Source organism: Salinicoccus halodurans (assembly GCF_900114445.1).
Classification (GTDB): Bacteria; Bacillota; Bacilli; order Staphylococcales; family Salinicoccaceae; genus Salinicoccus; species Salinicoccus halodurans.
The window spans coordinates 1-57,671 of record NZ_FOTB01000005.1 but is presented as its reverse complement, the minus strand read 5'-3'; the positions used below and the strand labels follow the sequence as shown (position 1 = coordinate 57,671).

Genomic DNA, 57,671 nt, shown 5'->3' with positions numbered 1-57,671 from the left:
CAGAGGGCTGCAGTGAAATAAAGTCATTTTTAGGCAGGGCGCGCCACAATGCTCTAGTATATGGATGGCGCAGTCTTTCACCTTTTCCGGAAAAATCTCCAGCCTGTGCAATTTCTATCGTTTCCCCTTCATAGAAGACGGCAATTTTATCGGCTATCTGCAGTGCGATTTCAATATCGTGGGTGATGAACATCATGCCTTTCCCTGCATCAGCCAGCCTTCTCATTTGTCCGACTGTCTCCTGGAGTACAGCCGGATCCAGGCCCGGTGTCGGTTCGTCCGCAATGACCAGATTTGCATTACCTGCCATGGAAGTCGAAATGAGCACTCGCCTTGCCATCCCGCCTGATAATTCAAACGGATAGCGGTCACCTGCGGAATCAGGCAGCCCCACTTTTTTAAATATATCCTGTTGGACCCGCTTCTTATTTCTCCTTGCAATCATCGTCCGAACTTGTTTTCCGGTCTTCATCAGAGGATCGAGTGCATTTACCGACTGGGGGATGAGGGATATTTCTTTCCCTCTTAATAAAGCTTGCTTTTTTTCTGTAAGTGCTGCTCCTTTATAATTCAATGTGCCTGAAGTGACCGCATTATCCGGCAATATGCCTAATATGGCATTTGCCAGCAGACTCTTTCCTGATCCGCTGGCACCCAATACTGCCACTATCTCCCCTTCATGGATCGTCAAATTGAAATTACGGACAACTTCCAAGTCCCTCTCCCGTAATCCTTTCCCATAATGACGGAAAATCAAAGAGAAATCTTTTACTTCGAGCAGCGGTGTTTCCCCGGAGTGTCCAATATTTTTATCTTCAACCATTGCTTTCCTCCTATATCCTTTGACCATGGAAAGGGTCGATCAGTTTCTGAATATTTCTGCCGAGCACATCGAAAATAATTACCATGAGTAATAAAGAAAACCCCGGGAAAAATGCCAGCCACCAGTGCCCTGTTGATAAATATCTCATCGATTCTGATAAGATAATCCCAATGGCAGGCGTTTCCGCAGATAAACCGAATCCCAGAAATGTAATGGCTGCTTCATGCAGGATGGCATGTGGGAACAGCAGGATGAAGCCCACCACCAGATGCGGAATCAGATGAGGCAGAAAATGATGTCTCGCAATCCATATTTTTGATTTACCCAGGCGTTCGGACACCCCTACATATTCAGCTCCTTTCAATTGAAGCACTTCCGCTCTCAGCAGACGGGCGAGGCTCGGCCAATGCGTCAAAGCAAGACCGATCACAACACCTTTGAAGCCCCCGCCGGCGGCAAAAGAAATCAGTATCAGCGTTACGATATGGGGCACACTCAGAAAAAGGTCAATCATCCAGGTGACGATGTTATCCATTGTTTTATTCCACGAAGAGAGCAGACTTAGTGTCAGAGCGATGATTGCACTCGATAATGCAGCGAGTACACCGACACTAAGACTTAAAGTCAGCCCTTTCAACGTGCGCATCAGCATATCCCTGCCCAGCCAATCCGTACCAAAAAGATGGTCGGGGGAAGGCGCCCGGTTTTTTGATTCCAAATCGATTCCAATTGCATCTGCATCTATCAGCAGACCGCTGATGATCAGCCCAGCAAGGATGACTGATGAAAACAGGATTGCCGCTGCAGTGCGCTGTCTGATATTAAGGTGCAGTCTGCGCCTGCGGTTATGTGTGATTTTACCTTCCATTTTCTACATCCCCCTCCTGATGCGGGGATCTATTACTTTATAAAATAAATCCGCCAACAGATTCCCAGTAAACACGAATAGTGTCGTGAACAGGACAATGCCCAGAAGCAGCGGTACATCACTGCCAAGACCGGCCTGTACGACCGCCTGTCCCAGTCCGGGATATGAAAATACCTGTTCTGCCAGAACCGCGCCTCCAAACAGTTCACCGAATGAGGCGAAATGAAGGGAGACTGCAGGGAGGGATATATTCCTCAGTCCATGCCTCCATAACAGAGTAAATCCTCTTTCACCTTTTGCCATGGCAAAGCGCACGTATTCACTTTCCAGTACTTCTATCAGCTTCTGTCTCGTATGCAGTGCCACATTGGCCACACCCACTACACTCAAAGTCAGTGCCGGTAAGAATAAATGCCGGAGTCGTTCCGCCAAAGAAACATCGGCTTCCAGGATTCCTGCCGGCGATCCAAGTCCGATCGGGAACCAGCCAAGCCATACAGAAAAGAACATCAGCATCAGAAGGCCAAGCCAGAAGGCCGGTGTGGAGGCGAGCGTAAAGCAATAGCCTTTGATCAGCTTGTCTACAAAGCTCCCTTCCTTCATGCCGGCAGTGATGCCCAGTACAAAACCGATGATGCCTGAAATTATCCAGGCCAGTGCCATCAACGCCAGAGAAGCAGTAAAACGTTCACCGATGACATCTGCGACACTGCTGCGATAGAGCAGAGAGGTCCCGAGGTCCCCCTGCAGCACAGCATTTCCCCAGGAGAGATACTGCTGTACCGGCGATTCATCCAAACCCCAGTAAGCTTCTATATTCTCACGCTGCTCAGGGCTCACGCGCGTCATATCCGCACCAATATAGGATTGGACAGGATCAATCGGTGAAAGGCTGACAAGCAAAAAGGACAGGATGCTGATGGCAGCGAGCAGTGAAGCCAATTTCAAAATCTTTCCAAAAATATATTTTGCCATGTTACTGCTATTCATCATCATCCCTCCTTCTATAGATCATTCCGTTCTTTGTCTCATTCATTCCAGTGCCACTGATCGATATTATCTGTTATCGGCCAGCCATGACCGTGTGGATGTAACTTCTGATTACCGATATTCAAGTTTTCATCCACCAGATATAGATGCTGTATATTTACAAGCCATGTCCATGGTGCGTCGCCACGGGATGAAAAGCCAGTTTCTCCATCCCACTGGGCTTTCTTCCAATATTCATACGCTTCTTCCTGAGTCGTTGCATGCATCGCTTTCTCCATATATTCATCTACAGCCGGATTGGAATAATAATTCGCATTATAATAACCTTCCCCTCTGGTGCTGCTGCTGTAGATATTGTACATTTCGAGCGGGTCATGACTGCCCCACCCCATCATGACGGGATTGGAATGCATTGATTTTTCCAGCTCATTCCAACTCTGACCTTCTGTTGTCACTTCGATTCCAAGCGTTTTTATCTGATCTGCTGCTGCAATGGAAAGTGACTGTCGGATTTCATCTCCCGCAGGATAAAGTATCTTAAACGCTGCTTCCAGACCCTCTTTTTCACGTATGCCTGCATCATTTATTTTCCAGCCGGCTTCATCCAGCAGCTTTTTTGCTTCTTCCAACTGGTTATCCGTCACTTCGGTTTCGGGGTTCCACCATGGTAAATGATCCGCTACTGAATAGGCGGGTGTACCATATCCGTTCAATACGCCTTCCACCAGTGCTTCCCTGTCCATGGCCATATCTATTGCTTTCCTGATTGTCTCATCTGAAGTGACATCATTTCCAATAGGTGTGCCATCTTCCTTTTTCTTTCCGGATTCTACAAATGGAAACATAATGCCCCGGTTATCCACTGTATCCAATGCAAATAAGTCCATGCCGGTTACCTCTTTCTCAGCAAAGCTGGGTGTCACGGCCGCTACATCCACTTCATCCGATTTTGCTGCGGCAAAGGCTGCATCTTCTTCCAGGAATAAAAACGTTAATCTTTTAAATTCGGATTTTTCTCCATAATAGTACGGGTTTTCTTCCACTATCAATTGCTGACCTTTATTCCATTGCACAAGCTGATACGGTCCAGAGCCAATCGGATGCTCATTGTATGTATCATCATATGCATGCTCCGGAACAATCCCCAGGATCACCAGATGGGAAAGAAATGTAGACTGTGGTTCTTTCAATGTGAATTCCACCGTATGCGCATCAGTCGCTTCCACTTTTTCAAGGTTGCTCAAATCGATGACCGATCCGCTTCCTTTGGCTGTTTCAAAAGTGAACACCACATCTTCAGCTGTAAGGGGCTCCTGGTCTGAGAACACTGCATCATCCCGGATTCCGACTTTATATGTTTTTCCATCTTCACTTATCTGATACTCTGTTGCCAAATCGTTTTCAATATTGAAATCTGCATCATATTTCAATAATGTACTCTGAAATAAAGGTGAACCATACATGCCCCATCCTGTCGTCGGATCAAACCCCTCTTCCGGTTCTCCACCGATGGCCAGTACCAGTTCATCATTTTTCGGAGAATTCTCCGCCTGCATCTCCATTTTTTCGTTCGAGCAGGCACTCAAAATACCCAATACCATAAAAATTACTATAATACTTATTTTTCTCATTCATCGATACTCCTCATCGCCTTATTTTAAAACGGCATGGTATTTTAAACCGTTTTTAAAAAGTAATGCCCGACAATATTAATATGTCGGGCCCGGCACTAATATTTGCGTAGAAAACTCGGTTTCATCTGCTGCCATTCTTCGCTTATTGCAGCGTGGCAGGCGGCTGTAACACGTTCAATCACCTGCGTTTTATCAGCAATGATCCGCAAGGTGAACCCAGGCACTGTCAGTTTGGATATCCCAAATTCAAAATCACCGGATTCTGCGTGTACCACTTCATACAGACGGTCAATCAATGCATCATCCGTCTTTTCCCCGATAACGATGAAAGAGCCAAGGTGGGTATATCCTTCCATGAATCCCAGCCCGGTCATGTTCTGTTGTTCCGGTTGAAGTTTGACATGATCGAAAACGACCAACTCACCGTCCATATAGATTTCGCTTTTAAGACGCAATGTATCATAGCTGAATGCGTCCCCTTCCGGAGACCATCCCGGCGTCACTATGTCTGAATAAAGCAAGGTTGCGCCTTTCTCCATATAAACCACATTTTTCTGTATATACTTTGCATCTTTATATGCGATGAGCGCATCCGGCAGATATTCCAGATAGCTGTTCTTTTTCAAATGGAATTCTGTTTCCTGGTATGCATAGGATTTAGGCGTCTTATAGACTTTCGTCGATGATTGTGTCGTCAAAGTCAGACGGGAGTCTTCACCAAGAGATACTCTCATACGGTATGTATCTCCATCCAAATACCCCCCGCCCGGATTCAGAAGATAATAGCAGGGATAGCTGTTTTTACCAAAATATACAGGGCGCATCACTTTGAAAGCACCCTGAAAATAAATATTATCAGCTACCGTCCTCCCCTGACGGTTTTCCACGTCAAGTTCCAAAATACCCGTCCATTCAGACATCCTGACCCAGACCTTTTAGCAATGCATTTTTCTCAATCCATTCAACCACCTGGTCCAAACCTTTGTTATCCTTCAGATTTGTAAACACAAACGGTTTGTCTCCACGGAAAACTTTAGTGTCAGATTCCATTACCTCAAGACTCGCGCCGACATATGGCGCCAGATCAGTTTTATTGATTATGAACAGATCCGACTTGATCATGCCCTGTCCACCTTTACGCGGGATTTTTTCGCCCTGGGCCACATCGATGATATAGATTGAGAAGTCGACAAGTTCTGGGCTGAATGTTGCTGCAAGGTTGTCACCGCCGCTCTCTACGAAAATCAATTCGACATCCGGATGTTTTTCCTGAAGCTCCTCTATCGCTGAGAAATTCATGGATGCATCTTCACGGATGGCAGTGTGAGGACAACCTCCTGTTTCTACACCGACAATCCTGTCTTCATCCAAAATACCATTATTGACCAGGAACTTAGCGTCTTCTTTTGTATATATATCATTCGTGATTACTGCCATGCTCACTTCATCGGCAAGTTCACGCGTGATTTTTTCCACCAGCATTGTCTTCCCTGCACCTACAGGTCCGCCAACTCCGATTTTAATTGGTCCCATACTTAACACGTCCTTTTAAAATTATTGATTATATTATTCTTGCACCGCATTTTTGTCACGAGCTGAAAATACGTATACCTACGCGTTCGTGCTGCATCTGGGATATTTCAAGACCTGGTGCCACGACTCCGAATTCCATTTCATCGAGACCGATGATCCTATCCCCTGCCGCTTTCAATTCTTCCTGGAAAGCATAGATGACTTTCTGGCCTGCAGTCTGTCCCAGCGGAATCGCCCGCACTGCGTTCTGAACAAGAGCCGCGATGGTTGAATACAGATAATAAACAATGGTCGTTTTCTTCTCCACTCCCAAGTAATGACCTACCATTGTAAAGACGATGGCCGAGTGCCCGAAAGACTGTTTATTTTTCAAACGTTTACGATAGGCTGATAAGATTGGGATATTATAGATGGACTCCGCGATATCCAGCATTCTGTCCCCCATCCGCTGAGTCCCGTCCCGCGATTCCTTCGCAAGGTTCTGGACGGTCAATATGCGGTCCATTTCCCAGACCTTATCCAGGTCATCCTGTTCCAACGCCTCATACACAATTCTCGCAGCCAGACCATCTGCATATGCAAGCTGTTCATGCAAATAAACTTTGAGCCAGCCGGAAAAAGTTTCTGCATCAACAACCTTATCCTTCTGAATGTATGTTTCAAGTCCAAATGAATGGCTGAATGAACCGGTCGGAAAATTGGAATCGCACAATTGGAACAGCGACAAAGCATTATTAGTCATGACTGTGACCGATATGACGGAATGCCTGCTTCACCTTGCGCTCTTCCCGCTTGAATGGAATTTCCATTTCATCGAGCAGTTCCTCCACAAGATAATCATACTGAACAAGCATGTCGTCTCCTTCAAATTGGGCCGGCAAATGTCGATTTCCCAGCTGATGGGCGATTGTTCCCATTTCGTTCATGCTGCGGGGACTGATGATGATCAGATCATCGGACAGCACGTCAATAATTATGATATTTTCATCATCCATATAAAGGACATCTCCCGCTTTCAGATCGCGGGGATTCTTCAGACGGATGCCCAGATCGCGGCCGTGGTCTGTTTCAACACGCTGGATGCGTTTCATCAAATGTGCACTTTCCATATACACCTTTTCCTGATGACGCTTATTTAATTCATCAGGATTCAACTCGCTTACATTCGTCACTATTTCTTCTATTATCAATTATTCCACCTCAAAATAGGAAGTACCGCTGGCCAAGTGGCACTATGTCAACCGGGTCGCACGTCAGTACTTCTCCATTAATTTTAACTTCATAAGTCTGCGGATCAACATCTATATCCGGGGTTTCCGAATTCAGCTTCATATCTTTCTTCGTCAACTGACGGATGTTGTGAACGGGAAGGACGATCTTCTCAAGTCCCAGCTTCTCTTTAATATTGTTGTCATATGCAGCCTGGGAAACAAAGGTAATGGAACTGTTTGATAATCCTTTGCCATAGGATGCGAACATAGGCCGGTAGATCATTGGCTGAGGCGTTGGAATCGTTGCATTAGGGTCGCCCATCAGACTCGATACCGCCATACCGTTCTTCAGGATCATCTCAGGTTTCGCTCCAAAGAATTTCGGATCCCAGATGACAAGGTCCGCAATTTTGCCGACTTCAATGGAACCCACATAATCGGAAATGCCGTGTGTAATCGAAGGATTGATGGTATATTTCGCCACATAGCGCTTAACACGGCTATTATCCGAATACTCGCTGTCGCCCTCCATCACGCCGCGCTGCTTTTTCATTTTGTCGGCTGTCTGCCAGGTCCGCGTCACCACTTCACCAATGCGGCCCATTGCCTGCGCATCTGAACTCATCATACTGAAAACCCCCATATCCTGGAGGATATCTTCTGCAGCAATCGATTCGTTACGAATGCGGGAATCTGCAAATGCTATATCCTCCGGTACAGACGGATTCAGGTTATGGGCAACCATTACCATATCCAGATGTTCATCAATCGTATTGATTGTGTAAGGCAGCGTCGGATTCGTCGAAGCAGGCAGCACATTCATATATCCCGCCGACTTGATTAAATCAGGCGCATGGCCGCCGCCGGCTCCTTCTGTATGATACATATGAATCACACGGTCTTTGATTGCTTTCATCGTGTCTTCAAAAAAGCCGCCTTCATTCAATGTATCGGCATGAAGTGCAATCTGAACATCAAATTCATCAGCCACTTCCAGAGCCTGGCTGATTGCAGACGGTGTTGCGCCCCAGTCTTCATGAATTTTCAAGCCGATGGCACCTGCCAAAATTTGTTCCGACAGCGGTTCCCTTGCCGCCGCATGACCTTTCCCGGTCAGACCGACATTGATTGGAAGTCCTTCCAAAGCGCCGAGCATGCGTTCAATGTGCCATTTCCCAGGCGTTGCCGTTGTTGCTCTGGAACCTGCCCCAGGTCCGGCACCCCCGCCTATGATTGTAGTAATCCCACCTGTCAGTGCGACATCTATCTGATCCGGATTGATAAAATGTACATGGGTATCAACCGCACCGGCAGTGACAATCTTCCCTTCCCCTGAAATCACTTCAGTGGAAGCGCCAACGATAATATCCACTTTATCCTGAACTAGAGGGTTTCCCGCTTTGCCAATACCGGATATTTTACCATCACGGAGCGCAATATCCGCTTTATAGATTCCTGTATAATCTAATATAACGGCATTGGTGATGACTGTATCCGGAACACGCACGTCTTCTTCCCTTGTGATGGAAGGGTGCTGTCCCATGCCGTCACGAATCACTTTACCGCCGCCAAAAACGACTTCTTCGCCATATTTCGTATAATCTTTTTCAATTTGAATGAATAGATCAGTATCCCCCAATCTGACAGAATCTCCTGTAGTCGGCCCGTACATCTGGGAATATTGTTCTCTCGACATTTTAAAGCTCATTATTCAATCCCGCCTTCCAATTGTCCGTCCACTTCATTATGGAAACCATAAACTTCTCTTTTTCCGGCAAAATCAATCAGCTGCACTTCTTTTTCATCCCCCGGTTCAAAACGGACAGCCGCACCGGCAGGCACATCCAGACGTTTACCATAAGCGTCCTCCCGGTTAAAACTCAGTGCATTGTTCACTTCATAGAAATGATAGTGAGAACCGATCTGTATAGGTCTGTCGCCTTTATTAATTACTGTAAGACGAGAGTTTTCCGCACCTTCATTACAAACAATTTCCTCTGACTTTAATATATATTCCCCTGGAATCATCATTAACCAATCCCTTTCTCATCTTTTAAAATAAGAATAATCAACCATTCTACCGTATAGGGTTATGGACGGTGACCAGTTTCGTACCGTCCGGGAAAGTCGCTTCAACCTGGATATCATCAATCATTTCCGGAATACCTTCCATTACATCCTCACGCTTCAATATCGTCGCGCCATATTCCATCAATTCCGCAACTGTTTTACCGTCTCTGGCACCTTCTATTACTTCGTATGTAATAAGTGCCATCGCTTCAGGATGGTTCAGTTTAAGTCCTCTTTCTCTGCGCCTCCGGGCAAGATCTGCAGCAACTACAATAAGAAGCTTATCTTTTTCACGGGGTAATAATTGCATGTTTCATCCTCCTCGAAAATGTAGTATTTCATCTTATCCTATATCCATAAAATATGTTTTGAAACGCTTTCATCGTTTAAACTGCAGATAAGACGTTAAATAGATCATTAATGAATAAACCAAGCTGCTTCGAGCAACAATAGCAACCTACTTTATATCTACACATATGTGGTTCGATTTTTTAAAAGCGACATTCATTTTAAAACTATAGGCGTCCGTTATTCATATCCGTATTTTTCACGGGAGAGACAGTGGGTCTCTGAATAACTGAAAAAAGTGAAAGTTATTTATAACATTATATTTAATACTGCGTAGGTAAAGAAAGGATGGATAGTTTACTATCGTTGATTTGAAGCGGTTTTTGATCCTAACCTATTATATAATTTTCCCCCGATAAATCAAGCATAACCCTCAAGAAATTTCTCACACTTTTAATATTTACACAAAAAAAGCGAACTTTTCCTACGAAAGTCCGCTTCTAAATTTATTATCATTTAATTGAAATCACAGATTGGTCAAGCAAACCACCAAGATATTTCGCAATTCCGAGCATGCCGAACTGCCTGCCGACTTCTTCTGCGTTGCTGTTATAGTTCGTATTCGTATTGATATCGTAAGTGTATATGTTACCTCTCCCATCCCTGATGAATTCTATGCCGGCGATTTGAATATCGTTGCGCCGGAGCATTTTTTTATATTTCTCAAGTATCGGATCATCAAACCCGTTTATAATCTGGAATTTGGGCTGTTTTCCATCACTGTCCCCTGCAGGACAGAAAAGATCTTCAACCGAGCAGGCATCTGCCGGACATAATTCGAAACCTTCGGAAGTATCGACCATTACAGCATACATGAATTCGCCGCCGACAAATTCACATCTTGTGATGAATGGTTCCGGTGATTCAATATATTCCTGGATCAGAGTGATCCCGTCAACAGGGTCTTCGAAATCTTCACTTTCAATATAACTCCGCAGTCCTTCTTTGGACCGGAACAGCTTGACGCCCAGCCCCTTGCCTGCACGGTTATGTTTAGTGATGAACGGTCTGCCTTCGAATTTCTCCACCGCTTCGAGCAACTGTTTTTTGCCGACAGCCGCAATGGTTTCAGGCGTCTTCACACCATACTTTTCGAGTTCGAGGTACTGCCTGACTTTGCTTATTTCAAGGTTCAGTGCGCCGCTTCCGTTGATGACCGTTCTTCCGTAATGTTCCAGCCAGGCAAGCACCGCATTTGCCAGTTCCGGAGCATATCTGTTTCCCCTTGTATGAGAAGATGCACTCATCCTGTTATAGAAGACACCTTCCGGCGGGACTTCATTCAAATCGACAGTTCCTTGCGTCAGATTCCAATCCTCATACGGCAGTCCAAGTTCTTCAAAACGTTTATAAAGCGGAGCGGTCCATTCACTGTTCTCATGTATTACAAAAATTTTTGACATAGATTCAAAACCTTTCCATAACCCTATCCAAAAATGAAAAATGCACTTCCCATATAAGAAAAGCGCATAATGCATCTGCTCATCTTATCTTCCAGACATAATAGCCTGATGGAATTGGCACAGTGTCATAATGATCTGCTGCCGAGGTTTCTTTGGGCCACGTCCCTCCACCTCTCTGGATAAAAGTTAATTCATATTTGATTACTAGGTTATAGAATATGATAAAGCATCGCGTCTAAAGAGTCAATGCACATCGTTCATTTCATGAAAAAATTTTCGTATTCGAAGAATCTTTCTACATTATTATCTTCCGCAATCACCGCTATATAGCCGTCCGGACGGACAAGCATGACAGTATTCTTCTTAATACCTGCCTTTTTCGCTTCTGCCGTCCAGTTGAATTCGTAAAGATCAATATTGGAATTTCGTATGAAACGCCGCATTTCCCGGCTTGTCTGACCGTACAGGTGATACTGGAATGCCACTCTGTCCAGCGGTTCATAGTTGTCTCCCTCTCCATATTTCACCCACGGCAGACGATCGCCGCCGTTTATTCTGCCGGTGCGGCCCTTTGTCATTATACTGTTTTCATAATCTATATGGATCTGGGAAACCATCCGGAACATCTGCTGCCGCATTATTTTTAACCGGAAAAGATTGGGTGCAATATTCGGCATGAAAATATTCCTTACTGCATCTGAAAAGATATTGTCGCTGACCAGTCCCTTGAATACCTGGTCAGTCGTACTTACCAGAAGTCTGGCGAAAGGTATTCTTTCTTCTTCATAGGAAGACAGAATTTTTTCATCCATTCCTTTGTCTATCACTTCCGCCAGCTTCCAGGACAGATTCATCGCATCCCCGATGCCGGTATTCATACCCTGCCCGCCTGCAGGGCTGTGTATATGACCCGCGTCACCTGCGAGGAATACATCATTTTTTCTGAAATGTTCACTGACTCTGTGATGGACTTTATACGTCGAGAACCAGTTGACTGTCTCGGCTTTGATTCCAATATGGTTCTCTACATAACCGTTGACATCTGTATAGCGGACATCCTCTTTTCGACGGACACTCTGCTTCGGAACAAGACCGATGATACGGACGGATCCGGAAATCCTTACAGGCAGTACCAGTGCGAATCCCTCCTTTGACATATGAACCTGGACACCATCCACATCGATGTCACTCATCACATCGGCCACAAAGAATACTTCCTCATAAGTCCCGCCTGGAAAGTCATAGCCCATCATTTTTCTGACAATGCTTCCCGGACCGTCACATCCGCATAAGTAGTCATATTCAAGTGTCTCTGCACTCACACCATCTGTTACGACCGCTGTCACTCCGCCGTCTTTTTGCTCATAGTCGATCAGTTCCCGATTCCATCCGATTTCAATATTCTTCTTTTTTAAGTATTCGATGATGATTCTTTCATGTTCGTCCTGTGGAAGACTCAGAACAAAGGGAAACCGGCTGAGTCCCTTGCCAATATTACCAAAATTGATTCCCGCTCTTCTTTTCCCTTCGTTGAAAATGGCAATATTGTCGGCAATGATACCTCTGTCAATCATTTCTTCAGCAAGACCGAACTGGTCATACAATTCCAGTGTCCTTGCGTGAACAACCATAGCTCTCGACTCTTTGCCGGGCCCCTCCGCCTTATCTATGATTTTGAACGGGATACCCTGACGTTCGAGTCCGACTGCCATCGCAAGGCCTGTCGGCCCTGCACCGACGATTAACACTCTGTCTTCCATACAACCATCCCTTTATCATTGATTATTATCCTATTCCCGCTTCACCCGCCTTGTATTCTTTCCTCGCCTGAAGCATCTCGCGGGGAAAATCCGTCATTATCGCCTCCACTCCGAGTTCAAAAAAACGTTCTGCATCATCGACATCATTTACAGTCCATACACGGACTTTGTCTTCGGACTTACCAATCTTCCCGGTTTTCTTCAGCACGGCATTATATGAAAGATGCACCGCATCCAGTTTCAGCGTATTGATATAATCGTAAATGATGGAAGGTACCTTCTTATTCAACCAGGCAATTCTGGCATTCGGGTTGATCGTTTTTATCCGGATCAGTGTCGGCAGATGGAACGAAGAATAAACAATCTTGTGCTCGATGGCATAGCCACTGACCATGGCATCCACTTTTTCCTCGATTCCCTCATATAAGACTTTGTTCGTCTTAAGCTCAATATTCAGTTCTATGTCATGATATTCAGCAAGTTCAAGCACTTCCTGCAAAATCGGGACTTTCTCCGCCTCCCATGACGACTCATATGCTTCAAAGTCCTTGTACCTCGCACCGGCGCTCAACGCCCTCACTTCTTCGAGCGTCATATCTCTGATCATACCTTCACCGTCAGTCTTTCGCTCCACGTATTCATCATGGATTACCACAAGCTGACCGTCCGAGGTCATATGCACATCAACCTCCAGACCGTCCACACCCATTTCGACCGCCTTTTCAAAAGCCAGCATCGTATTCTCAGGATAAGTCCCCTTGGCACCTCTGTGCGCGTATATCTTAGTCATTATTCTTCACACTCCATTTGAATTAAAAAAAGGACAAACATTCACATGCTCATCCCCCGCCCGGAGATTTTCATCCCCTCTCCTGTGCAGTGTTCCCATCGGTACTGATGGATACAGGTTTCAATATATTTACCCAGAGGATCCGGAATCAAACCCTTTTTACCGAGTCCGTTTCCCATGCTCCTGAAATCAGTAAAAACCTCCCACTTTAACGAAAGCGGGAGGCGGTGTTCAGATTAACTGATGCATTTTTTTATCAGTTCGGATTTCGATTTTTTATCGCCGGCTTTAGTTATACCACTGCCAACGATTACAACAGAAGGATTTAAATTAAGGTACTCATCCAGATTAGTTTCATTGATGCCGCCGGCAACATAAATATTGAAGCTGGTATCTTTCAGTGCATCAAAGAATGTATCATGTCCGATGCTGCCCTTTTGCTGGTCTTTACCGATATGGGCGCTGACAGACGTGATGCCGAGCGATTCCAAAGCTTCAAGGATGCCGGGGGTTTTATTGTTCAGAAGATCGACGACGACTTCTTTTCCCGCTGATTCTGCAGCATCCATACATGCTTTAATAGTATTCATATCTGCAAAAGACATGACGGTGACGATATCTGCACCGTATTCAAATGCCTTCATGCTTTCACTTTTTCCTGCATCACAGATTTTCACATCCGCCAGGACCATTTTTTCCGGATATTTGTTTTTGATGTCTCTCACAATAGAGAGGCCGTACTCTTTTATGACCCCGGTTCCGACTTCGATTATATCAATAGAAGTGTTCACCTGTCCAAGGATGTCAAAACATTCATCATACGACACCCTGTCCAGTGCGACTTGGAGTTTCATCTTCATCCCTCCTTTATAATTGCTTGAGCGTTTTGAATGCATCGTCATTGAAAGATATAATTTCCTCGATATACTTGTCGAATATGCCGGTTTCAACTACTCCGGGGATATTCAGCAGTTTCTGCTGGAGGGCGTGCAGGTCATCTATACTTCCATACGTGCAGTCTATTATGAAATTTCCATTGTCTGTTACAAATAATCCCTCATCACCTGTACGCATCGTTGTGGAAGCGCCGGTTTCTTCTATGATTCTCCGGGTCATTTTATAAAGATACTGATTGATTTCTACCGGGATTGGTACATGATTAAAATCAGTCACCTTTTTATCCATATGGGCTATTAGGATGATCTTTTCAGAAAAATAATCAACCTGCTTCTCCCGGAGGAGTGAACCTCCGCCACCCTTCACTGCAATGCATTCACTTGTAAACTGATCCGCTCCGTCAATTGCGACATCAATCGACTCTGCATCAAAGATGACTTCCAGCCCCAGTTTCTCCAGGGCTTTCTCCGTCTTCAGCGAGGTGGACAGAAAAGTTACATCCAGATTATTTTTCTCAATATAATTTTTCATTACCGGCAGATACCTTTCAATGGTTGAGCCGGAGCCCATTCCTATGATACTGTCGTTCTTTATATAGTGATTGAGATACTCAAAAGCTTTTTCCATCTATTCGGCACCCCCCGCCATCATATCCGGAATTATGAAAACAAGTCCGGGGAAGAATGTAATCAGCAGCAGCACTGCGATGATGATCAGCAGGTAGGGAATCACTGCTACAAATGACCTTTCAATTGATAACCCGGCAATTTTACTGGCTATCAGCAAACACAACCCGTACGGCGGTGTTGCCAGCCCGACTGCCAGAGTGATGACAACGATGAGACCGAGGTGCACCGGATCGATCCCGAATGCTTCTGAGGCAGGGAGGACGATCGGCACGAAGAGTATCATTGCCGGAATGGCATCCATGAATGTCCCGACGACCAGGAAGAATCCGATGATCAGCAGCAGGAATACCCATTTAACCGAAATGTTCTCGGTGAAGAATTCCTGGGCCAGTGATGCAAGCTGGTAATAGCTCAACAGCTCTCCGAGTGCACTGGCTGTGGCAAGTGCGAACAGTGACAGCGCACTTAGGGACAGGGTATCAAAAATTATTTTAGGCAGGTCCTTTATTTTTAATGTTTTATAATAGAACATGCCGATTAACAGGGCGTAGACTGATGCGATTGCTGCCGATTCAGTCGCTGTGAAGATACCGGTCATTATCCCGCCGATGATGATGATGATTGTCAGTAAGGCCGGGAAAGTATCCAGGAACTTTTTTGCGATTTCTTTTAAATGTACCCTTTTGAAAGTAGGATACCCCTTTTTAACGGAGAGGAAATAAATGAATATCATCATGCCGAGCCCGATCAATATTCCGGGAATGATTCCGCCGAGGAATAGTGTACCGACAGATGCGTTGGCCACACCTGCAAAAATGATCATCGGGATGCTTGGTGGTATTACAACACCGATTGTTGAGGACGCTGCAGTCACACCTGTGGCCGTCTCTCTGTCATAACCATTTTTGATCATGCTGGGAATCAGTACTTTTCCTGTTCCTGCAGTATCTGCCTGGGCGGCGCCTGAAACCCCTGCAAACATCATTGAAACAAGTACATTCGCCTGGGCGAGTCCGCCTTTCAACGGTCCGACAATTGCCAATGCAAGGTCAATCATCTTTTCGGAAATCTTTCCCGAATTCATCAGGTTCGCAGCGAGTATGAATAACGGCACTGCGAGAAGGACGAATGAATCCAGCCCATTGACCATTTTCATCGGGATGATCACTTCCGGTATATCCGGGATGGTCATCATGCCGAGCAGTGCGACAATCCCTATGACGAAGGCGATCGGCACACCGATGACGAGAAGTATGATAAATAGTGCGACAAGTAAATATCCCATCAGTTACTGATCTCCTTTCCATCCAATTTCTTAAGGGATGCGATTGAGTTGATGATATGATTCACAGAATAAAGAATCATCGTTATCGACATGACCGGCACCGAAAGCCATACAAAGCCCATCTTGAATGCCGGGACCGTCTCCCATGTATAATTCCAAAAATGCTGCAGGAGCTGGAATCCATATATTGTAATGTACAGATTGAAAACCACCAGCAGTGCATCTATGAAAATATTCAAATACAAGTTGTTTTTCCTCGAGAGCTTCAACTTGAGCATATCAAATGTGAAGTGCTCCCTGTGGCTGACCATCAATGCTGCTCCCATGAAAATCGCCCAGATGAATGCATAGTTTGCCAGTTCTTCCGTCCATAATACTGAAAGTCCCATATATCTTGTGATTATCTGTAAAATCGTGGCCAGGAAAAACATGACCAGGAATAGGATACCTGCGGCAATCTGCACTTTTTCTATTGCTTTTATCATTTTATTCATTGTTTCACCCCCGTAGATTTTACTGCTGTTCTCTAAGTTCTCTTATTTTTTCCAATGTATCCGTCATTCCCAGCTCTTCTGCAAGTTCATCCTGGATGGGTTCTGCCACTTCCTCCATTTCAGTTGTATCCATCTGGTTCACTTCTGCCCCTGCGTCAAGGGCAATCTGCTTATATTCCTGATCCTGTTTCTCGACCGCATCCCTCTCCGCTTCAACGGATGCCTCAGAAGCTTTCATCAGTATGTCCTGGATATCTTCAGGATATTCGTCAAATCTATTGCCGTTTGCCAGCAGGAATCTTGTCGTGTAGTCATGGGCAGTCTCTGTAATATATTTTCCATTTTTCGTTGTATGGTGGTTCTGCTGTACAAAGTACGGATAGGAGTTTTCCGATGAATCAACGACATTCTGCTGCAGTGCCTGGTACAGTTCACCCCATGATACTGAAGTTGGTATCGCACCTGTCTCCTTCCAGAAATCAGCGACAACACCCGATGACTGTGTGCGTATTGTCATGCCGTTCAGATCTTCCATTTCCTCGATCGGCTTTTTCCCGTAATAATGTCTTGCGCCTGCGGACCAGTAACCGAGCATCTTGAAGTCATTATTGGACTTCTCGTTGACCATTTCCGCAAAGTCTTCACCAATTTCACCGTCGAGGACTTTCTCCCAATGCTCATTGCTTTCAAATAAGTAATGCAGCGCAAAGAAATCAAATTCCGGTATTCCCGTTTTTGTCATGAACCCCGGAGAGACCAATACGACATCTGCAGCGCCCACAACAAGTTTCTGGACAAGTTCCGGTTCCTCTGTTCCGATTGTCCCGGCATGTACCTCTACTTCAATTCTGCCGTCCGACTCTTCTTCCGCCACCTCTTTGAATTTCAGCAATCCGGTCTGATAAGGGCTCTCACTCGAGGTCTGGTTATGGGCGGCGATGATCTTAATCGGTTCTTCTTTCGTCCCTTCGGCTACATTCTCAACATCCGAGCACGAAACCAACGAGAGGCTTACAACTGAGATAAGTATTGTCAGGAAAAGCTTTTTCATATAATAGAACTCCTTTACTCCAGGTTAAAATGTCTGGCTTTGATTTCTTCTTTGTTTTCCTCTGTTTTTTCATTCAGGAAGATGATGAGCGCATCCAATATCAGATGCATGGACTGATCAAACTGATTGCCAAGGGGCTGGATGGTCGGAATATCATTGTTTTTGGTACTGGCATTTATGAACACCAGGGCATCGAATCTGCTTTTCAGCGATGCATCCCCGCTGGCCGTCACAAGTGCAGTCTGTCCACCAAGGCTCTTCACTTTTTCAGTCATTGTATTGACCGCGTGCCCTTTTCCCGAGCCGCTTAATATAATGAGCAGATCATTTTCTTTAAAGGCAGGTGTTGTCGTTTCCCCGACAACAAAGACATTGTATCCACTGTGCATCAGGCGCATCGCAACCATTTTTCCGACCAGGCCGCTTCTGCCGTTGCCATATACATAAATATTATTGGCGCCCCTGATTTCTTCCGCCAGGTTTTCCAGCTCATCTTCGTTCACGGACTTGCACACCTTCTCAATTTCCTGAGATACCGTTTTCAAAATTTCATTCATTTCCATAATCAGTCACCGACTCCCTTTCTATTAGTTCAGGTTTAAACCTGTGAGTTTCAATTTCATATTCTTCTCCATTGATGATGCCGAATAAAGTATGTGCCGCCTCTGTGCCTATCTTGAAAGACGGCTGTGCTACTACAGTAATTGCAGGATTGAAGAATTCAGCAAAGTCTACATCGTCTATGCTGATGACCGACAGATCCCGGGGGATCTTCAAGTCATGTGCTTTCACCGCTTTCAAAACTTCAAATAAGGCAAGATCATTCGCAACAATCAGAGATTCAGGTAATTTATCCTTTTTAACAGCCTGGTCCAGATTTCTTTCTATCGCCTTCAATTCTCCCGCGACGATAAATTTCTCCACCCCATGCTGCACGCACAGAGCCTTATATTCATCCTGGCGCTCTTTTCTTGGCGGAATCTCCGCAGCCGGCTGCGAGACAAAACCGATTTCCCTATGTCCCTTGTCCATGAGATGAACGAATGCAGTTTTAATCGCAACCGTGTTATCCAGCATAAACGAGGGGATCTTCACAGTTTCAATGAAGCGGTCAATGAAAACTGCAGGATACTTGTCTTCTGCAAGACGGGAAAAAAGTGCATCGTTATTCCACGTGGGTATGACCACCATCCCGTCGACCTGTTTCGCCAGAAGCATCTGTATATAATTCTTCTCCTTTACGGGATCATTATCTGAATTGCATACGATTACATGATATTTTTCCTCATGGGCATAGTCTTCAATCGACCTGATGATCTGTGTAGAAAAGCTATGTAAAATATTTGCCACGATTATTCCTATCGTCATGGTCTTTTTATTCTTAAGACTTTTTGCTACGACATTCGGACTGTAGTCCATCACTTCAATGGCAGAAGAAATCCTTTCTTTTGTTTCAATACTCATCGCTTTGTAGCGTCCGTTCAGATAATGGGATACTGTGGTCTTCGACACATTCGCGTTTTTCGCAATATCATTAATTGTGACTTTACTCATAAGAAAACCTCTTAACTTTTACTAAACCGTTTTAGTAAACCGGTTCACTAGAGTATAAAATATATGTAAGCGTTTTACAACCTTTATTTTAAAATTTAGTTTTTTTATGCAGTAAAAATTGTATCATCACCTGGAACCAAGTGACGTAAAAGAACTTCAAACCGTTAACTGGTATGATAGGAATAATCAGATTTATGAATCGAGGGGGAATTATGAAGCAAATGGATTTAAGCGATCTTCCGGAATATGCCGAAGGTACCATCTGGCTGAATGAAGATATTGAAGGGTATCAGATTACGGACGCTGATATTTATTTCGAAGAGGATTATAAGGAACTTTATCATCTGCGCATTAACAAATCCCGTTTCCATGATGGATTTGAAAGCCGCCATGTGGTAAAGGTGCAGTTTTTCAATTGCGACTTTTCCAATGTCAGGTTTGAATCATCCACTTTAAAGGATGTCGAATTCAACCAGTGCAATATGACCGGAACGGAATTCTCCAATATGAACATGATGTCCGTCGCGTTCAATGAATGCAAAATGATGCTGAATAACTTCACAGAGTGTAAATTTGAAAATATCCACTTCAATGATATTCAATTTAAACAGCTGTATTTCAATCAGATCAAGGTAAAATCCCTCGATTTTGCGAGGTGTTCAATCAGTGACTTTGAAGTATTCGACACACCTCTCCAAAACGTCGATCTCTCCGATATCGATTTTGGGGAAATCACAGTGCAGAAGGAAGATCTCGAAAGCAGTATCATCTCGATTGATCAGGCATCGAAATTCGTAGAATTATTCGGAATCAGGGTAAAAAGGGAATAAAGTTGACTGTTTGCCGATTCTATTACAAAATTAGGATAGAATAACCACTTGTTGTTAGTCACACAGTCTTTAAGGGAATAGCAGAAGCAAAGTACTGAAAAGAATAAGGAGTGGAATTTATGAACCAGGAACAGTTTGATAAAGTGAAAAACGACAAAGGTTTCATCGCTGCACTGGACCAGAGCGGCGGCAGTACACCAAAGGCGCTCAAAGCTTACGGTATAATGGAAGATGCATACTCCGGCGAAGATGAAATGTTTGATCTTGTCCATGACATGCGTACACGTATCATCACGTCCCCCGCGTTCAATGCTGACCAGATTTTAGGTGCAATCCTGTTCGAACAGACGATGGACAGAAAAATCGAAGGCAAATACACGGCCGAATATTTAGCTGATAAAGGTATCGTCCCTTTCCTTAAAGTCGATAAAGGGCTGGCTGATGAAGCGAACGGTGTTCAATTGATGAAGCCGATGCCTGACTTGGACAGTCTGCTTGAGCGCGCAAATGAACGTGGTGTTTTCGGAACTAAAATGCGTTCAAACGTGCTTGAACCAAATGAACAGGGCATCAAGGAAGTTGTAGACCAGCAGTTCGAAGTCGGCAAACAGATCATTGCTGCAGGACTCGTCCCAATCATCGAGCCTGAAGTGAATGTCTACAGTGACAACAAGGAACAGTCCGAAGAGATTCTTAAAAATGAAATCGCGAAACACCTCGACCAACTGCCAGAGGATCAGAATGTAATGCTGAAACTCTCAATTCCTACAGTAGCAAATCTGTATAAACCACTTATCGATCATCCACGCGTGGTCAGAGTCGTAGCCCTCTCCGGCGGATATTCCCGTGACGAGGCGAATGAAAAGCTGAAAGACAATGAGGGATTGATTGCAAGCTTCTCACGTGCACTTGCATCCGATCTGAATGCAAACCAATCCGATGAAGAATTCAATAAAGCACTGAAAGATGCCATCGATACGATTTATGATGCATCCGTAAATAAAAATTAATCATGCATATTCGGCGTTTTCCTTCCCGGGAAAGCGCCGAAATTATATTATTTCACTTTTGTGGTAGACATTTATATGAGAATGGTGTATAGTAACTGTAATAAGATTTTTAAGTACAGCAATATCTAATTCACATGTTACAAAGAGTAATCGTGACTAGTTCGGTACTTTTTGTAATGTGTGGATTTTTTTATTCCAGCGTATTTAAGATTATTATTAAATTTATTTTTGGAGGTCATTATTTATGACACAAGGTACAGTTAAATGGTTCAACGCAGACAAAGGTTTCGGTTTCATCGAAGTTGAAGGTGGAGACGACGTATTCGCTCACTTCTCCAACATCGAAGGCGAAGGCTACAAAACACTTGACGAAGGTCAAGCTGTAGAATTCAACATCGAAGAAGGTCAGCGCGGACCACAAGCTGCTAACATCGTAAAACTTTAATAATATTCTTAGGAATATAGATTTACTTTTAGTTAGACTTAAAAAAAGTCCGGACATTCGTGTCCGGGCTTCTTTTTTTGTCAAAAATCCATCTTAACTGACCTGTTTTCATTTGCGTAGACATCCAACTCACCGCGAAGGACAGATAATCGCGTTTGTAGCGATCGTTGCGGGACAAAGGCCGTTACAGCCAAATTAAAAATCCGGAACTCTATGACCTGGTGTCACTAAAGTCCCGGATTCTTCCTATTCCCTAATTTGTCCTGATCCCTCGATCACATACTTATAGCTTGTCAGCGCTTCAAGCCCCATTGGTCCCCTTGCATGGAGTTTCTGTGTGCTGATGCCGATCTCTCCACCGAACCCGAACATTTCACCGTCCGTGAACCTTGTGGAAGCATTGACATAAACTGCTGCGGAATCAACATCGTTCAGGAAATTCTGTATCACCTGATAATCTGTGGCAGCAATCACATCTGAATGCCCTGTGGAATATTCATCTATGTGATCGATCGCTGCCTGGTAGCCATCAACGACTTTCACTGCAATCTCGTATCCCAGATATTCCTGGCTGTAATCTTCCTCTGTTGCCGGCACTGCTTCCGGGATCAGGCTGCATGTCGTTTCATCTCCGTGTATTTCAACACCGGCTTCGAGCAGCGCCTTTCCTAATGCAGGCAGCATGGCCTCGGCTGCACTCTTATCCACCAGCAGTGTTTCCAGTGCATTACATACTGACACTCTGTGTGTTTTCGAATTTACAAGCAGTGATTTTGCCATTTCCGGGTCTGCTGATTCGTGTACATATAAATGGCAGTTGCCTGTACCTGTTTCAATTACTGGTACTGTGGCCTGCTTCAGCACTGTCTGAATCAAGCCCGCACCGCCTCTTGGGATGAGGCAGTCGACATATTCATTGGCTTTCATGAATTTAGCTGCCAGCTCCCTTGATGGATCCTTGATCAATTGAATGGCTTCCTTCGGCACCGATGTTTTGGCAAGCCCTTCCTGCAACGCTTCTATGATTGCTTCGTTACTGTTGATTGCTTCTTTTCCCCCACGTAAAATAACAGCGTTACCCGCTTTCAGACAAAGGGCCGAAGCATCCACTGTTACATTCGGACGGGATTCATAGATGATGCCGATCACGCCAAGCGGCACTCTTACCTTGCCTATTTTCAGACCCTGATCATTTACCCACTGGCCGTCATTCTGAGTCGTCGGGTCAGTGAGTTTAACCATCTGGTCAAGTCCTTCCTGCATGCCGGTCAGACGGTCTTCCGTCAGTGTCAATCTTTCAATAAGTGCCTCTGTGAGCCCGTTTTCTTTTCCATTTTCAATATCCATCTTATTTGCGGATAAGATGTTTTCTGTATTATCCTTCAATCCTTCAATCATCGCTGCAAGCGCTGCGTTCTTCTCTGTTGCCGACAGGCCTCTCAATATTTTCGCAGCCTGTTTTGCTTTAGTGCCTAATTCTTCAAGTACAGCATCCTCTGTCAGTAAATTTTCTGTCATATAGATCATTCATCTCCCTGTATTTGTAATTCAGCTTCATTTTTCCTGAATAAAGTCCCTGCTTCTTTGCCATTTAAAATATCGAAGATGATACTCGGATTTTCTGCCGACGTGATCATCATCGCTTTATCAATGGACATCATTTTCTCTGCTGCTTTAAGTTTCGTCTCCATTCCACCGGTCGAGAATACAGAACCTGCTCCTCCCGCCATGGAAAGGATATCCGTATCAATTTCACCCACATATGAAATTAAGGAAGCTCCCGGATTCGTATGCGGGTTGGAATCATAAAGACCATCCACATCGCTCATGATAATGAGAAGATCCGCTTCTACCAATTCCGCCACGACAGCTGCCAGCGTGTCATTTTCACCAAATTTAGTGCAGTGTCCCGATTCATCCACTGATACAGCATCATTTTCATTAATGATTGGGATAATATTCTTGCTAAGCAGTGAATTGATGGCTATGTTACAATTATTATAAGAATTAGGATAGTTGATAATATCCGTAGTCATCAGAATCTGTCCGACATATTGCTCGTAGTGTTGGAAAAAACGGCTGTAAAGGCTCATCAAGGCGCTCTGGCCAACAGAAGCCAGTGCCTGCTGTTCCGCCACTGAGCTCGGATATTCCTCCATATTCAACGTGCTTGCTCCTACTCCGACAGCCCCGGAAGAGACCAATACAACTTCCTTTCCCTGCTGCTGTAAAGATGAGCATACGAAAGAAAGACGGTCAATTTTGTGGTAGTCCACCTCTGTTGCGGATTTCATAATGGAATTCGTACCGATTTTAATGACAACGCGTTTACAATCTTTTAAAATATCACGATTCATCCATTTCACTCCTAATCACTGAAAGATAATGCTTTTAATTATACAGAATATAGTATATAAATCCACCTTATATTCCGAATTATCCTCTTTTTTCAAAAAAATAAAACGTTTTCATTGGTATTTTTACACTATTAGTATAATAGAAATATTTTTTTGACTTAATAGTCATCGTAATCATGTATATACTGACAGACAAAAAGAGACCGATCAAATTCCTGATCGGTCTCTTTTGATTTTATTCCTCATTCAGATCGTCATGTATTTCTGCAAACTTGCCCGCTGTGTACTCACTCATACCTCTGTCTTCGACATCTTCCACATAAAGGCTCATGATCATATCCTTTTTGTTCTGGTCATAGCCGATGAACCAGCCTGTTTCAGAACCTCTCGTGTCCTGTGACACTTTATTCTCACTTGTCCCTGTCTTGCCCGCGAATTCTGCGTAATCCCGTTCTGTATCATCCGGATGATTTTCAGTAACTACTGCCCGCATTGCTTCTTCCAGATAATCCAGATTCGCTTGTTCTGTAATATTCTCTATCTGTACCTTTTCTTCTGATTCTTTTAAGATATGCGGGATGTAAACATCTCCGCCATTTATGATCCCTCCGTAGATGGATGTGATCTGGATCGGTGAAATCATAAGCTCACCCTGACCGTAGGCAGTGTCCGCAAGGAGAATATCACTGTCAATCGTGCCGGCATTTGACACCTGACTCGTGTAGATTGGATAATCTGTGTCATACACATGTCCTATGCCCAGATCTTTCATGCCCTGGACGAAAGTTTCCGCACCCATATCCAATGTCGTCTGAGCCATATAGATGTTATCAGAGAATATCAGTGCGCGCTTCAGATCGAACTCTCCATCAATCTCGTGGTAGCGGTTGACTTCATACCCGCCCCATGATGCATCTTTCTGCCATCCTTTGCCAGTAATATTTTTGGTCGCATCTTTGTCAAAGCCCTCAGAATTCATCGCTATGATGGATGTCAGCATCTTCTGGGTAGAGCCCGGTGATGTTGCCCTGTTGAATTTATTGAGCAGCGGGTTATCCTCATCTTCGTTGAGAGACTCGTAGTCGGCCTGGGAAATGCCGAACATGAAATCATACGGGCTCGGACTCGGATAACTTACTGTTGCAAGCATATCTCCATTCGCAGGGTCCATCGCGACACTCGCTCCTGAATCTTCCTCGAGATTGGAGTAGATTGTCTGCTGGACTTCTTTGTCGATCGTCAGTTCAACATCCTCGCCGTCTCCAGCTTCCTTGGAGAATAAAGATTCCACTTCCTCACCGTTCTGATCGACGACTGAAATATTATACCCTCGCTCAGGCCTGAGCTTCTCCTCATAGAGCTTCTCAAGACCCCGCTTGCCGATGATGTCACCCGCTTGGTATCCTTCCCCCGCTTCCATCTCTTCCTGTGTCACTTCACCGACATGGCCAAGCAGATGGTATGTTGCGTTATCCAAAGCATATTCACGGGCCGGTGATTCTGTGACGGAAAGCCCGTTCTCGCTGAATTTCTGTTTTTTTTCTTCAGTAAACCGGTGGGCATCTTTGATTGCAACAAACATGCCATCGCTGATCCATTCCTGGTCAAACACACTCTGAAGACTCTCTTCGCTCATCTCAAGCTCCTCACTCAGGCTCAGAATGTCTGCTTCATCTGTTGTGCCGGCAGTGTAGCCGACTATTTCCTTCACACCATTAAATGCAAGCTGTTCGCCATCTTTATCCAGAATCTCCCCGCGCGCTCCGGTGAAAGAATTTATTTTCAGCTGATTATCCGCAAGACCCGGAAGAATCAGGTCGGGTGTCCATTCCACAAACCAGTCATTTTCTCCTTCATTATAGGATAGCTGAATTTCATAATCCCGCTTCAGCTCGCCATATGCAGTATCCATGGTCAAATCCCCTGTATACTTCTTATGGTTCTCTCCAGCATCTTCCTCGGACTCCTGAAGATTTTCAAGCTTGACGTTTTTGATTCCCAGATCATTGAATATCTGTTCATTGCGGTTAACCACGTCTTCTTCCGAGTAAGTATTTTTCGCATCTTCACTTACAAAACCGTATAGTCCGCCAAAATTCTGATCCTGGAACGCTTCAGTGAAACCGTTCAGCGTCTCATCCTCCGATTTCTGCAGCAGATCGGAGTTTATCAGGAAGAATACAGCCGCAACAATTACAACGACAGCCAAACCTACCCATGCTATTCTTTTTTTCACTTTCTCACCCTAACATTAAAATAATGATCATCGCCATTATACAGAAGTTCCCTCCACGCGAAAATCAATTACCCTCTATGGACGGAAGTTTTTAAATTCATACTCAGTACCCATTACAAATAGATCACATTTGACCTATCATTAAATTTAGCTTACCATTTAAATATGTTAATCGATTAAGAACACAACACTTATGAGATTTATAATTAGGAGGTAATTACTATGGCATATGTAATTCTTCAACCCTGCATGGAGGAGAAATCCGGAGATTGTGTTGAAGTTTGTCCTGTAGATTGCATAGAAGAAGGTCCGGATCAGTTCTACATCGACCCGGAAATCTGCATTGATTGCGGCGCATGCGTAACGGCTTGTCCGGTGGATGCGATCGTGGAAGAATACGAAATGACACCTGAAGACGAACCATTCCTTGCGAAAGCCGAGAAGTTCTACGGTATCAAGTAATGGTCGCAATTCGACATACCGATTCCCCGGATACGGAAGCTATTTCCCCCGTATCCGGGGATTTTTCATTTATCCGGCGTCCTCCGCAGGCCGCCATCCTTTTTGAAGTTCATCTATGCTGAGACCGAAGTCCATCTGCAGATGAGGATAGTCGGGAAAATCCTCCCAGTCCCCGCCCCATTCAAACCCGAGCGATTTGGCAATATCTGCGACTTCAACCCAGTCAGCCTGGCCGTTACCATTGCCGTCATATACCGTATCCCAGATGATTTCCCCCTCGTCGTACCTCAGTGCAAAGTCGATGGCAAGTCCATAGTTGTGATAGGATTCTCCGCCTCTGGCCCGCGTAACTATCTCACCTTCTGAAACGCGTCCCTGTTCATACAGTTCATCCTGCTGACTGACAGAACGGAACCCTTCTGTAATGACAGCATCTATGTCCCGCTCCGCCGCCCGGTCGAGCAGAATATTTTTATGCTCCTCGACCCCCGGATGCAGTTCTTTCGGCATCGGCGCATCTTCATCAAATTCCTCGTATCGCCCGTCCATGCGGTTGCAGGCGGCAGCGAACATGATCAAAGCCAGTAAGGCCGCCCCTTTGAGCAGTCTGTTCTTCCTGTCTTTCATATATACATACCTCTTCATCCTCTCTTACATTGAACTCTCTTTACACTTTCATCCACAAGCAGCGATGTTTCCAGGCATTTTTTGAACACTTTCATGGCATACCCTTCAAGTAAGACTTATACAGCATATGCTTTATATATTTATACCCTGAAACATTTTTAATAATTTCCTTTTACACATTTTTGTCATCAAAAAAGACAACCCAAAAGGGTTGCCTTTTTCGACATCATTATACAACAATGCAGTTGGTACTTACATCATGCCGCCCATTCACTGTATTTAATAAATAATATAGGATAAGATGTAAAAATCCCTATATATTCGGTTTTCAGCTTTACTCTACTAGTATGAGTTTAAATATGATATGAGTAATAATAAAAAAATCCAGTCAATATCCAGTCGAAATACAAGGTAACTGTACCTGACCAACCTGGTGGGAGAGTTACTTGAAAAATAATAAAGCAGTCTCAGGTTATTCTCCTGGGCAACTTGCTATACTCCTGCACGTTCCAATTCACCTACTACTATCTAAAAAACACATCTCAGTAGATAACTTGAACTACTGAAAGGCTTTTTCTTCTCAATATTTTTTCACACACATCACTATTACGAATGACTCTTTAAGATGTTTAATCGTTCGAACTAAGTTAAAACATTTCTAGTCTTTTCTTTATATCCTCTGTATTAGAGAATGATTTACTTTTTATCATTCTTCTTCTCTTATTTAGTAAGCTGTCTAATTGTTTTGAAACTTTTAACTTGAGGTCTTGGGGATTTTTGAAGTGCAATTTATACATCTTTTGTCTAGTATCTTCAATTATAACTTCTAGCTCATAAAAAAAGTCATGCTTACCTCCCCACTTTATCTAACATATTTCGACTAACTCTTGCCCGCTCAATGAATAATTAATTACAATTTTTTATTTATTCCATAATATAAAGCTTTTTCATAAGTACGTTGAACAAATACTGTAGCTTCTGCACAAATATTATTATCTTAAGAATAAAATAGATTAATCCTACACCTTTAGTAATCGTTAACTAAAATTGTTACTCTTTTTATAATCTTCAATGGTCAAGTGACAAAAGAGGGAATTGCCGTGGAAAATACTTAAAATACTAATACTTGAGTAGGATGATCCTAAGATAGCCCAGATAAAGTCCACTAGGATAATTCGAAAATTTCAAGTGATTTTTTCGAATTTGCCTTGACCAGGACATCTTCAATTGAAATTAATGTGGTGTTACAATAAAGTGACTTACACTTCTACCTTAACAGAATCTACTTAACCATTACCTTATCCTCTTTATATTTTTGTAGGAAGATAATATGGGTTGGCTTTAACTAACTTAACAATTTCTTCTGAAGCACTCTCATGAAAAATACGTTCCCACATTTTTAAAAGGTTCTTCTGCGTTACTTCCACTGGTTCAACCCCTATAAATTTTGGAACATATTTATCGAGAACCGCATTGGCAGCCACAAGAGCAAGTGCCTTCCCTTGATCATATGGCAGCTGGGCACTAATTTTTTTAATGTTTTTACCCTTAGCCATATTTAATGCCAATTCATAATCTAAATCAGCGGTACCGATTAGAATATCCTCCCTGTCTAATTCTTTTAAAGCCTCAAGAACTTTAGTGGCCGGCCCCTCCCATGAAACATATATCCCCTCTATAGCAGGATGTTCCTGAATAAGTTTTTTTGTTTTATCAATGACTTCACTTTCATCCTTAAATTGCTCTTCTCCCACAACCTCTAAGTCTGGATATTCTTCCATGAGAATTTGGCGAGCCGCTGTATCACGCTGGTTGGTGGCATAAAAATCAGAATCAAACGATATCATTCCTATTCGTGTACGGGCCTCTTCCCTCATTGTACTGCCAAGTCCACTGCCGGCAAGTCGCCCATGTGACCACTCATTAACAGAAACACAGCTGATATAATCTTGCTGCTCCATTCCATGAGGTACATTTGTAATTAATATGAGCTTTGCCCTGCTCTCACCAATTTTTTTAAATATTTCCGAGGTCTTATTATTTTCAGTGGGAATAGCAATCACTATATCTGGATCAAGTGCCATGAGACCTTCAAGTTGCTTAATCTGCATTTCAGGTGCAAAATGTGCGTCTGTTACAGCAAGGAGTGAAATTCCCAATTCGTTAAACAGATCACGAATTCCTCTTTCATGAAGGTGCATCCAAGCAGCTCCTGTATAATGGAAGGAAATCACTGCCGTTGGCTTTTTCCTGCGGACTGCTGCAAATTCCTGTTCAGTTATTTGAATCGAATCCACGGATGCAGCCTTTTCTCCAAATGGACCGCGTGCAATGCCGGATGTAGATTGGCGCAGCTGTATCTTTACTGGAACATAAGATGGTTCCTTTTCCTGTGATGTATCATTCCTGATATAAGAAAGAATTTTGTCGCTGATTTGCTCTACGTCTGGTCTTACAGCAGTTAATGCTGGATTAAATAATTTAAACCAACGCCGATCGTTAAAACAAAGGATGGAAAGATCATCTGGACATTGCAAATTCCGTCTGTTTAAAAAAGTAAGTACTTGAAGGAGCGCAGTTTCATTAGTAATAATCAATGCAGTGGGTGGCTCTCTTCTAGAAAGAATCTCGTGAATATTTTCGACTGCGGATGCTTCTATAATATATTCATTATTTAAAGGGACATCACAGTCCTTTAGTGCGTTTTTGTAACCTTTTAGAATATCGTCAGGCACTCCATCCTGTTTGAACCAGTTATGCACCAGTGCTATTTTTGCATGCCCGTGATTCACCAAATGTTTTACTGAATCATAAGCTCCTTTATAGTTATCAGATATAATTGTGTAGACTTCATTTAGCTCACTCTCCGTAAAGTCAAGCGCGTTTTCACCTACAATTACTGTCGGGCTTGGTTTCAACGATGAATGAATTTTAAGTAATTTACCCAATGGTCGATCCAACAGTAGCACTTTTCCTATATTTTGTCTTGGATTGGCTGGTGAATAGCTGCTCAACGTTTGTAACAAATCTTCTGTTTGTACATGCACGATGTGTAGTTCACTATTGTCAGACGTCTTCTCCTGCAATGCCTGAATAATATCTGCTTGAAAGGGATGAAAAATGTTTGTGGAGAACACGAGGATATGCTGTTTATCTTTAGTACTTGCTCCTCTTTTTTTCACGATAAAGTTCGGCAAATCCTCTAAAGAATCAATGACCTCTTCTACCCTTTGCACCGTTTCAGGGCTAACATACCTTGTTCGGTTTACTACGTGAGAAACTGTAGCAACTGAAACACCTGCCATTTTTGCTATGTCTTGGATGTTTGCCATAACTCCTTCTCCCTTCCACTATATATACTTTTAATATAGAATAACCGGTTCGTTTAATATCCTGTCACGTTTAGTATGAACTCGGCCGGGAGTAAATTCAACCTTTCAACGGTTTTTTACGTAAAAAATCATGCCCACCACATAGTAACTGGTTTTTCTTCTAGAATGGATTCCTGAACCATTCGGACTGCTTTTCCCAATCCTTCCTCTGTAGATGCAAGCATGTCTTCGTGCTCAATAGAAATTACCTCATCAAATCCTACTGCCTTTAGCGCGCTGAATATGTCCTTCCATTGCTTCATAGATTGACCGTATCCTATGGAACGAAAACTCCAAGCTCTTTCTAAAAACCTGCTATAGTGCTTAGAGTCAAGTACCCCGTTCACTTCTATATTACGTTTGTCCAAATAAGTATCTTTTGCGTGAAAATGATAGATGGCTTCGTGTTTCCCTAAATACTTTATTGCTTCAACTGGATCAATTCCCTGCCATATAAGGTGACTGGGATCTATATTTGCGCCAATATTCTCTCCTGCGCGCTGGCGCAGTTCTATCATCGTTTCTGGATTATAAACAACAAATCCAGGATGCATCTCTATAGCAATTTTTTCTATTCCATGCTGATATGCAAAGCTGGACTGTTCCTTCCAATATGGAACTACAACCTCCTCCCACTGCCACTTACGTAACTCAAGGTACTCCGGAGGCCAGGCGCACGTTACCCAATTAGGCACGCGAGCGTTAAAACTGTCTCCTGGACAACCAGAAAAGCAGTTTACAACCTCTATCTCTAACTGCTCTGCTAAACGGACTGTATCCTCCCATGTTTGGTGATGGGCATGAGCAATTTCGCTCTGAGGATGGAGTGGGTTTCCCTGGCAACTTAGACCGCTAATCACCATTCCGCGATCCTGAATCTTCATTTTAAGTTCTTGTATTTTATCTGGCTTGCTGAGTAACTCCTTCGGATCACAATGACTCCTTCCTGGATAATTCCCTGTTCCTAATTCTACTGCTTGAACGCCAAGATTTTGAAGTCCATCAAGAACTTTATCAAGAGGCTGATTCTGATACAAAACAGTAAATACACCAACTTTCATTCCTACATCTCCTCTATTGTTATGCCTTCTTTTTCTTTCGCCCAAATGCTACAGCTAAAATAATAATAATACCTTGAACAACCATTTGCTGACTAACGTCAAGCCCCTGTAGTATCAGGGCGTTGTTAATAGTCCCAATCATGACGGACCCAATGACAGTTCCTATTACTGTACCGACTCCTCCAAATAGACTAGTTCCACCAAGAATAACGGCAGCTATTACAGACAACTCATCACCTTCACCGAAGGTAAAACGTCCAGCCTGCAGACGTCCTGCATACAACATACCCGCTAAACCCGCCATCATCCCAGATGCCATGAAAACTATCATCTTAATCCTATTGGTCTTGATTCCCGAGTAAGTTGCAGCCATTTCGTTCCCACCGGTAGCAAGCGTTTCTCGTCCAAAGGTAAATTTACGTAAAATAACATGTCCTATTACTGCAATTATAAGCGTCCAAATTAGCAAAATGGGAACACCTAACAAACTTCCAGAACCAAAAAGGAAAATATAGCTATCACTCAATATAGGAATGGGGGCAGTACCTGACACCCACATAGCTAACCCTCGAGCGATCATCATCATTGCAAGCGTAACAAGAAAACTTGGAATAGCAACTCGTGTAACTAGATATCCGTTTACAAATCCGATTGCCAGTCCTGTACTTAGCCCTACCAATACACCTGTTACCATTCCTAGTCCTGCCTGCATCGTCAGGGCTGTAGTAATAGCAGATAAAGCTGCAATTGAACCAACAGAGAGATCAATCTCTTTAGATGAAATAACAAAAGTCATCGCAACACCCATAATAGAAATCATGGCGGTTTGACGTGCAATATTCAGCAGATTATGTGTAGTCATGAACCCCTGCTCTGCCAACGTAATCGAAAAATAAATTAAAACGATAACGAAAGCGATGTATACTATATATTGTCTCCAATCAAAATTTATTAATTTACCCTTCACCTTGGATAGCACGTTCAACATCCTCCTCACCTTTAATATCTTTTCTTTCTATTGAACTGGTAATCTCTCCATCTTTCATAATCAAAACTCTGTCGCTCATTGCCAATAGCTCCGTCATTTCAGAAGAAACGACCAATACAGCTTTACCTGCATCTGCAAGCTCACGGATAATATCAATGATTTCTATTTTTGCCCCAATGTCGACTCCACTAGTAGGTTCGTCTAACAATAAAATTTCTGTTTCGTTCAACAACCATTTAGCCAGTACTACCTTTTGTTGATTTCCCCCGGAAAGAAGTGAAATGGTCTTTTGTGTACTATCTGTTTTTACATTTAGTTTTTTAACCAGTTCTTCTACTTCCTTATTTGCCTGCTGATTCTGCAAGACATTGTTTTTAGAGAGTTTGTCCAAGCTGGAAAGAATCATGTTTTCTCTCACGGAATGACCGAGCACCAGTCCCTGCGAACGGCGGTCTTCCGGTACGAGTCCCACCCCTTTTTGAATGGCCTTCTTAGGAGAAGAAAAGGAAACTTGTTCACCACGAACCTTCACTTCTCCTCCAGTTACTGGGTCCACTCCAAAAATGGCACGAACGGTTTCAGACCTTCCACTACCCATCAGCCCTGCCAAACCGAGAATTTCACCACCATGTAGAGAAAAACTAACATTTTTAACACGGGAACCGGATTGTAAATTTTTCACTTCTAGCAATGGTTTCTGATCTTCTATTTTCGCTCTCTCTATCCACTCAAAGGATTTGACCATGTTACCTCCAATGATATGATCAATCAACTCTTCCATTGTTATTTCTGAGCAGGGAGCCGTTATGACATTCGCTCCATTTCTTAGAACGGTAATTCGATCACATACTTGAAAGATCTCATCCATGCGGTGGGAAATATAAATAATAGTAATTCCAGATTGTTTTAGCTGCTGAATCAGTGAGAATAGCACTTCTGTCTCTGTTTTAGTTAAAGTAGAGGTTGGCTCATCCATTATTAATATTTTTGTGTTTATGGAGAGTGCTTTGGCAATTTCTGTCATCTGCCAATATCCAACACTAAGGTTTTCTACTAAATCTTTCGGTGAAATAGAGAGCCCCATATCGTCCATAATGCGTTGACTGTCTTTAACCATTTTTTTATCGTCGATCATTCCCAAAGATGTACGTGGCTCTCGATGAAGAAAAATATTCTGAGCGACGGTTAACTTAGGAATAAGGCTGAATTCCTGAAAAATCATTGATACGCCAACGTGTTGAGCGTCTCGAGGGTTTCCCAAGTTCACTTTTGAATCCTCTATTTCAATCGTTCCATGATCAAGCTGATAAACCCCTGTTAAAATCTTCATCAAGGTAGATTTTCCAGCCCCGTTTCCGCCCATTAAGGCATGGACTTCTCCGGCTTTTACATTAAAATTCACTTTATCGAGAACTGTGTTGCCATTAAATCCTTTTTCAATGTCTTTCATTCGGAGTATCGTATCGCCCATACTTACAGCTCCTTTGCTTTGCGTAAAGCAAGTAAAGTTTTTATTTCATAGTTAAAGACTTGGTAGTTTCCCATTGATTGTTAGCTGCAGAACGAAGAATAGCATCGCTTACTTCACTGATTCTATGTCCTTCTAAGAAACTTGGCTGACAGGATGTATCCTGCTGGAGAGAATGTAAAAAATCGTGCATCTCCACCATTTTCACTTCACTATAGCCGATACCCAATCCTGGAATTGGCCACAGTCCATCTCCGTAGGGATGGGCTGCTCCTGTATAAATTGTTTTATAACCGCGACGGTCATCAGGATCTTCCGAAAAACAAACCTGCAGCTCGTCTCTCCTTTCATAGTTAAAATAAAGAGAGCCTTTTTCCCCGTGAATTTCAAACGTCAAATAATTGTGACGACCCCAGGCGTTTCTTGTAGCCTCCAAATTTCCAATTGCACCATTTTCAAACCGGAGCAGTGTGATCATCTGATCATCTACATCGACTGGTCCTTTTTTACAACTATCACTTTTAATGTTTCCAAGAGAGTCTGCACCTACATCTTGTATGGGACGCTCTTTTGCCCATGTTTTTGTCATCGCCATGACCTGTTCGATATCGGCTACTAAATAATGCGCTAAATCAATAACGTGGGTCCCAATATCACCTAGCGCACCAGATCCGGCCGATGATTCCTGGAAACGCCAGGAAAGTGGAGAGTCAGGATTGGCGGACCAATCCTGCAAGTATGTGCCTCGAAAAGAGAGAATACGGCCAATTTCTCCATCTTCAATATATTTTTTAGCTAGTGCAACAGCTGGCGTTTTCCGGTAATTAAACGCTACCTGGTGCTTCACTCCAGCTTTCTCTACAGCACTCAACATTCGCCTTGTTTCTTCAGAATTTCTACCAAGTGGCTTTTCACAAATGATATGCTTTCCGGCTTCGGCCGCTGCTATGGCCATTTCCTCGTGCAGATGGTTTGGGGTGACAATATCAACAATATCTATCTCTTTATCTTCTATAATCTCTTGCCAGCTATCCGTATAAGAAGCAAACCCCAGTTTGCGAGCAGCTGCCTTTGCCGATTCCATTGACACATCTGCTATTTTGTATTTTTCCAGAATGATACCATCATCAAAAAACATAGGTGCTGCTGTCATAGCGAGTGAATGCGCCTTCGCCATAAACCCGCCTCCAATCATTCCTACCTTTAGCTTTTTCATGATCAAAACCCCCTCACTTTTTTTCCATTTCTCCTCGAATCTCTGGTGGCACTTCCTCGTTATACACTAGCTCCCATGATTCAAGCAGGTTATTCCGCGTTACTTCTAGAGGTGGAACCGCAACATAAGGAGGTGCTTCCTTATCTAACAGAGCGTATCCGGCAAGAATAGCTTCTGCCACTCCCTGGTCATAAGGGAGCTGCGCACCGATACCTTTAATATTTTGATCACGTGCCATATCAAGCGCTACCCCTGAACCTAGGTCGATTGTAGTAATAACCAGGTCTTTCAATACTGCCGAACGCGCAGCCGCCAAGGCTCCTTCTGCAGGTACGTCCCATACTACAAATAACCCATCCAAATCAGCATTCCGAGTTAACATGGCGTTGGCCACTCGTTCTCCATCTTCTGGCTCCCCTATCCCTTCACGTTCGACAATTTTAATGTCAGGATATTCTTCGTTGATTGTCTTTTCAAAAGCCTCTACCCGCTGTGCCGTTACAAAATAGTCAGCATCATGATAAATGACCCCTATTTCTCCTTCTTCTCCAAGCTCCTCTGCCATGCTATGAGCAGCAATGACACCATTTCCATAGTTATCCGCAGAGACAACGCTTACATAATCTTCTCCAGGAGAAAATCCTTTAGGTACATTGTCCATAAATACAAGTTCAACACCAGCCTCTTCTGCCTTTCGGTATGCACTGGCCGTTGACACTGGGTCTACCGGAACACTGATGAGAACGTCCGGATCTCTTGCAAGCAGCGTTTCAATATCAGAGGCCTGTTTTTCTACGCTAAATTGTCCATCTGTCACCGCGATGACCTCAATTCCCATTTTTGCGAAAGTTTCCTTCAACCCATCAATCTGTGCTCGGGACCAGTCATTTCCTGCATAATGCATTGCTATAGCTGCTGTATAGTCTCCCTCACTGATCTCTTTCGCTTCCTCCACAGTCAGTTCAAGAGTATGAGCAGATACTCCCTCGTCCCCGTGAGGTCCTTCGCTATATATTTTTGATTCCGGGATATCAGGGTTAATCGTGATCGGTTCTGTAGCAACATCCATTTCTATATCTTCTGAGATCACCTTGTCACTGCTGCCTTTTTGTGCATTACACCCAGCCATTAAAAGTGTGAATAATACAAACAACCCTGCAACGAACTTTAATCTCATATTCCTTCCTCCCTTATAATCCAAAGAGAAATACTTTGAGTTAGAGGAGAAATCATTTTACCTTCTCCCATCTGCGCGAGTTCGCGGAAGCTAATACAGCTTCACACACTTGATCCACCTTATATGCCTCATTAAATGAAGTAGAAGGCTGTTTTTTGTCAGCAATCGCTTTCAAAAAATCGTAGCTTTCAATTGTTTTTAATTCACCATATCCGATATTCATACCCGGAATATTCCATGTCACTTCCCCATAAGAGTGAGCAGGGCCTGTATAAATCGTCTTAAATCCTCGACGGTCCTCTGGGTCCTCTGAGAAACTTACCTGGAGTTCATTTAAGCGCTCGTAATTGAATAGGATCGAACCCTTCGTGCCATGCACTTCTACAGTAATATAATTATTTCGCCCCCAAGCATTCCGAGTAGCCTCTATACTTCCAACAGCTCCATTTTTAAAATTGACAAGAAACGATGCCTCATCATCTACATCCACCGGTTCTTTTACTGCGTCAGGATCTACTTTCACAGTGCCAAGCAGGTCTGCTCCCCCCTCTTGTACAGGTCTTTCCTTAATGAATGTTCTAACGTTTGATACTACCTCTTCAATATCTCCGGCTAAGTACTGTGCTATATCTATAACGTGAGTCCCAATATCTCCTAATGCCCCTGCTCCTGCATATTTTTTCTGAAATCTCCAGGACAAAGGTGAATCTGGATCTGCGCTCCAACTTTGCAAATAGGTTGTACGAATATTGAGAATGTCGCCAATAGAACCATCTTCGATCATTTTTTTAGCTTGAACAACTGCCGGTACACGGCGGTATTGATAAGCACACATTGCGATAATACCATCGGATGATACTTGCGCCGCTGCATCTGCCATAGCTTTTGCGTCTTCAGGATTGTTTGAGATAGGCTTCTCACAAAGTACGTGCTTTCCTGCTTCTAAAGCAGCTATAGAAATCTTCGCGTGTGAATCATTCGGGGTACAGATACTTACCGCATCAATTTCCGGGTCATTAATGATGTCATGCCAGTCAGTCGTCCATTCCTTGAAACCAAAACGATCTTTGGCATCCTTTGCTGTTTCCTCATCTATGTCACATACGGTTTTCAGCTCTGGCACAGCTGGCGCTGGCCAGAACAGCTTCGGTACGTTGGAATAACCTACTACATGTGCTTTCCCCATAAACCCAGCGCCAATAAGACCAATTTTTATACTTTTCATAACAAAATCTCTCCTTTATCTACTATTTAGCATTTTTATTTAATGCAGTGTTTTTTAGAAATTCATAGGATACTTTACATGCTTCTACCGGATCACCATCATAACCGTCGATCTCTACCAGCCAATCACCTGTATACGATTGTTCCTCAAGAAAGTCAATGATACCGTGCAGATCTAAACGCCCCTGCCCTAACGGGACAAACCCTTCACCGTCCCAGTCTTTCAAATGGATATAGGGAATTCGGTCTTTGTACTTTTTTACAATCTCTAATGGGTCGCCGCCGCCTGCAGCTATATGTGCAAGATCGGGACAAAATGATATAGATGACCAAGAAAAAAGTTGATCGATTTGTTCCGGTGATTCAATCATTGAACCTAAGTGCGGATGATAACTTGCAATTAATCCTTCTTGGGACACTATAGATTCTGCCTCAGCTAATGATGCTGCCAATCGTGATATGTCTTTTTGATCTTCACCTGAAGCTCGAACCGCACCGCCCCCTAGCACGAGATGTTTCGCTCCTGCTTCAGCAGCAATGCTGGCTGTACGCTGGAGGCGCCACAGTTCGTCCCGCCATGCATCTTCATAAATAAAATTTGCTCCAGCATACACTCCATAAAGTGAAAGCCCCATCCCCTGAAGTTGTTCTTTCAGCTCTTTAGGCTGACTTGCGAATTGATCCAGGTTGCCATCGAACATTTCCACTCCGTTGAACCCTTGTCTCTGGATTTTCTGAAAAACTTCTTCATCCCTGCACAAAGTTTCATAACGCACGTCTTTGATACTAGTTACTCCGCCGCCTGACCCCACTAAAGGACCGAAGGCATTAGTCATATAACCAACATTCATTTTTTCCGCCTCCTTTTTACGTAAATAAAAAAATATATTGGCCGTGATTAGAATTTAACACTATATGAAAGCGGTGTCAAATTATTTTTCGTAAAATTTGCGCAAATAAATTGAATAAAACTTAAAAACAAAGGTTGAAGTCTTTGAGATATATGAATAGTAATTTTATTTTTGTTATTTTTACGTAAATAATTTTACGTTTAAATGAATTAAATAAACTTGTTGAACTCCTTTTTTCGAATATTATATAGCTACCTCGATTAAGTCGAAAAGATCATTAATCTCGTTTTCCATCCAAAACGACTTTCCACTGACTTTATCACCCTTGGTTTAGCACTCATAAGGGGTAAAAACTATATTTAAAAAATTCAGTTCCAAAGTTCGATAATTTCGATAACTATTTTCATAAGACGAATTGTAATATTAAGTGCAACACCTGAAAAAAATGGTATAAAAAACACCCATGACAGTTTCGTATAGAATGTAGATAACCACACCTAACACCGACACGGAGGGACTGTCATGAGCGATCAACATCTTACCCCATTCGAACGGGCTCGTATAGAAACGCTGCGGTCTGCCGGGGTGTCCATGCGGGGCATTGCCCGGCGCATCGAACGGCATGTATCCACCGTCTCCCGCGAAATCAGACGCAATGCCGCCGGGCGCCAATATAGCGCTGAGAAAGCAGAATCCATCTATCAGGAACGCAGAACACACTGCGGTCGGATTGGCAAATGGATACCGGAATTGGCGATGCTTTCAAGGGAAACTGAGCTTCAAAACCATCTACCGGTGGCTCTACCAAGGGCTGTTGTCTGAAACAGACACCCAGCGCCTGCGTCACAAAGGCAAGCGGCAGAAACCCAAAGAGACACGGGGCCGGTTCAATATCGGCACTTCCATTCGCAAGCGGCCGAAATCGATCAGAAAACGGCACACGTTCGTCCATTGGGAACTCGACACGGTTGTTTCCAGCCGGGGCAAAAGTAAGGGCTGCCTGGCCACTTTTGTCGAACGGAAAACCCGGTGGTATGTCGCGTTGAAAATGAGAGACCGTTCCGTCGGCGCCATGGCACAGGCGGTAAGCACACTGCATCGTCAGTTGCCTGCGTGTGCCTTCCGGACGGCAACCGTCGATCGGGGCAAAGAATTCGCGTGTTACAAAACACTGGAACAAACATTGGGGATTTCAGTCTATTTCGCTGATCCCTATGCCTTGTGGCAACGGGGCAGTAATGAAAAAGCCAATGGACTCCTGCAGGAATTCTTTCCAAAGCGCACAGATCTCGCGTTGGTTTCAGGCGAATCCGTCCGTCAGGCGCTGTCGCTGATCAATCAGAGACCCAGGAAATGCCTGGGATGGAAAACGACATACGAAGCGTTTCAGGAAGAACTGTTGCACTTAAATTGACAAACCGTCTTATATAAAAAGCCCCTGATGAACTTACTAATCATCAGAGGCTCTAGATTTTAATTTAGAATTCGACATGAAATCCAGTCATTATTCAATTATTGGGTTTCAAATCCTTGTGTAGCAAAGGGTTTGAGAACAACTTACATCATGCCCGGCATTCCGCCGCCCATGCCGCCCATATCAGGGGCGCCACCGCCGTTTTCTTCAGGAATGTCAGCAACTACCGCTTCTGTTGTGAGGAACATTGCTGCAACAGATCCTGCATGCTGCAGAGCGGAGCGTGTCACTTTTGTAGGATCCACAATACCTGCATCGATCATGTTTACCCATTCGTCTGTTGCTGCGTTGTATCCAATGCCAACTTCCTGGCCTTTCAGTTTTTCAACGATAACTGAACTTTCGAGGCCTGCATTTTCAACAATCTGACGCATCGGTGCTTCAAGTGCTTTAAGAACGATGTTCACACCTGTTTTAACGTCGCCTTCCGCTTCGATTTCGGATACTTTCTTATGCACGGAAACAAGCGCTGTTCCGCCGCCTGAAACGATGCCTTCCTCTACAGCTGCACGTGTGGAGTTAAGTGCATCTTCGATACGGAGTTTACGTTCTTTCATTTCAGTTTCAGTCGCAGCACCGACTTTGATCACTGCTACACCGCCTGAAAGTTTAGCCAGACGCTCCTGGAGTTTTTCTTTATCGAAACTGGATGTCGTTTCTTCGAGTTGTGCTCTGATCTGTCCGACGCGTGCATCGATATTATCTTTTTCGCCGGCACCTTCGACGATCGTAGTGTCGTCTTTGGAAACGTTGACTTTGGAAGCTGTACCCAGCATATCGATTGTCGTGTCTTTAAGGTCGAGTCCAAGATCTTCTGTTACTACCTGTCCGCCTGTAAGTACTGCGATATCTTCAAGCATCGCTTTGCGGCGGTCGCCGAAGCCCGGTGCTTTTACAGCAATTGCCGTAAACGTACCGCGGAGTTTATTCAATACGATATTTGCCATCGCATCACCCTCTACATCATCAGCGATGATGAGAATCGGACGGGACTGCTGAACCACCTGCTCGAGAAGCGGGAGGATATCCTGGAAATTTGAGATTTTCTTGTCTGTAACAAGGATATAAGGGTTGTCGAGATCTGCAACCATTTTTTCGGAGTCTGTCACCATGTAAGGTGAAGTGTATCCACGGTCGAATTGCATACCTTCCACGACTTCAAGTTCAGTTTTGAATCCGCGGGATTCCTCAATTGTGATAACGCCGTCTTTGCCCACTTTTTCCATTGCTTCGGAAATGTAGTCTCCGATTTCAGGATCATCAGAAGAAATTGCACCGACCTGTGCAATCGATTCTTTATCCTGTACCGGACGGGAAATGTTCTGCAGTTCTTCCACTGCCACTTCAACCGCTTTGCCGATACCTGACCTGATACCTACAGGATTCGCGCCGCTCGTCACGTTCTTAAGCCCTTCCTGGATCATGGACTGTGCAAGAACCGTTGCTGTAGTCGTACCGTCACCGGCAATTTCGTTAGTCTGGTTCGCTACTTCAGCAACCAGTTTCGCACCCATGTTTTCATATGGGTCTTCAAGTTCGATTTCTTTTGCAATTGTCACACCGTCGTTTGTGATAAGCGGTGCAGTAAATGATTTGTCCAGAACGACGTTACGTCCTTTTGGTCCAAGTGTTACTTTTACAGCATTCGCAAGCTTGTCGACACCGTCGAGCATTGACTTACGAGCATCTTCTGAGAATTTTATTTCTTTTGCCATGTGTAAAATTCCTCCTAAAGAAAATCAAATCTTAATTTGATGTAATTTCAGTTGTTATTTTTATAATCAATGACTACTCGATGACTGCCAGGATGTCTGTATCTGCCAGAATCAAATAATCTTTATCTTCATGTTTAACTTCTGTTCCGGCGAATTTGGAATATACTACACGATCGCCTTTTTTAACTTCAAGGTCCACCCGAGTTCCATTTTCCAGTACTTTTCCAGAACCTACAGCTGTAACAGTACCTTCCTGTGGTTTCTCTTTTGCTGATTCAGTGAGGATGATGCCGCTCTTTGTTGTTTCTTCCTTTTGAGTCAAATCGATAACTACCCTATTGCCTAATGGTTTCAACACGTGAAAGCCCTCCTTAAATAAAGTTAAAATCAAATGGTTTTTAGCACTCGTTTATACTAAGTGCCAACAATTTAAATAATAATCAAAGTTGGTCAAAAATGCAAGGATTTTCTCTTTGCTTTAACCTAACAATAATTTCATGTAAAATAAAGCTATTGAAAATTGGAGGTCCTATTGTGAGACAGCTATACAGTGCATTAATTATCATCGTATTCATCGTGGTCCAACTGGCCGTATTACCCATATCATTCATACTGGCCTTTACAAATCCCGGCATTACCGAAACAGAGATGCTTGACCAGATCCTGCCCTACCAGGCAATCGCTTTTGCCATAGGTGTGATTGTAGTGATCGCCATCGGTCATATCCATAAGAACAAAAACAGGATTGAACGTGGCAGACAGGCCGATATCCCCGTTACAATCGCATGGATTGTCGGTGGTGTATTTCTCGCTTACGGCTCCCAGGTTTTAGCCGGCCTTATAAATGTTTATGTCCTTGGCAACCCTCTTGAAAGCGAGAATACTTCAGGAATCATAGAAATGATTGAATCTGCACCCATCATGATACTGGTCGTGGCACTGCTGGGACCAATCCTCGAGGAATATGTGTTCAGACGCGCAATTTTTGCAGAGATATATGAAAAAATCCCCGGTTCAAAAATCATCGGTTTCCTTGTTGCCGGGTTCCTGAGCGGTCTGGTTTTTGCCGTGGCCCACTGGGATTTCACGCATATCATCATCTATTTGGCAATGGCATATACGTTCAGTTTCCTCTACGTCATCAGTGGACGGCTGATTGTACCGATTCTCGTCCATATCATCATGAATGGTGTTGTTGTCCTGATACAAGTTTTAGCCAAAGACTATATAGAACAGCTTGAAGAGATACAAAATGGTCTGGGCGTCATCATTCATCTATTGCTTTAATACAAAAACGGATCTTCGTCAGATCCGTTTTTTTGATTCCCTATATTAATTCTGTCCGATGATGACATATAGTGCTCACTGCTGAATCCAGCTTTATAATTGTCCGTGATGCCTTCCCGTTTTCATCTGTCAGAAAGGCTCAGTAAATATCGCTGGGCCTGGTTCTCCTCCGTTTTCGATGCACAAAGAAAGAGATTCCGGCAAACACCGATACCTTCTATTTATCGTTAAGTCGTGCTTCACAGGCTTCGATGATTTTTCTGAGGGCAGTAATTCTTGCATAGCGCTTGTCATTTCCCGGGATGATATACCAGGGTGCACGCTCGGTGCTTGTCTCCCGGATCATGTCTTCACTGGCTTCGATATAAAGATCCCATTTTTCGCGGTTCCGCCAGTCCTCGTCTGTCAGCTTCCATGCTTTATCTTCATCATTCTGCCTGTCCTGGAACCTTTCCAGCTGTTCGTCCTTATCCAGTGACAGAAAGAATTTTACAATGATTGCACCGGAATCATATAAGGATTTTTCAAAATCTTTTATCTCTCTGTATGACCGTTTCCATTCCTTGTTCTCTGCAAATCCTTCGATTCTTTCCACAAGCACTCTGCCATACCAGCTTCTGTCGAAGAAGCCGATATGACCGCTTCTCGGCACCTCTGTTGCGAACCGCCATAAATAATGATGGGCACGTTCCATATCTGTCGGTGCACCGGTGGCATTCACTGTATACCCTGTCGGGTCAAGCAGCTGTCTTGTTCTTTCAATATTACCGCCCTTGCCAGCTGCATCCATTCCTTCATAAACGAGAACTAGAGGGATTTTCTCTTCATATAATTGGAATTGGATTTCCCGCATCCGTTCCTGTAGGCCGGGCAGTATCTTTTTGTATTCTTTCTTTTTGATTTTCTCTTTTTCGAAATCAAATTTAAAAAGCTGCGCTTCGTAGTTTTCTGAAAAATATCCATCTGCCTCGGCATCTTCAGTATTTCTTCCAGATTCAATTCTTTTTTCCAGACGATCGATGACCGTTTCAAATAAACTGTTCACCGCTTCTTCTTTTTCTTCAAAATCAATTTTAGTCCACGGACATTTGGAAGAACCTTTTAAAAATTGTTCCATCTCACCTTCATAATCGAAATTTTCCAGCCGCCCTTGAAATTCCTCCGCCTTCCATTTAAGAACCGGATTGCCCTGAAGCTTATCGATATGTGCCTGCTTGATATCTTCGTCAGCATGGACATAGAATTTGATGATTTCATAGCCGTTATTCATAAGAGTATCTTCAAAATTTTCCATATCGTCTTTGATTTCCTCATAATCCACCTTGATATTTTCTCTGATGCCCCGCACCTTATATTCAATATACTGGGAATACCAGCTGCGGAAATGGATGTTTATGTCTCCATCTTTAGGGAGATGCTGCCAGTACCTTTGCAGGAAAGGATACCGCAGATCCAACTCTCTTGGCGGCCGTGTTGCAACAAAATCGGTATACTTGGCATCCAATGCCATATACAGCGCATTTGAGAGCCTCGATTTCCCCGAGGCTGGCGCACCTTCTATAAGTATCATGACAGGGATGCCCATTTCCTTCGTTTTGCGTGTGACTTCACCGATTCTGTTTTCCAGTTCTTCATCTATTTCGACCATATGCTCACCTCTTTTAGAAAGTATCTATTTTGTCAATTACCCTAAATAAGAAAAGTTTGAACATAATGATGATTCCGATACATTTCATTTAAATATGGTAATATAATCTTGTAACCAAAACTTAGGGGGAAACATTAATGGTCACAACTTTTAAAGATTATAAGTATGAACGTCCGGACCTCGGAAAAATCGAAACCGAAGTCAATGCGCTGCTGGTGGAATTCAATCTGGCAAGTTCAGCCGATGTGCAGGGGGAGCTCATCGATCAGCTGAATGATTACTTCAATACCATGTCAACAATGGAAAATTTGGCCTACATCCGATCATCCATTGACACAAATGATGAATTCTATGACGGTGAACGTAACTTCTTTGATGAATACGGCCCTACAATACAGGAAATCAGCAACAAATACTACAAAGCCATCACCGAGAGTAAATACAGAGATGCACTTGAAGAAAAATATGGCAGACAGCTGTTTGAGCTCGCATCAAATTCATTGAAGTCTTTCGATCCGAAAGTGAAAGAATTGCTTCAGAAAGAAAACAAACTGGACTCCGAATACTCGAAACTCCTGGCTTCTGCAGAGATTGAATTTGACGGAAAGAAACTCAACCTTTCCCAGTTCGGCCCCTACTCCCAGCATACTGACCGTACAATGAGGCGCGGAGCATCTGAAACTGTGCAGGGATTCATGGGTGAACATCTGGAAAAGATCGATCAGATATATGACGACCTGGTCAAAACAAGGGACAAAATTGCCAGGGATCTGGGGTATAAAGACTTTGTCGAACTAGGTTATATCCGGATGGACAGAATAGACTACGACAGAGGAATGGTCGATAATTTCAGAAAACAGGTTGCTGAATTCATCGTCCCTCTCGTAACGGAACTCAAAGAAAGACAAAGCAGGAGAATAGGCCTTGATTCTTTGAAATCATATGATGAGAATTTCGACTTTCTCACTGGTAATGCATCACCTAAGGGGGATGCGGAGGAGATTCTTAAGAACGGCGAAAGGATGTATAAAGAACTTTCTCCGGAAACGGATGAATTTTATAAATTTATGCGTGAAAGGGAATTGTTCGACGTTGAAGCCAAAAAAGGCAAAGAGGGCGGCGGATACTGCACATTCATTCCGGATTACGCATCCCCTTTCATCTTTTCCAACTTCAACGGCACTCTGGATGATGTCACGGTATTGACACATGAAGCCGGACACGCCTTCCAAAGCTATATGTCGAGAGGGTATGATGTGCCGGAATATCAATTCCCGACTCTTGAATCCGCCGAAATCCACTCCATGAGCATGGAGTACTTCACCTATCCTTGGATGGAACTCTTCTTCAAAGAAGATACCGATAAATTCAAATTTTCTCATATGACAGGAGACATCACCTTTCTGCCATATGGTGTAGCCATTGATGAATTCCAGCACATCATCTATGAAAACCCGGAATTCACTCCGGAAGAAAGACGGCAGGAGTGGAAGAAGCTCGAAGAAAAATATTTACCGCATCGGGATTATGACGGGATAGAGCCCCTCGAAAGCGGTGCCCTTTGGCACAGGCAGGGCCATGTCTTCAGCGTACCATTTTATTACATTGATTATACGCTTGCCCAGGTATGCGCGCTCCAATTCTGGAAACGTGCGAACGAAGATTTTGAAGAGGCATGGAAAGACTATATCAACTTATGCAGACTTGGCGGTACACTGCCGTTCAATTCACTTGTGGAAGCAGCCAATCTGAGGTCACCGTTCGAAGACGGCTGTCTGGAATCAGTGGTCGGAGAAGTAAGAGATTATCTTAACTCCATTGATGACAAATCATTGTAATGCATAGAGAAGCCCCCATCTTCCAAGATGAGGGCTTCTTTCATTTATCAATTATTCATTGCGTGGTTTTCTCGTCAGAAAATAGAGGAGGATTCCCGCAAGCAATAATACGGCCGCATAAATGTACGTATACTGATTGTTTTCACCGGTGTTCGGCAGTTCTTCACGATCGCTTTCCTGGGTGATGCCCTCTTCCTTTTTGACTTCTTCTTCAATTTCCATAATCTCTTCTTCACTCATGTCTTCAACATCCACGATTTTGGAAGTCATCAGGCGATTGACGCGTTTATCCAATAGTTTCAGCTGTTCCTCAGAACCACCGGGTGTAAGGTTGATGCCTTCCAGCACATCATAATCATATCGATAGATTTCTCTTTTCCCCTGTTTTTCTCCAACTGATGCCTCTTTGCCGTCATCAGCGGCACTTCCGGCTGCTTCCTCAGTAGATTCTTCCTGTGGCATTTCCACAGTTTCTTCCTTTGTCTGTTCAGACGTATTCTCTTTGGACAGCTCTTCTGTCGAAGGTTCGGATGAGGATTCACCCTTCGGATTTTCAACAGTCGGCGTCTGCTCCGTTGATTCCTCCCCAGAGGTTTCACCGGTATTTTCTTCCTTTGGTTCTTCGTTTTCCGGTTCATCAACTGCCGGTTCACCTGTCTGTTCTTCGTTCGGTTCTTCCTCCGAGATATCATCTGTCGGCGTTTCTAAAGATGGTTCTTCCTGCTGCTCTTCTGACGAAGGCCCTTCAAGAGCAGGTTGTTCTGTTGATTCTTCCCCGGCCGTCTCTTCAGTGGATTCTTCTGAGGTCTGTTCCTCTGATGAAGCTTCTACATCATTTTCTTCTGATGATTCTTCCTGATTTTCCGTCTCATTGCCGGGCAGGAAATCATTTACTGGTGAAGTTCCTTCAGCTTCACCCTCATCATCATGATTTTGTCTGTCATTGATGGCTTCTTCTTTAGCCGCTTCTGCATCATTTTTTTCTGGTTCAACCGGTTCCAGCTGTGACTCTGTCAAGTCTGTTTCCAGCTCCGGACTCGCTTCTTGACTCTGTTCCCCTGTGGCCTCTTCAGTGCTTTCTGATTCAGCCGGTTCGTTCAATTGACTTTCAGTCTCTTCGGATTCCTGTTGAGTTTGGGCACTCTGTTCTTCTATATCATCTGTTTCATCAGCACTTATAGTTGTCATTAATCCTGGAGAAAATGTCGTTGAGGCTGTGAGTAGGGTTACAATTCCTAACTTTGCCATTCTCTCTTTCAAAATAATTCCTCCATACCATTTTGCTCATTCTTGTTTTTTATAATTTAGATTTAGTTTTTGTTCAATTAATATTTAAACCAATTATATTAGATGGCAGGACTTGTATCTACAAAAATTATGATATGTTACACAACCTTAATATAATCCATAATTTACTGAATAATATTTCAGGAGTGTTTCAAACAGATATCTAATATTCTTAAAACTCTGATTACGCATTATTTACTTTCAACAATTAAAAAACCGGGACAAAATGTCCCGGCAGTGCGTGTCAATGAGTGATATCATATGTTTTCAGTATTGTGTCATAAGCTGAAGATCCGAGCTCACGGCAGACATAGAAGAATAATACATCGCAGATGACGAGTTGTGCAATACGGCTGGTCATATTCATATATTGAATGTTTGTTTCCTCTTCTGTAATTTCAATCGCCACATCCGAGTTTCTTTTCGCAATGGATGCATGGTTCTGAGTGAGTATCACTGTTTTTACACCGAGGCGTTTAGCCAGTTTTACGACTTCAACTATTTCGGGGGTCTTTCCGGATAAGGTAATCAGGAATAAAACATCATTTTCCTTCGCATTGGAAAGTCTTGTCATGCAAAGATATTTATTCTGGGTAAAAAATGCATTTACATTCACCCTGTGAAGCTTCTGGGCGAATTCATCCCCGACATTGGCAGAGTCCCCCACTCCAAAAATAAAAGTGTTATCTGCATTGGCCAGTATGCGGGCAGCTTCTGCCATCTTATCCCGCTCCACGATTTTCTCAGTATTATAAAGTGCCTGCACAGTGTTTTTTAATACTTTGTCAAAAATATCCTTATGGCTGTCCATCTCCAGGTCGATGACCCTCGAGATATTTTCCTTTTCAAGCGTATGTAATTCTTTTGCGAGTTCAACTTTCAATTCTTTGATGCCGGCGAGTCCGACGCGTTTAGAAAACCTGACGATTGCGGCATCACTTGTATCGCTGTGCCTGGCTATTTCCTTTACCGGCATATTAATGATCTTTGTTGGATTATCCAACATGAAACGTGCGACTCTTCTTTCAACCGGTGTCATATACTCCAGTCGCTTGTTAATCTGGCTCAATACTGAAAACATTCCAATCCCCCCACTGGACAATTAATGTGTAATTTTATAATATCAGAAGTTTTAATCAAGTTTAATAAAATTTGAAATTTAAACATGTTAATTTATTGAAACTCTCCTGAATTCTGCTCTATGTCCCTATCCCTTATAATTATATAGAGTCAGTCTGAAATGAACAAATGAAAAAACTCCGAATTTTATGGATTATAAATGATTCTTTTATTTTCGAATGATTTCAGTTTGTATTGAGTCAGGCAGACATAACAGTCTCCAATCTCTGTCGACATCTCAACTCCTACTGATTTTTCCGCCGGAAATATTCTGGAAGACATTACCGCTTCTCCTTCATTGATGAAGATTTCAATACTGGAAGTATCCATGTATATCCTGAGTTGCTTCAAATCTTCATCCAATTCGACACTCCGGGTCGTACCGTCAACATTGTCAGGCAGTTCTCCACTGAATCCAACATCCAATGTAAATAGCCTTTTCTCCGTATTATAGATGAGGGTCGTCTCTTCCTGTCGGCTCACCCGCAGATTGATATAGATTTCTGAAGCATTATTTTCATTGATATCAACAATCAACTCATAGCAGTCTCCATAAAAGTCCTTCATCTTTCTCGGGAAATGATTGAAGTAGCCTTCTGCAGTGATCTCGTCATACCTTAACGTTTCCAGTGAGGGTACAGGGTTCTGTCTTATTTTATTTTTTTCCAAAGTCAATACTCTCGGTATGGTCAGACAGTTTGCCCATTTATACTTGTCTGTCGGATAATCGGATTCCTCGATGCCCATACAGGCAATCAATATTCTCTCGCCGTTTTTCCCGCGTACGGTCTGCGGCGCATAAAAATCAAACCCATGATCAAACTCATGAAACTCCCCATGATCCATTACGAGTGTCCCGCGGTACAGCCGTCCCACTACATAACCGGACTGGTAGGCGTTCCAATAGCTGTAACGGTATTTATCCAATCCTTTCGGACAGAATGCAAGGACATCTTTATCATCAATCGTAAAGAAATCCGGATTTTCCCACATGAAGCCAAACTGTTCCAACTCTGTACGCACTTCTCCCCGGAACTTAAATTCATCGGATGATTCAGTCGAATATATCACTGCCCTGCCGTATTCAGAATCTGTCCGGGCACCTATCATCATGTACAGGACGCCATCCTCTTCCCAGACTTTGGGATTTCTGAAACTGTCAGTAAAACCTTGAGGCGAACCTTTGAGCAACGGAACAGTCTCTTTTCTCACTTTGAAACGATCGTTCAATACTGCATGGAGCTGACTGTGAATCGTCCGGCCGTTATCCGTCATGCGACTGCCGGTATAAAAGATATGAATTCCGGTCTCATCTACAAAAGCGGAGCCTGCAAGGGCTCCGTGACTGTCATATATCGCATCGGGGCGAATCTTCACACCCTGATTGTTGAAAACGGCAAGATCCGGCGACACCACATGATACCAATACTTGACGCCTTCACGGCTATCCAGCGGGGACCATTCATAAAATAAATGATAGACACCATCATGATATGCAAATCCAGCCGGATCAGCAAGCATCCCTGTGACAGGCTGGATATGATAGTTCTGTCTCCAGGGGGTGCCCTGTACCGTCTCAATGAGTTTTTCCACTTCGGCATGGGAGAGTGAATCCAATTTTCTTTGCGTGTCTGCTTTTGAAGTCTCTTCCATTAAGAATACCTCCTAGTCGGAATCCAGTGATTCCTCGATTGCCTTCTGCTCCGCTTTCAGATGTCTCCTATACCCTATTTTGGAGATATAAATACTGATTTCATAAAGAATGATCATCGGAATTGTCAACATGACATGCGTCATGAGGTCAGGCGGTGCGATGAGTGCTGCAAACACCAGCAGTATGAAATAGGCATACTTCCTGTTTTTCTTCAAAAACATCGGTGTAATGATGCCAAGCTGTGTCAGGAATAAAATCATGATAGGCATTTGAAAAACAAATCCGAACGGTATTACCGTCCTGAACAGGAAGCCAAAATACTGGTTGATGCCGATGGTCGTTGCGATTCCCATGTCATCGGATAGTTGAAAAGCGAATTCTATGATATACGGCACAAGTATGAAGTAACCGAATGCCATCCCCATGAGCATCAATACCATGACAATGGGTATGTAGCCTAATGTCAGTTTTCTTTCATTGCTGTGGAGTCCCGGAGAGACAAATGCCCATAACTGGTACAGGATTACCGGCAGCACTATGACAAATGCAATGATGACAATGACGAGCAGATAGATCTTAAGCGGATCAGTCACCTGAAACGCATGCATCTGTATCGAACTGGTCCAAGATGCATTCTGCATCTGATAAATCAATGGTTTTGACAGGAAAAAACCAACGATCATTGCAGCGACAAAGAAGTACATCACTATAAGTATTCTTTTTCTCAGTTCATCCAAATGCTCGGTGACTTCTCTTTTTTCCTCATCGTTCATATTATTCTTTCACCTCTTTAAAAAAAGGTGGCTTCCGCCACCTCGTTACCTCTATGCATCTTTTGATTCAATTTTCTTCTGATTCTTTTCTTTTTCTTCTTCCTCGTCATCATCAGTCGCAAGACCTTTGGTAGCATCTTTAAACTCCCGCAGTGTGGACCCCATTGCACGTCCAAACTGTGGCAGCTTTTTTGGTCCGAAGATAATCAGGGCAACAACAGCGATAACAACCATGCTTGTAGGTCCAACAACCATCAATGTACCCGGCAGTAATAATTCAAACATGATATCCCTCCTAGAAATTTTTCATATAAAAGAATAATGCCTGCAATTCAACACTCAAATCTATGTTATGCACATAAATACCATCACTTACGTCCAATCTGATCGGAGTAAAGTTAAGTATCCCTTTGACTCCCGCTTCAACAAGTCTCTCAGCCATTTCCTGTCCGGACTCGGCAGGCAGAGTAAGTATCGCTACATCTATGCTGTGCTCCAGGACGAGACGTTCCAATTCATCAGAATGGAATACTTCAGTATCATTGATCTTTGTACCAACGATATTTGAATTTCTATCAAACGCAGCTACTACATTCATTCTATCATTTATATTGCTGAATTTATAGTTCAATAGTGCGCTTCCAAGATTCCCGGCACCGATGATTGCTACGTTCCTGGTTTCATTCCCATGGATGTGTTCCATGAAGAACTTCAGCAGGCTTTTTACATTGTAGCCGTAACCCTTTCTGCCAAGTTCGCCGAAATATGAGAAGTCCCTGCGTATTGTCGCAGAGTCTATATCCAAAGCATCGCTAATTTCTCTTGATGATACCCTGTCAGTACCAGATTTTTCAGCTTCTTTAAAATACCTGTAATATAAAGGGAGACGTTTCATTGTTGCGTTTGGGATTTTCTTCTTATTGTTCAAATGTCCCACACCTCTTCTTTTAGGCTCTATCGCTATATTATATCACAACTCCATTTTTTACGTGTAGTCTAAAACAGCTTTATTTCATCGTTTTTTTGACTGCTTTATTGTAAACTGAAAGAAAGTGAGGGAATTTAAAAATGATAGTAATGCAACTCGGAAATATAAAAAAATCATATGCCACTGATTTAATTTTTGATCAGGTGAACCTCGAAATCAAATCAGGTGAAACGACCGGTATTGTCGGAAAAAATGGTGCCGGGAAAACGACATTGATGAAAATAATGGCCGGAGAACTTTCCTATGATGAAGGTACCGTCTCTGTGCCGAAAGGGACCTCCATCGGCTATCTGACACAGCAGATGACGCTGGAGTCATCCCAGACAGTCCGCGAGGAAATGATGCGTCCATTTTCGGCTCTTCTTAAACTGAAGTCGGATATCGAAAGTATTACGCACTGGCTCTCTGAACATGACTACAGTCATGAACAATACGATGATCAGCTTAAAAAGTTTGAACAGCTGCAAAACCGGTTCGAAAATGCAGATGGCTATAATATCGATATGAAAATCAAAACGGTCATTACCGGCCTTAATTTTGATGCAGCAGATTTGGACCGGAATGTTGATGAATTCTCAGGTGGCCAGAAGACGCGTCTTGCACTCGGTCAGATGCTCCTTACAAATCCTGATCTGCTGCTGCTTGATGAACCGACGAACCATCTGGATATGACCACAGTCGGCTGGCTGGAACAATATCTCAACAGCTTCCCCGGTGCTGTTGTCATCATCAGTCATGACCGCTACTTCCTGGACAGGACTGTGGACAGAATTTTTGAAGTGGAAATGTTCAGAGGGACACTCTACCATACCAATTACACAAAATATGTCACTGAGAAAGAAAAGCGTTTCAGTCTGCAAATGAAAGCCTATGAACAGCAACAGAAAGAAATCAAAAAACTTGAAACTTTTGTCGAGAAAAATATTGCCAGAGCTTCTACAAGCGGCATGGCCAAAAGCCGGCGTAAACAGCTGGAACACATAGACCGCCTCCAGACACCGATGCAGGATAGAAGAAATGCAAACTTCTCTTTCGACATCAGGAGGGAAAGCGGCAACGATGTCCTCAAAATCAAAAATATCGGCATCGGCTACGAAGATACATTGAATGATGGCATCAATTTCAATGTCGATAAAGGAGATCGTATCGCAATAATTGGTCCGAATGGCATCGGTAAATCGACACTTGTCAAAACAATTGCCAGACTCCTCCCGAAACACGGCGGAGAAATCATCTATGGAACAAATGTATCAATCGGGTATTATGACCAGAAGCAGGCTGAGTTCACATCCAGCAGAACGATACTCGAAGAGCTGTGGCATGAGTACCCTGGCATGAATGAAAGTGATGTCAGGACAGTGCTCGGCCGCTTTTTATTCACCCAGGATGAAGTTTTAAAACTTATCAATGATCTGAGCGGTGGAGAAAAAGCCCGTATACAGCTCGCCAAAATGATGCTGGAAAAGAACAACCTGCTCATACTCGATGAACCGACCAACCACCTGGACATTGACAGCAAAGAAGTACTGGAGAATGCACTGCAGAATTATCCCGGCACGATTATATTCGTTTCCCATGACCGGTATTTCATCGACAGGATTGCTACAAAAGTAATCGAGATGGATCATCGGAAAATTGATTTGTATCATGGAGATTACAGTTACTATACCCACAAAAAAGAAGAACGGGAATCACTGGAGATAAAAATTGAGGCCTCCGGGAAAAAAGAGGATTCCGACACGGATTACCAAGCTCAAAAACAGCAACGAAATGAGATGCAGCGTTTGAAACGAAGTATTTCCAAAATTGAAGATGAAATCACAAAAGTTGAAAAGGAAATTGGGGAAATCGAAGAAACTCTGCTCAATCCTGATGTATATGGGGATTATGAGAAGGCAGACGAATATAACAAGCAGCTGGAACAAAAGAACAGTGAATTAGAAGAGTTAATGATAAAATGGGAAGAAGTCGAAGATATGATTGATGATGAATAGTGGATGCATGGAAAATGCATCCTCTTTTTGTTGTAAAAAATCAAGTGTTCGGTGGAATAAGTAATTTAATAGAAAATTTACTTAAACACAATATTATTCACACAAGAAATGCATTAAACACTGGTTTTTACAGAGTTATCCACATAATCAACAATATTCATACGACTTATACACATTTATATCCACAGCTGTTAATAACCTTATCCACGAGTTATCCCCAACTTATCAACAGATGTGGATAAAACACACGTTCCGTATTGACATTGTAAAGAGCGCCTTTACAATTCGTCATTTGTATATGTGTTCGATGTATAAAAAATTCCGGCACCTTTTTAGATGCCGGAACAGTATTAATATGCAAAGGATTCAATGTCGATGAAATTTCTGCCGTTTAAATCCAAAGAGGCGAAATGTTCTTTTTGATACAGATGGTATGCAGCCGCACCGATCATCGCTGCATTATCAGTACAGAATTTAAGCTGGGGTATGCTCAATTTGAGACCTTTTTTTTCACATGATGATTCAAAACTCTGACGCAGACCTCTGTTCGCAGCAACACCGCCGGCAACAAGAAGATGATTCACTTCATATTGCTGCACTGCATCCATCGTTTTCTTTGTCAGGACATCCACTACACTTTCCTGAAAGCTGCGCGCAACGTCCTCTTGTTTAACTTCCTGTCCTTTTTGTTTATAGTTATGAATTGTATTGATGACTGCAGATTTAAGGCCGCTGAAACTGAAGTCATAGCTCCCCGGCTCCAAATAAGGTCTTGGAAAAGCAAATGTATCTTCGCCTTCCGCACTCAGACGATCCACATGCGGGCCGCCCGGGTATGGTAATCCAATCACTCTCGCCACTTTATCATATGCCTCTCCCACAGCATCATCTCTTGTTTCGCCGATAACTTCAAACGAAAGATGGTCTTTCATATAGATCAGTTCTGTATGGCCTCCTGAAACAATCAGAGCAACCAGTGGAAACTCCAATTCCTCTTCCAGCTGATTGGCATAAATATGACCGGCAATATGGTGAACCGGTATAAGCGGAAGATCATGTGCGAAACTGAATGCCTTCGCGGCATTAATTCCGACCAGCAGCGCGCCAATCAGCCCAGGCCCTTCTGTCACTGCTACAGCAGACAGTTCCCGGGGTGTCATGCCCGCCTCGGACAATGCCTGGTCAATGACAAGCGTTATCGTCTCTACATGATGCCTTGAAGCAACCTCAGGAACAACACCGCCAAAACGTTTATGACTCTCTATCTGGCTCACTACAACGTTCGACAGTATTTCCTTTCCATTTTTGATGATACTGCACGCTGTTTCATCGCAACTTGTCTCTATACTCAGTATTATCTTATCCTGCGTCATTTCAATTCCACCCACATTACATGTGCATCCTTTCCGGGACCATAATAGTCTTTTCGTATCCCGCCATATTTAAAGCCTTCTTTTTCATAAAGCGTCATGGCAGGAACATTATCAATACTCACTTCCAGCGAAAGAATATCAGATTGTGCAGCCGCATACTCTTTCACATGTCTCAGAAGTGCATTACCGTAGCCGTTGCCCCTTGCACTCCTGGATATGGCGATTGTAGTAATCTGGCTTTGGTCGATAACCATCCAGAGACCGCAGTAACCGATAATCTCTTCATCTTTTTCCATTACAAAATAATGAGCGAACTGGTTAACTGTCAATTCTCTTAAAAAAGATTCCAAATTCCATGATGTATTTGGAAACGAGGCTGACTCAATCTCATGAACGGCTTCCAAATCATCAATCTCCATTTTTCTTATGATTTGTTTTGTTCCATCCAATTTCTTTCAGCCTCCGATACCCTTAAATAATCCGGCACTAAAGTATGAACTTCTTCCTTCACGAGTGCTGCCTCGAAATGTTCAACTATGCCGATGCGCGGAACTGTATGGATATACTCCTCCACACTGCTGCTGAATTTCTCCTGTGCGTCCAATAAAATGACTGGTGAATCATAGGCAGCCAGCTTTCCTTTTAAATCTTCCAGACTGATATAAGCGGGTACAATTTCTTCCGTGAATTCATTTTTCTTCATATTATAGACCGCACCAAATACATTGCCTCTCCTTGCATCAAATAAAGGTGTGACAATTCCTTCTTTATTACTGGAAGCAGCAATGACAAATAAAGAAGATACACTGTAAAGTTCAGTATCCAGAGCATAGGCCAGAGTTTTGGCTACAGTCACACCAATCCTTACACCTGTATAAGATCCAGGACCATTTGCTACAACGATTCTGTCAATATCGCCCTTATTTATATCCGCCATTTTAAAAATCTTATCAATGTAATCCATTATCGTTGCGGAATGTGTTTTTTTAACAGTCGTATTGATTTCAGCCAAAGTTACACCATTCTGGTTTATTGCAACAGATAGCGGCCGGTTTGAAGTATCAATCAGAAGAGATAGCATTTTCAAGTGCCTCCATTATAGAATCGTATTTATCACCATTAGATTCAAGTGTAAATAATCTCGTATCATCAAATTTATTTTCAATGGTTACAGAAAGATATTCCTCAGGAAGAAAATCTTCGATAAATTCGGGCCATTCCACGATAGAAATATCCTGATCATTGAAATATTCATCAAAACCCAGGTCTTCATCGCTGTTTTCCAATCTGTAACAATCCATGTGATGAATCACAAATTTTCCATTATAGGATTTAATGATATTGAATGTCGGTGAACTCATAAGCCGCTTAACACCGAGAGCTTTTCCCATGAACTGCGTAAAAGTCGTTTTACCGGCGCCCAGATTCCCATCCAGCAGCATTACTGTACCACTGTTAACGAGAGCAGCCAATTTTCCGGCAAGCTGTTCAGTTTCTTCTATACTATTGACCTTCACTTCTAATTTCATCAAAAAACCTCCTGATCCATAACTATCATTTGCCCTATTATACAAAAAAAGAGACCACTAAGGGTCTCAATGCGGCTCATCGCATCCATATGTAAATCTGTACTGCCCGGCAGCGTCCTACTCTTGCGGGACGTCAGTCCAACTACCATCGGCGCTGGAGAGCTTAACTGCTGTGTTCGGCATGGGTACAGGTGTGGCCTCTCCGCCATCGCCGCCGGACAGTGAATTGCTTTACCTCAAGCCCTGAATCATCAGGATCAAGGCGGTTCGACTGCTGTCGAACGAATGTCTATTCCGTTCTCCACGCATTGGAAATGCAGGAGAAACTA

The 57,671-nt window shown here is 43.3% G+C and carries 53 protein-coding genes, 1 rRNA gene, 1 pseudogene and 1 riboswitch (1 of these 56 running past the window's edge); of the genes and pseudogenes, 8 read left to right on the top strand and 47 right to left on the bottom strand.

The genetic code is table 11. The annotated features are described in order from the left end of the window. The 21 genes from BM271_RS14515 to BM271_RS10755 form a co-directional block, all read right to left on the bottom strand. Positions 1-823: the 5' portion of an ABC transporter ATP-binding protein gene (locus tag BM271_RS14515; protein ID WP_052749900.1), read on the bottom strand. 635 nt of this gene lie to the left of the window's left edge; the window shows 823 of its 1,458 coding nt (coding positions 1-823); the start codon lies at positions 821-823; its stop codon lies off the left edge, out of view. A 10-nt stretch (positions 824-833) separates the two neighbouring features. Continuing rightward, entirely contained in the window at positions 834-1,691 is an 858-nt protein-coding gene (locus BM271_RS10850) for an ABC transporter permease (protein WP_046790891.1), read from the bottom strand. Positions 1,692-1,694: 3 nt separating this feature from the next. After that, positions 1,695-2,681 (bottom strand): ABC transporter permease, encoded by a 987-nt coding sequence (locus tag BM271_RS10845; RefSeq protein ID WP_046790892.1) that lies wholly within the window; start codon positions 2,679-2,681, stop codon positions 1,695-1,697. Between the two features lie 38 nt (positions 2,682-2,719). Next, positions 2,720-4,312 carry an ABC transporter substrate-binding protein gene (locus BM271_RS10840; protein WP_046790893.1) on the bottom strand — a complete coding sequence of 531 codons (1,593 nt, stop codon included), beginning with the start codon at positions 4,310-4,312 and terminating at the stop codon, positions 2,720-2,722. A 98-nt stretch (positions 4,313-4,410) separates the two neighbouring features. Continuing rightward, entirely contained in the window at positions 4,411-5,235 is an 825-nt protein-coding gene (locus BM271_RS10835; RefSeq protein WP_046790894.1) for an urease accessory protein UreD, read from the bottom strand. Further along, a complete protein-coding gene (ureG, locus tag BM271_RS10830; protein WP_046790895.1) occupies positions 5,228-5,848 on the bottom strand; it encodes an urease accessory protein UreG in 621 nt (206 codons plus the stop codon). The genes BM271_RS10835 and ureG overlap by 8 nt, the downstream gene beginning before the upstream one ends. Positions 5,849-5,903: 55 nt before the next feature. Beyond that, positions 5,904-6,590 (bottom strand): urease accessory protein UreF, encoded by a 687-nt coding sequence (locus BM271_RS10825; RefSeq protein ID WP_046790896.1) that lies wholly within the window; start codon positions 6,588-6,590, stop codon positions 5,904-5,906. After that, the gene (gene ureE / locus BM271_RS10820) at positions 6,583-7,038 is read right to left on the bottom strand and encodes an urease accessory protein UreE (RefSeq protein ID WP_046790897.1); all 456 of its coding nucleotides are present in this window, start codon (positions 7,036-7,038) and stop codon (positions 6,583-6,585) included. The genes BM271_RS10825 and ureE overlap by 8 nt, the downstream gene beginning before the upstream one ends. 10 nt (positions 7,039-7,048) lie before the next feature. Beyond that, positions 7,049-8,767 carry an urease subunit alpha gene (ureC, locus tag BM271_RS10815; protein WP_046790898.1) on the bottom strand — a complete coding sequence of 573 codons (1,719 nt, stop codon included), beginning with the start codon at positions 8,765-8,767 and terminating at the stop codon, positions 7,049-7,051. Continuing rightward, entirely contained in the window at positions 8,767-9,087 is a 321-nt protein-coding gene (locus tag BM271_RS10810; RefSeq protein WP_046791561.1) for an urease subunit beta, read from the bottom strand. The genes ureC and BM271_RS10810 overlap by 1 nt, the downstream gene beginning before the upstream one ends. Before the next feature lie 49 nt (positions 9,088-9,136). After that, positions 9,137-9,439 (bottom strand): urease subunit gamma, encoded by a 303-nt coding sequence (locus BM271_RS10805; RefSeq protein WP_046790899.1) that lies wholly within the window; start codon positions 9,437-9,439, stop codon positions 9,137-9,139. 490 nt (positions 9,440-9,929) lie between these two features. After that, a complete protein-coding gene (locus BM271_RS10800; protein ID WP_046790900.1) occupies positions 9,930-10,880 on the bottom strand; it encodes an ATP-grasp domain-containing protein in 951 nt (316 codons plus the stop codon). Positions 10,881-10,961: 81 nt separating this feature from the next. After that, positions 10,962-11,066, bottom strand: a riboswitch (SAM riboswitch). A gap of 71 nt (positions 11,067-11,137) precedes the next feature. After that, positions 11,138-12,640 (bottom strand): FAD-dependent monooxygenase, encoded by a 1,503-nt coding sequence (locus tag BM271_RS10795; protein ID WP_046790901.1) that lies wholly within the window; start codon positions 12,638-12,640, stop codon positions 11,138-11,140. 25 nt (positions 12,641-12,665) lie between these two features. Further along, entirely contained in the window at positions 12,666-13,430 is a 765-nt protein-coding gene (locus BM271_RS10790) for a glycerophosphodiester phosphodiesterase (protein ID WP_046790902.1), read from the bottom strand. 236 nt (positions 13,431-13,666) lie between these two features. Continuing rightward, positions 13,667-14,284 (bottom strand): 3-hexulose-6-phosphate synthase, encoded by a 618-nt coding sequence (gene hxlA, locus BM271_RS10785; RefSeq protein WP_046790903.1) that lies wholly within the window; start codon positions 14,282-14,284, stop codon positions 13,667-13,669. A 13-nt stretch (positions 14,285-14,297) separates the two neighbouring features. Further along, a complete protein-coding gene (gene rpiA, locus BM271_RS10780) occupies positions 14,298-14,954 on the bottom strand; it encodes a ribose 5-phosphate isomerase A (RefSeq protein WP_046790904.1) in 657 nt (218 codons plus the stop codon). Next, positions 14,955-16,241 carry a TRAP transporter large permease gene (locus BM271_RS10775; protein ID WP_046790905.1) on the bottom strand — a complete coding sequence of 429 codons (1,287 nt, stop codon included), beginning with the start codon at positions 16,239-16,241 and terminating at the stop codon, positions 14,955-14,957. After that, positions 16,241-16,735, bottom strand: coding sequence for a TRAP transporter small permease (locus BM271_RS10770; protein ID WP_046790906.1), 495 nt, complete (start codon positions 16,733-16,735; stop codon positions 16,241-16,243). The genes BM271_RS10775 and BM271_RS10770 overlap by 1 nt, the downstream gene beginning before the upstream one ends. 19 nt (positions 16,736-16,754) lie before the next feature. Then, the gene (locus BM271_RS10765; RefSeq protein ID WP_046790907.1) at positions 16,755-17,786 is read right to left on the bottom strand and encodes a TRAP transporter substrate-binding protein; all 1,032 of its coding nucleotides are present in this window, start codon (positions 17,784-17,786) and stop codon (positions 16,755-16,757) included. Positions 17,787-17,800: 14 nt separating this feature from the next. After that, positions 17,801-18,343 (bottom strand): 6-phospho-3-hexuloisomerase, encoded by a 543-nt coding sequence (hxlB, locus tag BM271_RS10760; RefSeq protein ID WP_046791562.1) that lies wholly within the window; start codon positions 18,341-18,343, stop codon positions 17,801-17,803. Continuing rightward, positions 18,336-19,340 (bottom strand): LacI family DNA-binding transcriptional regulator, encoded by a 1,005-nt coding sequence (locus BM271_RS10755; RefSeq protein WP_046790908.1) that lies wholly within the window; start codon positions 19,338-19,340, stop codon positions 18,336-18,338. The genes hxlB and BM271_RS10755 overlap by 8 nt, the downstream gene beginning before the upstream one ends. A gap of 212 nt (positions 19,341-19,552) precedes the next feature. Here BM271_RS10755 and BM271_RS10750 point away from each other — a divergent pair, with 212 nt between their 5' ends. The 3 genes from BM271_RS10750 (at position 19,553) to BM271_RS10740 (ending at position 21,625) form a co-directional block, all read left to right on the top strand. Further along, positions 19,553-20,170 (top strand): pentapeptide repeat-containing protein, encoded by a 618-nt coding sequence (locus tag BM271_RS10750; protein WP_046790909.1) that lies wholly within the window; start codon positions 19,553-19,555, stop codon positions 20,168-20,170. A gap of 119 nt (positions 20,171-20,289) precedes the next feature. Beyond that, on the top strand, positions 20,290-21,180 hold the full coding sequence (locus BM271_RS10745) for a fructose bisphosphate aldolase (RefSeq protein WP_046790910.1): 891 nt from the start codon (positions 20,290-20,292) through the stop codon (positions 21,178-21,180). A gap of 244 nt (positions 21,181-21,424) precedes the next feature. Further along, positions 21,425-21,625 (top strand): cold-shock protein, encoded by a 201-nt coding sequence (locus tag BM271_RS10740; RefSeq protein WP_046790911.1) that lies wholly within the window; start codon positions 21,425-21,427, stop codon positions 21,623-21,625. A 246-nt stretch (positions 21,626-21,871) separates the two neighbouring features. On the opposite strand, the gene BM271_RS10735 is transcribed toward BM271_RS10740, so the two are convergent. From BM271_RS10735 to BM271_RS10725, 3 genes are all read right to left on the bottom strand, one after another. After that, a complete protein-coding gene (locus tag BM271_RS10735) occupies positions 21,872-23,143 on the bottom strand; it encodes a glutamate-5-semialdehyde dehydrogenase (protein ID WP_046791563.1) in 1,272 nt (423 codons plus the stop codon). 5 nt (positions 23,144-23,148) lie between these two features. Continuing rightward, on the bottom strand, positions 23,149-23,982 hold the full coding sequence (gene proB / locus BM271_RS10730) for a glutamate 5-kinase (protein ID WP_046790912.1): 834 nt from the start codon (positions 23,980-23,982) through the stop codon (positions 23,149-23,151). A gap of 235 nt (positions 23,983-24,217) precedes the next feature. Then, the gene (locus BM271_RS10725) at positions 24,218-26,218 is read right to left on the bottom strand and encodes a penicillin-binding transpeptidase domain-containing protein (protein WP_046790913.1); all 2,001 of its coding nucleotides are present in this window, start codon (positions 26,216-26,218) and stop codon (positions 24,218-24,220) included. A gap of 222 nt (positions 26,219-26,440) precedes the next feature. Between BM271_RS10725 and BM271_RS10720 the strand changes: the two genes are divergently transcribed. Then, a complete protein-coding gene (locus BM271_RS10720) occupies positions 26,441-26,680 on the top strand; it encodes an indolepyruvate ferredoxin oxidoreductase subunit alpha (RefSeq protein ID WP_046790914.1) in 240 nt (79 codons plus the stop codon). Between the two features lie 69 nt (positions 26,681-26,749). On the opposite strand, the gene BM271_RS10715 is transcribed toward BM271_RS10720, so the two are convergent. The 9 genes from BM271_RS10715 to BM271_RS10675 form a co-directional block, all read right to left on the bottom strand. Then, entirely contained in the window at positions 26,750-27,307 is a 558-nt protein-coding gene (locus BM271_RS10715; protein ID WP_052749901.1) for a M15 family metallopeptidase, read from the bottom strand. 1,307 nt (positions 27,308-28,614) lie between these two features. Next, positions 28,615-30,639, bottom strand: a complete 2,025-nt coding sequence (locus BM271_RS10710; protein ID WP_046790915.1) for a LacI family DNA-binding transcriptional regulator — start codon at positions 30,637-30,639, stop codon at positions 28,615-28,617. Between the two features lie 128 nt (positions 30,640-30,767). Next, the gene (locus tag BM271_RS10705) at positions 30,768-31,739 is read right to left on the bottom strand and encodes a sugar phosphate isomerase/epimerase family protein (protein WP_046790916.1); all 972 of its coding nucleotides are present in this window, start codon (positions 31,737-31,739) and stop codon (positions 30,768-30,770) included. A 19-nt stretch (positions 31,740-31,758) separates the two neighbouring features. Beyond that, positions 31,759-32,718: an ABC transporter permease gene (locus BM271_RS10700; RefSeq protein ID WP_238983755.1), complete on the bottom strand. Its 960-nt coding sequence runs from the start codon at positions 32,716-32,718 to the stop codon at positions 31,759-31,761. Then, complete coding sequence (locus BM271_RS10695) at positions 32,696-34,198, bottom strand: sugar ABC transporter ATP-binding protein (protein ID WP_046790918.1); 1,503 nt, start codon at positions 34,196-34,198, stop codon at positions 32,696-32,698. Before BM271_RS10695 ends, BM271_RS10700 begins: the two co-directional genes overlap by 23 nt. Positions 34,199-34,238: 40 nt before the next feature. After that, positions 34,239-35,411: a Gfo/Idh/MocA family protein gene (locus BM271_RS10690; RefSeq protein WP_046790919.1), complete on the bottom strand. Its 1,173-nt coding sequence runs from the start codon at positions 35,409-35,411 to the stop codon at positions 34,239-34,241. Positions 35,412-35,424: 13 nt separating this feature from the next. After that, entirely contained in the window at positions 35,425-36,588 is a 1,164-nt protein-coding gene (locus BM271_RS10685) for a substrate-binding domain-containing protein (RefSeq protein ID WP_046790920.1), read from the bottom strand. Positions 36,589-36,640: 52 nt separating this feature from the next. Then, positions 36,641-37,813 (bottom strand): Gfo/Idh/MocA family protein, encoded by a 1,173-nt coding sequence (locus BM271_RS10680; RefSeq protein ID WP_046790921.1) that lies wholly within the window; start codon positions 37,811-37,813, stop codon positions 36,641-36,643. A 22-nt stretch (positions 37,814-37,835) separates the two neighbouring features. Beyond that, the gene (locus BM271_RS10675) at positions 37,836-38,663 is read right to left on the bottom strand and encodes a sugar phosphate isomerase/epimerase family protein (RefSeq protein ID WP_046790922.1); all 828 of its coding nucleotides are present in this window, start codon (positions 38,661-38,663) and stop codon (positions 37,836-37,838) included. A 522-nt stretch (positions 38,664-39,185) separates the two neighbouring features. Here BM271_RS10675 and BM271_RS10670 point away from each other — a divergent pair. Then, positions 39,186-40,077: pseudogene (locus tag BM271_RS10670) on the top strand (IS30 family transposase). A gap of 143 nt (positions 40,078-40,220) precedes the next feature. Here the strand turns inward: BM271_RS10670 and groL are convergent. Together groL and groES are read right to left on the bottom strand one after the other, a co-directional pair. Continuing rightward, positions 40,221-41,852: a chaperonin GroEL gene (groL, locus tag BM271_RS10665; RefSeq protein WP_046790923.1), complete on the bottom strand. Its 1,632-nt coding sequence runs from the start codon at positions 41,850-41,852 to the stop codon at positions 40,221-40,223. Between the two features lie 73 nt (positions 41,853-41,925). Next, positions 41,926-42,210, bottom strand: coding sequence for a co-chaperone GroES (gene groES / locus BM271_RS10660; protein ID WP_046790924.1), 285 nt, complete (start codon positions 42,208-42,210; stop codon positions 41,926-41,928). A 176-nt stretch (positions 42,211-42,386) separates the two neighbouring features. Here groES and BM271_RS10655 point away from each other — a divergent pair, with 176 nt between their 5' ends. Further along, positions 42,387-43,139 (top strand): CPBP family intramembrane glutamic endopeptidase, encoded by a 753-nt coding sequence (locus BM271_RS10655; RefSeq protein ID WP_046790925.1) that lies wholly within the window; start codon positions 42,387-42,389, stop codon positions 43,137-43,139. A gap of 217 nt (positions 43,140-43,356) precedes the next feature. Here the strand turns inward: BM271_RS10655 and BM271_RS10650 are convergent, their stop codons facing one another. Continuing rightward, complete coding sequence (locus BM271_RS10650; RefSeq protein ID WP_046790926.1) at positions 43,357-44,787, bottom strand: phosphate--AMP phosphotransferase; 1,431 nt, start codon at positions 44,785-44,787, stop codon at positions 43,357-43,359. 137 nt (positions 44,788-44,924) lie between these two features. Between BM271_RS10650 and BM271_RS10645 the strand changes: the two genes are divergently transcribed. Beyond that, positions 44,925-46,625 (top strand): M3 family oligoendopeptidase, encoded by a 1,701-nt coding sequence (locus BM271_RS10645; protein ID WP_046790927.1) that lies wholly within the window; start codon positions 44,925-44,927, stop codon positions 46,623-46,625. A gap of 51 nt (positions 46,626-46,676) precedes the next feature. On the opposite strand, the gene BM271_RS10640 is transcribed toward BM271_RS10645, so the two are convergent. From BM271_RS10640 to BM271_RS10615, 6 genes are all read right to left on the bottom strand, one after another. Beyond that, positions 46,677-47,813, bottom strand: a complete 1,137-nt coding sequence (locus BM271_RS10640; protein WP_158462238.1) for an LPXTG cell wall anchor domain-containing protein — start codon at positions 47,811-47,813, stop codon at positions 46,677-46,679. Between the two features lie 343 nt (positions 47,814-48,156). Then, complete coding sequence (locus tag BM271_RS10635) at positions 48,157-48,993, bottom strand: MurR/RpiR family transcriptional regulator (protein WP_046790929.1); 837 nt, start codon at positions 48,991-48,993, stop codon at positions 48,157-48,159. 185 nt (positions 48,994-49,178) lie between these two features. Next, positions 49,179-50,684, bottom strand: coding sequence for a glycoside hydrolase family 32 protein (locus tag BM271_RS10630; protein WP_046790930.1), 1,506 nt, complete (start codon positions 50,682-50,684; stop codon positions 49,179-49,181). Positions 50,685-50,696: 12 nt separating this feature from the next. Then, positions 50,697-51,458, bottom strand: coding sequence for a twin-arginine translocase subunit TatC (tatC, locus tag BM271_RS10625; protein WP_046790931.1), 762 nt, complete (start codon positions 51,456-51,458; stop codon positions 50,697-50,699). A 51-nt stretch (positions 51,459-51,509) separates the two neighbouring features. After that, positions 51,510-51,743 carry a twin-arginine translocase TatA/TatE family subunit gene (locus BM271_RS10620; RefSeq protein ID WP_046790932.1) on the bottom strand — a complete coding sequence of 78 codons (234 nt, stop codon included), beginning with the start codon at positions 51,741-51,743 and terminating at the stop codon, positions 51,510-51,512. Between the two features lie 10 nt (positions 51,744-51,753). After that, a complete protein-coding gene (locus BM271_RS10615) occupies positions 51,754-52,386 on the bottom strand; it encodes a redox-sensing transcriptional repressor Rex (RefSeq protein ID WP_074924571.1) in 633 nt (210 codons plus the stop codon). 140 nt (positions 52,387-52,526) lie between these two features. On the opposite strand from BM271_RS10615, the gene BM271_RS10610 reads away from it, so the two are divergent. After that, positions 52,527-54,440, top strand: coding sequence for an ABC transporter ATP-binding protein (locus BM271_RS10610; RefSeq protein ID WP_046790933.1), 1,914 nt, complete (start codon positions 52,527-52,529; stop codon positions 54,438-54,440). A gap of 350 nt (positions 54,441-54,790) precedes the next feature. On the opposite strand, the gene tsaD is transcribed toward BM271_RS10610, so the two are convergent. From tsaD to rrf, 5 genes are all read right to left on the bottom strand, one after another. Further along, on the bottom strand, positions 54,791-55,813 hold the full coding sequence (gene tsaD, locus BM271_RS10605) for a tRNA (adenosine(37)-N6)-threonylcarbamoyltransferase complex transferase subunit TsaD (RefSeq protein ID WP_046790934.1): 1,023 nt from the start codon (positions 55,811-55,813) through the stop codon (positions 54,791-54,793). Next, positions 55,810-56,232, bottom strand: a complete 423-nt coding sequence (rimI, locus tag BM271_RS10600) for a ribosomal protein S18-alanine N-acetyltransferase (RefSeq protein WP_046791566.1) — start codon at positions 56,230-56,232, stop codon at positions 55,810-55,812. Before rimI ends, tsaD begins: the two co-directional genes overlap by 4 nt. A 5-nt stretch (positions 56,233-56,237) precedes the next feature. Further along, positions 56,238-56,894 carry a tRNA (adenosine(37)-N6)-threonylcarbamoyltransferase complex dimerization subunit type 1 TsaB gene (tsaB, locus tag BM271_RS10595; RefSeq protein WP_046790935.1) on the bottom strand — a complete coding sequence of 219 codons (657 nt, stop codon included), beginning with the start codon at positions 56,892-56,894 and terminating at the stop codon, positions 56,238-56,240. Next, positions 56,875-57,342 carry a tRNA (adenosine(37)-N6)-threonylcarbamoyltransferase complex ATPase subunit type 1 TsaE gene (gene tsaE, locus BM271_RS10590; protein ID WP_046790936.1) on the bottom strand — a complete coding sequence of 156 codons (468 nt, stop codon included), beginning with the start codon at positions 57,340-57,342 and terminating at the stop codon, positions 56,875-56,877. Before tsaE ends, tsaB begins: the two co-directional genes overlap by 20 nt. A gap of 104 nt (positions 57,343-57,446) precedes the next feature. Beyond that, positions 57,447-57,561: ribosomal RNA gene (gene rrf / locus BM271_RS10585) — 5S ribosomal RNA — on the bottom strand. Between the last annotated feature and the right edge of the window lie 110 nt (positions 57,562-57,671).

Bases quoted from the DNA above. Each gene is read 5' to 3' on its own strand.
- BM271_RS10850 (WP_046790891.1), bottom strand. From the start codon at position 1,691: ATGGAAGGTAAAATCACACATAACCGCAGGCGCAGACTGCACCTTAAT.
- BM271_RS10845 (WP_046790892.1), bottom strand. From the start codon at position 2,681: ATGAATAGCAGTAACATGGCAAAATATATTTTTGGAAAGATTTTGAAA.
- BM271_RS10840 (WP_046790893.1), bottom strand. From the start codon at position 4,312: ATGAGAAAAATAAGTATTATAGTAATTTTTATGGTATTGGGTATTTTG.
- BM271_RS10835 (WP_046790894.1), bottom strand. From the start codon at position 5,235: ATGTCTGAATGGACGGGTATTTTGGAACTTGACGTGGAAAACCGTCAG.
- ureG (WP_046790895.1), bottom strand. From the start codon at position 5,848: ATGGGACCAATTAAAATCGGAGTTGGCGGACCTGTAGGTGCAGGGAAG.
- BM271_RS10825 (WP_046790896.1), bottom strand. From the start codon at position 6,590: ATGACTAATAATGCTTTGTCGCTGTTCCAATTGTGCGATTCCAATTTT.
- ureC (WP_046790898.1), bottom strand. From the start codon at position 8,767: ATGAGCTTTAAAATGTCGAGAGAACAATATTCCCAGATGTACGGGCCG.
- BM271_RS10810 (WP_046791561.1), bottom strand. From the start codon at position 9,087: ATGATTCCAGGGGAATATATATTAAAGTCAGAGGAAATTGTTTGTAAT.
- BM271_RS10805 (WP_046790899.1), bottom strand. From the start codon at position 9,439: ATGCAATTATTACCCCGTGAAAAAGATAAGCTTCTTATTGTAGTTGCT.
- BM271_RS10800 (WP_046790900.1), bottom strand. From the start codon at position 10,880: ATGTCAAAAATTTTTGTAATACATGAGAACAGTGAATGGACCGCTCCG.
- BM271_RS10795 (WP_046790901.1), bottom strand. From the start codon at position 12,640: ATGGAAGACAGAGTGTTAATCGTCGGTGCAGGGCCGACAGGCCTTGCG.
- BM271_RS10790 (WP_046790902.1), bottom strand. From the start codon at position 13,430: ATGACTAAGATATACGCGCACAGAGGTGCCAAGGGGACTTATCCTGAG.
- hxlA (WP_046790903.1), bottom strand. From the start codon at position 14,284: ATGAAACTCCAAGTCGCACTGGACAGGGTGTCGTATGATGAATGTTTT.
- rpiA (WP_046790904.1), bottom strand. From the start codon at position 14,954: ATGGAAAAAGCTTTTGAGTATCTCAATCACTATATAAAGAACGACAGT.
- BM271_RS10775 (WP_046790905.1), bottom strand. From the start codon at position 16,241: ATGGGATATTTACTTGTCGCACTATTTATCATACTTCTCGTCATCGGT.
- BM271_RS10770 (WP_046790906.1), bottom strand. From the start codon at position 16,735: ATGAATAAAATGATAAAAGCAATAGAAAAAGTGCAGATTGCCGCAGGT.
- BM271_RS10765 (WP_046790907.1), bottom strand. From the start codon at position 17,786: ATGAAAAAGCTTTTCCTGACAATACTTATCTCAGTTGTAAGCCTCTCG.
- hxlB (WP_046791562.1), bottom strand. From the start codon at position 18,343: ATGAATGAAATTTTGAAAACGGTATCTCAGGAAATTGAGAAGGTGTGC.
- BM271_RS10755 (WP_046790908.1), bottom strand. From the start codon at position 19,340: ATGAGTAAAGTCACAATTAATGATATTGCGAAAAACGCGAATGTGTCG.
- BM271_RS10750 (WP_046790909.1), top strand. From the start codon at position 19,553: ATGAAGCAAATGGATTTAAGCGATCTTCCGGAATATGCCGAAGGTACC.
- BM271_RS10745 (WP_046790910.1), top strand. From the start codon at position 20,290: ATGAACCAGGAACAGTTTGATAAAGTGAAAAACGACAAAGGTTTCATC.
- BM271_RS10740 (WP_046790911.1), top strand. From the start codon at position 21,425: ATGACACAAGGTACAGTTAAATGGTTCAACGCAGACAAAGGTTTCGGT.
- BM271_RS10735 (WP_046791563.1), bottom strand. From the start codon at position 23,143: ATGACAGAAAATTTACTGACAGAGGATGCTGTACTTGAAGAATTAGGC.
- proB (WP_046790912.1), bottom strand. From the start codon at position 23,982: ATGAATCGTGATATTTTAAAAGATTGTAAACGCGTTGTCATTAAAATC.
- BM271_RS10720 (WP_046790914.1), top strand. From the start codon at position 26,441: ATGGCATATGTAATTCTTCAACCCTGCATGGAGGAGAAATCCGGAGAT.
- BM271_RS10715 (WP_052749901.1), bottom strand. From the start codon at position 27,307: ATGAAAGACAGGAAGAACAGACTGCTCAAAGGGGCGGCCTTACTGGCT.
- BM271_RS10710 (WP_046790915.1), bottom strand. From the start codon at position 30,639: ATGGCAAACATCCAAGACATAGCAAAAATGGCAGGTGTTTCAGTTGCT.
- BM271_RS10705 (WP_046790916.1), bottom strand. From the start codon at position 31,739: ATGAAAGTTGGTGTATTTACTGTTTTGTATCAGAATCAGCCTCTTGAT.
- BM271_RS10695 (WP_046790918.1), bottom strand. From the start codon at position 34,198: ATGGGCGATACGATACTCCGAATGAAAGACATTGAAAAAGGATTTAAT.
- BM271_RS10690 (WP_046790919.1), bottom strand. From the start codon at position 35,411: ATGAAAAAGCTAAAGGTAGGAATGATTGGAGGCGGGTTTATGGCGAAG.
- BM271_RS10685 (WP_046790920.1), bottom strand. From the start codon at position 36,588: ATGAGATTAAAGTTCGTTGCAGGGTTGTTTGTATTATTCACACTTTTA.
- BM271_RS10680 (WP_046790921.1), bottom strand. From the start codon at position 37,813: ATGAAAAGTATAAAAATTGGTCTTATTGGCGCTGGGTTTATGGGGAAA.
- BM271_RS10675 (WP_046790922.1), bottom strand. From the start codon at position 38,663: ATGAATGTTGGTTATATGACTAATGCCTTCGGTCCTTTAGTGGGGTCA.
- groL (WP_046790923.1), bottom strand. From the start codon at position 41,852: ATGGCAAAAGAAATAAAATTCTCAGAAGATGCTCGTAAGTCAATGCTC.
- BM271_RS10650 (WP_046790926.1), bottom strand. From the start codon at position 44,787: ATGGTCGAAATAGATGAAGAACTGGAAAACAGAATCGGTGAAGTCACA.
- BM271_RS10645 (WP_046790927.1), top strand. From the start codon at position 44,925: ATGGTCACAACTTTTAAAGATTATAAGTATGAACGTCCGGACCTCGGA.
- BM271_RS10640 (WP_158462238.1), bottom strand. From the start codon at position 47,813: ATGACAACTATAAGTGCTGATGAAACAGATGATATAGAAGAACAGAGT.
- BM271_RS10635 (WP_046790929.1), bottom strand. From the start codon at position 48,993: ATGTTTTCAGTATTGAGCCAGATTAACAAGCGACTGGAGTATATGACA.
- BM271_RS10630 (WP_046790930.1), bottom strand. From the start codon at position 50,684: ATGGAAGAGACTTCAAAAGCAGACACGCAAAGAAAATTGGATTCACTC.
- tatC (WP_046790931.1), bottom strand. From the start codon at position 51,458: ATGAACGATGAGGAAAAAAGAGAAGTCACCGAGCATTTGGATGAACTG.
- BM271_RS10620 (WP_046790932.1), bottom strand. From the start codon at position 51,743: ATGTTTGAATTATTACTGCCGGGTACATTGATGGTTGTTGGACCTACA.
- BM271_RS10610 (WP_046790933.1), top strand. From the start codon at position 52,527: ATGATAGTAATGCAACTCGGAAATATAAAAAAATCATATGCCACTGAT.
- tsaD (WP_046790934.1), bottom strand. From the start codon at position 55,813: ATGACGCAGGATAAGATAATACTGAGTATAGAGACAAGTTGCGATGAA.
- rimI (WP_046791566.1), bottom strand. From the start codon at position 56,232: ATGGAGATTGATGATTTGGAAGCCGTTCATGAGATTGAGTCAGCCTCG.
- tsaB (WP_046790935.1), bottom strand. From the start codon at position 56,894: ATGCTATCTCTTCTGATTGATACTTCAAACCGGCCGCTATCTGTTGCA.
- tsaE (WP_046790936.1), bottom strand. From the start codon at position 57,342: ATGAAATTAGAAGTGAAGGTCAATAGTATAGAAGAAACTGAACAGCTT.